47 protein-coding genes, 3 tRNA genes and 3 rRNA genes (1 of these 53 running past the window's edge) are annotated in these 57,671 nt (G+C 41.7%); 27 read left to right on the plus strand and 26 right to left on the minus strand.

Translation table 11 applies throughout. From position 1 onward, the window contains the following. Window positions 1-396, plus strand: the 3' portion of a protein-coding gene (gene add, locus J8Z25_RS00595; RefSeq protein WP_250661513.1) for an adenosine deaminase. The gene continues 606 nt to the left of window position 1, outside the view; the window shows 396 of its 1,002 coding nt (coding positions 607-1,002); its start codon lies off the left edge, out of view; the stop codon is at window positions 394-396. A 9-nt stretch (window positions 397-405) separates the two neighbouring features. On the opposite strand, the gene J8Z25_RS00600 is transcribed toward add, so the two are convergent. The 4 genes from J8Z25_RS00600 to J8Z25_RS00615 all read right to left on the minus strand — a co-directional run bounded on the left by J8Z25_RS00600 (window position 406) and on the right by J8Z25_RS00615 (window position 3,608). Then, entirely contained in the window at window positions 406-822 is a 417-nt protein-coding gene (locus J8Z25_RS00600) for a CBS domain-containing protein (protein ID WP_054563674.1), read from the minus strand. A 145-nt stretch (window positions 823-967) separates the two neighbouring features. Further along, on the minus strand, window positions 968-1,681 hold the full coding sequence (fre, locus tag J8Z25_RS00605; RefSeq protein WP_250661514.1) for an NAD(P)H-flavin reductase: 714 nt from the start codon (window positions 1,679-1,681) through the stop codon (window positions 968-970). An 87-nt stretch (window positions 1,682-1,768) separates the two neighbouring features. Next, the gene (gene ubiD / locus J8Z25_RS00610) at window positions 1,769-3,235 is read right to left on the minus strand and encodes a 4-hydroxy-3-polyprenylbenzoate decarboxylase (RefSeq protein ID WP_130050036.1); all 1,467 of its coding nucleotides are present in this window, start codon (window positions 3,233-3,235) and stop codon (window positions 1,769-1,771) included. Window positions 3,236-3,317: 82 nt separating this feature from the next. Further along, complete coding sequence (locus tag J8Z25_RS00615) at window positions 3,318-3,608, minus strand: MliC family protein (RefSeq protein ID WP_250661515.1); 291 nt, start codon at window positions 3,606-3,608, stop codon at window positions 3,318-3,320. 113 nt (window positions 3,609-3,721) lie between these two features. Between J8Z25_RS00615 and J8Z25_RS00620 the strand changes: the two genes are divergently transcribed. Further along, window positions 3,722-4,627 carry a DUF808 domain-containing protein gene (locus J8Z25_RS00620; protein ID WP_239976691.1) on the plus strand — a complete coding sequence of 302 codons (906 nt, stop codon included), beginning with the start codon at window positions 3,722-3,724 and terminating at the stop codon, window positions 4,625-4,627. Between the two features lie 108 nt (window positions 4,628-4,735). Next, a complete protein-coding gene (locus tag J8Z25_RS00625) occupies window positions 4,736-6,694 on the plus strand; it encodes an alpha/beta hydrolase family protein (RefSeq protein ID WP_250661516.1) in 1,959 nt (652 codons plus the stop codon). A gap of 315 nt (window positions 6,695-7,009) precedes the next feature. Here J8Z25_RS00625 and J8Z25_RS00630 read toward each other — a convergent pair whose 3' ends face one another. Next, complete coding sequence (locus tag J8Z25_RS00630) at window positions 7,010-7,966, minus strand: tetratricopeptide repeat protein (protein WP_130050032.1); 957 nt, start codon at window positions 7,964-7,966, stop codon at window positions 7,010-7,012. A gap of 187 nt (window positions 7,967-8,153) precedes the next feature. Between J8Z25_RS00630 and dbpA the strand changes: the two genes are divergently transcribed. Beyond that, complete coding sequence (gene dbpA / locus J8Z25_RS00635) at window positions 8,154-9,542, plus strand: ATP-dependent RNA helicase DbpA (RefSeq protein WP_130050031.1); 1,389 nt, start codon at window positions 8,154-8,156, stop codon at window positions 9,540-9,542. Window positions 9,543-9,551: 9 nt separating this feature from the next. Here dbpA and J8Z25_RS00640 read toward each other — a convergent pair whose 3' ends face one another. Further along, window positions 9,552-10,133 (minus strand): DNA-J related domain-containing protein, encoded by a 582-nt coding sequence (locus tag J8Z25_RS00640; RefSeq protein ID WP_250661517.1) that lies wholly within the window; start codon window positions 10,131-10,133, stop codon window positions 9,552-9,554. 158 nt (window positions 10,134-10,291) lie between these two features. Here J8Z25_RS00640 and J8Z25_RS00645 point away from each other — a divergent pair, with 158 nt between their 5' ends. Further along, the gene (locus J8Z25_RS00645) at window positions 10,292-13,126 is read left to right on the plus strand and encodes a tetratricopeptide repeat protein (protein WP_250661518.1); all 2,835 of its coding nucleotides are present in this window, start codon (window positions 10,292-10,294) and stop codon (window positions 13,124-13,126) included. Here J8Z25_RS00645 and J8Z25_RS00650 read toward each other — a convergent pair. The 3 genes from J8Z25_RS00650 to trxA all read right to left on the minus strand — a co-directional run bounded on the left by J8Z25_RS00650 (window position 13,099) and on the right by trxA (window position 16,279). Continuing rightward, window positions 13,099-14,349 (minus strand): methyl-accepting chemotaxis protein, encoded by a 1,251-nt coding sequence (locus tag J8Z25_RS00650; RefSeq protein WP_250661519.1) that lies wholly within the window; start codon window positions 14,347-14,349, stop codon window positions 13,099-13,101. The two genes, J8Z25_RS00645 and J8Z25_RS00650, sit on opposite strands and share 28 nt — an antisense overlap. A gap of 162 nt (window positions 14,350-14,511) precedes the next feature. After that, complete coding sequence (rho, locus tag J8Z25_RS00655; protein ID WP_062566226.1) at window positions 14,512-15,771, minus strand: transcription termination factor Rho; 1,260 nt, start codon at window positions 15,769-15,771, stop codon at window positions 14,512-14,514. Window positions 15,772-15,952: 181 nt separating this feature from the next. Further along, window positions 15,953-16,279: a thioredoxin TrxA gene (trxA, locus tag J8Z25_RS00660; protein ID WP_054554679.1), complete on the minus strand. Its 327-nt coding sequence runs from the start codon at window positions 16,277-16,279 to the stop codon at window positions 15,953-15,955. Window positions 16,280-16,369: 90 nt separating this feature from the next. On the opposite strand from trxA, the gene rhlB reads away from it, so the two are divergent. The 5 genes from rhlB (at window position 16,370) to rrf (ending at window position 24,644) form a co-directional block, all read left to right on the plus strand. Continuing rightward, on the plus strand, window positions 16,370-17,647 hold the full coding sequence (rhlB, locus tag J8Z25_RS00665; RefSeq protein ID WP_130050027.1) for an ATP-dependent RNA helicase RhlB: 1,278 nt from the start codon (window positions 16,370-16,372) through the stop codon (window positions 17,645-17,647). A gap of 45 nt (window positions 17,648-17,692) precedes the next feature. Then, window positions 17,693-19,186 (plus strand): guanosine-5'-triphosphate,3'-diphosphate diphosphatase, encoded by a 1,494-nt coding sequence (gene gppA / locus J8Z25_RS00670; protein ID WP_250661520.1) that lies wholly within the window; start codon window positions 17,693-17,695, stop codon window positions 19,184-19,186. A gap of 517 nt (window positions 19,187-19,703) precedes the next feature. Continuing rightward, window positions 19,704-21,244: ribosomal RNA gene (locus J8Z25_RS00675) — 16S ribosomal RNA — on the plus strand. 278 nt (window positions 21,245-21,522) lie between these two features. Then, window positions 21,523-24,405: ribosomal RNA gene (locus J8Z25_RS00680) — 23S ribosomal RNA — on the plus strand. A gap of 124 nt (window positions 24,406-24,529) precedes the next feature. Continuing rightward, window positions 24,530-24,644 (plus strand): 5S ribosomal RNA (rrf, locus tag J8Z25_RS00685). The 16S, 23S and 5S rRNA genes sit together here, the layout of an rRNA operon. Window positions 24,645-24,939: 295 nt before the next feature. Here the strand turns inward: rrf and J8Z25_RS00690 are convergent. The 4 genes from J8Z25_RS00690 to uvrD all read right to left on the minus strand — a co-directional run bounded on the left by J8Z25_RS00690 (window position 24,940) and on the right by uvrD (window position 31,155). Beyond that, complete coding sequence (locus tag J8Z25_RS00690; protein WP_250661521.1) at window positions 24,940-25,788, minus strand: CZB domain-containing protein; 849 nt, start codon at window positions 25,786-25,788, stop codon at window positions 24,940-24,942. A 67-nt stretch (window positions 25,789-25,855) separates the two neighbouring features. Next, window positions 25,856-26,980, minus strand: a complete 1,125-nt coding sequence (locus J8Z25_RS00695) for an ABC transporter substrate-binding protein (RefSeq protein WP_130050024.1) — start codon at window positions 26,978-26,980, stop codon at window positions 25,856-25,858. Further along, entirely contained in the window at window positions 26,943-29,012 is a 2,070-nt protein-coding gene (locus tag J8Z25_RS00700; protein WP_250661522.1) for a GNAT family N-acetyltransferase, read from the minus strand. Before J8Z25_RS00700 ends, J8Z25_RS00695 begins: the two co-directional genes overlap by 38 nt. After that, complete coding sequence (gene uvrD, locus J8Z25_RS00705) at window positions 28,990-31,155, minus strand: DNA helicase II (RefSeq protein ID WP_054563945.1); 2,166 nt, start codon at window positions 31,153-31,155, stop codon at window positions 28,990-28,992. The genes J8Z25_RS00700 and uvrD overlap by 23 nt, the downstream gene beginning before the upstream one ends. 258 nt (window positions 31,156-31,413) lie before the next feature. On the opposite strand from uvrD, the gene J8Z25_RS00710 reads away from it, so the two are divergent. Together J8Z25_RS00710 and J8Z25_RS00715 are read left to right on the plus strand one after the other, a co-directional pair. Next, window positions 31,414-31,638, plus strand: a complete 225-nt coding sequence (locus tag J8Z25_RS00710) for a hypothetical protein (RefSeq protein ID WP_054554878.1) — start codon at window positions 31,414-31,416, stop codon at window positions 31,636-31,638. Between the two features lie 121 nt (window positions 31,639-31,759). After that, complete coding sequence (locus J8Z25_RS00715; RefSeq protein ID WP_130050022.1) at window positions 31,760-32,128, plus strand: YacL family protein; 369 nt, start codon at window positions 31,760-31,762, stop codon at window positions 32,126-32,128. A gap of 32 nt (window positions 32,129-32,160) precedes the next feature. Here J8Z25_RS00715 and J8Z25_RS00720 read toward each other — a convergent pair whose 3' ends face one another. Continuing rightward, complete coding sequence (locus J8Z25_RS00720; protein ID WP_130050021.1) at window positions 32,161-32,790, minus strand: peroxiredoxin-like family protein; 630 nt, start codon at window positions 32,788-32,790, stop codon at window positions 32,161-32,163. Window positions 32,791-32,901: 111 nt separating this feature from the next. On the opposite strand from J8Z25_RS00720, the gene J8Z25_RS00725 reads away from it, so the two are divergent. Next, window positions 32,902-33,522 carry a dUTP diphosphatase gene (locus tag J8Z25_RS00725; protein WP_250661523.1) on the plus strand — a complete coding sequence of 207 codons (621 nt, stop codon included), beginning with the start codon at window positions 32,902-32,904 and terminating at the stop codon, window positions 33,520-33,522. Between the two features lie 12 nt (window positions 33,523-33,534). Here J8Z25_RS00725 and yrfG read toward each other — a convergent pair whose 3' ends face one another. Beyond that, window positions 33,535-34,194, minus strand: coding sequence for a GMP/IMP nucleotidase (yrfG, locus tag J8Z25_RS00730; protein ID WP_250661524.1), 660 nt, complete (start codon window positions 34,192-34,194; stop codon window positions 33,535-33,537). Between the two features lie 61 nt (window positions 34,195-34,255). On the opposite strand from yrfG, the gene nudE reads away from it, so the two are divergent. From nudE to J8Z25_RS00765, 7 genes are all read left to right on the plus strand, one after another. Continuing rightward, the gene (nudE, locus tag J8Z25_RS00735; protein ID WP_205987937.1) at window positions 34,256-34,828 is read left to right on the plus strand and encodes an ADP compounds hydrolase NudE; all 573 of its coding nucleotides are present in this window, start codon (window positions 34,256-34,258) and stop codon (window positions 34,826-34,828) included. Beyond that, complete coding sequence (cysQ, locus tag J8Z25_RS00740) at window positions 34,821-35,618, plus strand: 3'(2'),5'-bisphosphate nucleotidase CysQ (RefSeq protein ID WP_130050018.1); 798 nt, start codon at window positions 34,821-34,823, stop codon at window positions 35,616-35,618. The genes nudE and cysQ overlap by 8 nt, the downstream gene beginning before the upstream one ends. Window positions 35,619-35,756: 138 nt before the next feature. After that, a tRNA-Met gene (locus J8Z25_RS00745) sits at window positions 35,757-35,833 on the plus strand. 63 nt (window positions 35,834-35,896) lie between these two features. After that, window positions 35,897-35,973, plus strand: a tRNA-Met gene (locus J8Z25_RS00750). Between the two features lie 63 nt (window positions 35,974-36,036). Continuing rightward, window positions 36,037-36,113 (plus strand) — tRNA-Met (locus J8Z25_RS00755). A 658-nt stretch (window positions 36,114-36,771) separates the two neighbouring features. After that, window positions 36,772-37,467 (plus strand): hypothetical protein, encoded by a 696-nt coding sequence (locus J8Z25_RS00760; RefSeq protein ID WP_250661525.1) that lies wholly within the window; start codon window positions 36,772-36,774, stop codon window positions 37,465-37,467. Between the two features lie 67 nt (window positions 37,468-37,534). Beyond that, on the plus strand, window positions 37,535-37,849 hold the full coding sequence (locus tag J8Z25_RS00765; RefSeq protein ID WP_130050015.1) for a hypothetical protein: 315 nt from the start codon (window positions 37,535-37,537) through the stop codon (window positions 37,847-37,849). Window positions 37,850-37,909: 60 nt separating this feature from the next. Here the strand turns inward: J8Z25_RS00765 and J8Z25_RS00770 are convergent, their stop codons facing one another. Continuing rightward, window positions 37,910-39,550 (minus strand): endonuclease, encoded by a 1,641-nt coding sequence (locus J8Z25_RS00770; protein WP_130050014.1) that lies wholly within the window; start codon window positions 39,548-39,550, stop codon window positions 37,910-37,912. Between the two features lie 347 nt (window positions 39,551-39,897). Between J8Z25_RS00770 and J8Z25_RS00775 the strand changes: the two genes are divergently transcribed. From J8Z25_RS00775 to J8Z25_RS00795, 5 genes are all read left to right on the plus strand, one after another. Next, window positions 39,898-41,709, plus strand: a complete 1,812-nt coding sequence (locus J8Z25_RS00775) for an assimilatory sulfite reductase (NADPH) flavoprotein subunit (RefSeq protein ID WP_250661526.1) — start codon at window positions 39,898-39,900, stop codon at window positions 41,707-41,709. A 49-nt stretch (window positions 41,710-41,758) separates the two neighbouring features. Next, window positions 41,759-43,456 (plus strand): assimilatory sulfite reductase (NADPH) hemoprotein subunit, encoded by a 1,698-nt coding sequence (cysI, locus tag J8Z25_RS00780; protein WP_130050012.1) that lies wholly within the window; start codon window positions 41,759-41,761, stop codon window positions 43,454-43,456. A gap of 38 nt (window positions 43,457-43,494) precedes the next feature. After that, window positions 43,495-44,235 (plus strand): phosphoadenylyl-sulfate reductase, encoded by a 741-nt coding sequence (locus J8Z25_RS00785; RefSeq protein ID WP_130050011.1) that lies wholly within the window; start codon window positions 43,495-43,497, stop codon window positions 44,233-44,235. 101 nt (window positions 44,236-44,336) lie between these two features. Beyond that, window positions 44,337-45,062, plus strand: coding sequence for a substrate-binding periplasmic protein (locus J8Z25_RS00790; RefSeq protein WP_250661527.1), 726 nt, complete (start codon window positions 44,337-44,339; stop codon window positions 45,060-45,062). A gap of 12 nt (window positions 45,063-45,074) precedes the next feature. After that, window positions 45,075-45,617, plus strand: coding sequence for a DUF4124 domain-containing protein (locus tag J8Z25_RS00795; RefSeq protein WP_239977810.1), 543 nt, complete (start codon window positions 45,075-45,077; stop codon window positions 45,615-45,617). On the opposite strand, the gene J8Z25_RS00800 is transcribed toward J8Z25_RS00795, so the two are convergent. The 5 genes from J8Z25_RS00800 to J8Z25_RS00820 form a co-directional block, all read right to left on the minus strand. Continuing rightward, the gene (locus J8Z25_RS00800) at window positions 45,614-45,859 is read right to left on the minus strand and encodes a hypothetical protein (protein WP_130050008.1); all 246 of its coding nucleotides are present in this window, start codon (window positions 45,857-45,859) and stop codon (window positions 45,614-45,616) included. The two genes, J8Z25_RS00795 and J8Z25_RS00800, sit on opposite strands and share 4 nt — an antisense overlap. 81 nt (window positions 45,860-45,940) lie before the next feature. Next, window positions 45,941-46,828: a DUF4097 family beta strand repeat-containing protein gene (locus tag J8Z25_RS00805; RefSeq protein ID WP_239977811.1), complete on the minus strand. Its 888-nt coding sequence runs from the start codon at window positions 46,826-46,828 to the stop codon at window positions 45,941-45,943. Between the two features lie 187 nt (window positions 46,829-47,015). Beyond that, window positions 47,016-49,766, minus strand: a complete 2,751-nt coding sequence (gene acnA / locus J8Z25_RS00810) for an aconitate hydratase AcnA (RefSeq protein WP_130050006.1) — start codon at window positions 49,764-49,766, stop codon at window positions 47,016-47,018. Between the two features lie 219 nt (window positions 49,767-49,985). After that, entirely contained in the window at window positions 49,986-50,405 is a 420-nt protein-coding gene (locus J8Z25_RS00815) for a hypothetical protein (protein WP_130050005.1), read from the minus strand. Window positions 50,406-50,475: 70 nt separating this feature from the next. Further along, complete coding sequence (locus J8Z25_RS00820; RefSeq protein ID WP_130052215.1) at window positions 50,476-50,850, minus strand: RNA-binding S4 domain-containing protein; 375 nt, start codon at window positions 50,848-50,850, stop codon at window positions 50,476-50,478. 235 nt (window positions 50,851-51,085) lie between these two features. On the opposite strand from J8Z25_RS00820, the gene J8Z25_RS00825 reads away from it, so the two are divergent. Continuing rightward, window positions 51,086-51,373, plus strand: coding sequence for a hypothetical protein (locus J8Z25_RS00825; RefSeq protein ID WP_062566674.1), 288 nt, complete (start codon window positions 51,086-51,088; stop codon window positions 51,371-51,373). 57 nt (window positions 51,374-51,430) lie between these two features. Beyond that, complete coding sequence (locus J8Z25_RS00830) at window positions 51,431-51,946, plus strand: hypothetical protein (protein WP_350338348.1); 516 nt, start codon at window positions 51,431-51,433, stop codon at window positions 51,944-51,946. Between the two features lie 141 nt (window positions 51,947-52,087). Here J8Z25_RS00830 and J8Z25_RS00835 read toward each other — a convergent pair whose 3' ends face one another. The 5 genes from J8Z25_RS00835 to glnA all read right to left on the minus strand — a co-directional run bounded on the left by J8Z25_RS00835 (window position 52,088) and on the right by glnA (window position 57,190). Continuing rightward, window positions 52,088-52,546 (minus strand): Crp/Fnr family transcriptional regulator, encoded by a 459-nt coding sequence (locus J8Z25_RS00835; RefSeq protein ID WP_130050002.1) that lies wholly within the window; start codon window positions 52,544-52,546, stop codon window positions 52,088-52,090. 25 nt (window positions 52,547-52,571) lie between these two features. Continuing rightward, window positions 52,572-53,957 carry a nitrogen regulation protein NR(I) gene (gene ntrC / locus J8Z25_RS00840; RefSeq protein ID WP_250661528.1) on the minus strand — a complete coding sequence of 462 codons (1,386 nt, stop codon included), beginning with the start codon at window positions 53,955-53,957 and terminating at the stop codon, window positions 52,572-52,574. Window positions 53,958-53,975: 18 nt separating this feature from the next. Next, window positions 53,976-55,046 carry a nitrogen regulation protein NR(II) gene (gene glnL, locus J8Z25_RS00845; protein WP_130050000.1) on the minus strand — a complete coding sequence of 357 codons (1,071 nt, stop codon included), beginning with the start codon at window positions 55,044-55,046 and terminating at the stop codon, window positions 53,976-53,978. 79 nt (window positions 55,047-55,125) lie between these two features. Further along, entirely contained in the window at window positions 55,126-55,650 is a 525-nt protein-coding gene (locus tag J8Z25_RS00850; RefSeq protein ID WP_233786779.1) for a DUF4124 domain-containing protein, read from the minus strand. A 133-nt stretch (window positions 55,651-55,783) separates the two neighbouring features. Further along, window positions 55,784-57,190 (minus strand): glutamate--ammonia ligase, encoded by a 1,407-nt coding sequence (glnA, locus tag J8Z25_RS00855; RefSeq protein WP_130049998.1) that lies wholly within the window; start codon window positions 57,188-57,190, stop codon window positions 55,784-55,786. Window positions 57,191-57,671 lie beyond the last annotated feature (481 nt).

Consider the following 57,671-nt stretch of genomic DNA (forward strand, 5'->3'; position numbering starts at 1 on the left):
GGTAGCGAAAGCATTTGGCAGGCAATTAACGAGCTTGGTGCAACGCGTATTGGTCATGGTGTAAAAGCGATTGAAGATGCTGCGCTAATGGATTACTTACGTGATAAGCGCATTGGTATTGAGTCTTGCTTAACCAGTAACATTCAAACCAGTACTGTTGCTGAGCTTGCAAAGCACCCGTTAAAAACCTTCTTAGACCATGGTATTTTGGCATCAATTAATACTGATGATCCGGCAGTTGAAGGTATTGAAATAGCGTATGAGTATCAAGTAGCAGCACCTGCGGCAGGTTTAAGCCAAGCCGATATGGAAAAAGCACAAGCTAATGCGCTTGAAATTGCTTATTTAAGCGATGCAGATAAAGCTGCTTTAAAACAGTTAGCTGCTAATCGTTAAGCAGCTAACTTACACTTGGTGCTCTTGGCATGAGACATAGTTTTCATACAATGCCTTGAGCACATCTCCTCGGCTGATCATGCCAACAACCTTACCATCCTCAATAACCGGGTAATTTTTTGGCTTACCAGTTTGCATACCATCTGCCAGCTCAATGATGTTTTGATCGCTACTCACCGTGACAACATCGGTGCGCATTAGTTGTTTTACCTTTACCACGCCATCGCAGAAATAACTGTTTTGCATAAGCGGTTGTAGCAGCTCTTGTTCAGAAATAAAGCCAACTAGGCTTTTGTTGTCATCGAATACTGGTGCGCCTAGTAATTTAAACTTTTGCAGCTCGCTAATCGCGGTGGTCATTTCAGTTTCAGGCGTAATGTGTGGCAACTTACGTTGCATAAAGTCTTGTACTTTTGTATTTAGCATTTGGGTCTCTCCCCATCATTATTCTAAACAAAGTATGGTCAAGGAAATGCAGTTTGTGAAATCGTTTAGATGGATTAAGGCGATAGGTAAAACAAATAAAAAAGGCATCCAATTGGATGCCTTAACAATAACCTGTATGAGTTAGTTATTTAATGAATGCAAATGCATCGGCGAACATGTTCTCACGTAGCGCACCATGATTGATAAAATCATCGCGAACCACGCCAATCATGTCGAAGCGGCCTGCCATGTAAATATCGTATGGTTCTAAAGACACGATATCTTCCATAACGGCTTTGTGGACGTAACCGGTTTTGCCTGTCCAGCTTTGCGGTGCATTTTCAACCACAGGAATATATTGGAAATGTGGGTTGCTGTTTGCCCATGCTTGCATTTCATCATGTGCATAAAGTGCAGCTTGCTCACGTACACCCCAGTAAAATAATACAGGACGCTCACAGCCAATTTCAGCAAGGTGATCAGCCATTGATTTGGCATAAGAAAAACCAGTACCGCCAGCAAGTAGAATAATTGGGCGCTCACCCTCAACTCGCAACTGTGATATACCTAAGCCCACTTCAACATTAACTTGCTGTTGCTCTGTATGTGCTTGACGTAAATGATCAAGCGCTTGCATTGCATACGAATCAGCACCCGCGGCACCAATGTGTAGTTCAATTTGGTCAGTTTGCGACGGGCGGCTTGCAATAGAAAAGGCACGCTTATCTTTTTCGCCTAATACTAGTTGCATATATTGGCCTGCCTCGAATGACACAGGTTGCTGTGGTTTCAAAATGACCTTATGTACGTGGTCTGTAAGCGGGCTGATCGCAACCACGTCAGCGAGTAATGTTTGCATAGTTTACCTTTATAAGCACAGAAGCAAATTCGGTTATGAATCGCACTCATAACCGTTAAATTTTGAGCAGTTTAACATAGACACAGCCTAGAGAATATCTAAGCTGTCCCATAATTCATCAACACGTTCTTTGATTTTTGGGTCCATGACAATGGGTTCACCCCATTCGCGGTCTGTTTCACCAGGCCATTTATTAGTCGCATCCATGCCCATCTTTGAGCCAAGGCCAGATACTGGCGATGCAAAATCTAAATAATCAATTGGTGTGTTTTCGATCATTGTCGTATCACGAGCAGGGTCCATACGTGTGGTGATTGCCCATATCACGTCGTTCCAGTCGCGTGCATTTACATCATCATCGCAAACGATCACGAACTTGGTATACATAAATTGACGCAAGAAAGACCACACACCCATCATTACGCGCTTGGCATGACCTGGGTATTGTTTCTTCATCGTGACCACAGCCATGCGATAAGAGCAGCCTTCAGGCGGTAGATAAAAATCTACAATTTCAGGGAACTGCTTTTGCAGAATTGGCACGAACACTTCGTTCAATGCAACCCCGAGTACTGCTGGCTCATCTGGTGGGCGGCCAGTGTAAGTGCTGTGATAAATTGGATTTTCACGATGTGTAATGTGAGTGACCGTCATCACCGGAAACTCGTCTACTTCGTTGTAGTAACCTGTGTGATCGCCATAAGGGCCCTCAGGGGCTGTTTCACCCGGCATAATATAACCTTCAAGCACGAACTCTGCGGTAGCTGGCACTTGTAGGTCATTTGAAATCGATTTAACAACTTCAGTTTTACTACCGCGTAGTAAACCAGCAAACGCATATTCACTTAGGGTATCAGGGACGGGTGTTACAGCGCCTAAGATTGTCGCAGGATCGGCACCTAATGCCACAGACACAGGGTAGGGTTCACCAGGGTGCTCTTTACACCATTCACGAAAATCTAATGCGCCACCGCGATGCGATAACCAACGCATAATAATTTTGTTTTTACCCAGTAGCTGCTGACGGTAAATACCTAAATTTTGACGCTTTTTATAAGGCCCTTTGGTAACCGTTAAGCCCCATGTAATCAATGGGGCTGCATCACCCGGCCAGCAATGTTGGATAGGCAGCTTGGTTAAGTCGACATTATCACCTTCAAGTATGACTTGCTGACAAGGCGCTTTTTTTACTTCTTTTGCAGGCATATTCAATACTTGTTTGAATACTGGGATTTGCCCTAATGCCTCTTTAATGCCTTTAGGTGGCTCAGGCTCTTTTAGAAAAGCTAATAACTTACCGACTTCGCGCAGTTCACTAACATCATCTTGTCCCATACCCATGGCAACGCGTTTGGGTGTACCAAAAAGGTTGGCAAGAACGGGAATAGTGTGGCCTTTAGGGTTTTCGAATAACAGAGCTGGGCCTTCGGCACGTAACGTGCGGTCGGCAATTTCGGTCATTTCAAGGTAAGGATCAATTTCTTGTTTGATCCGTTTTAGTTCACCTTTTTGTTCTAATAACTCGATAAATTCGCGAAGATCTTTGTATTTCATTATAGCCGCTTAAACGCTGAATAAACTGTCGCTATTATACTCAAAACCACTGATTAAGCTAATTTAGCCGCGATAGGTTTTGCTATTGCTGAATTAAGCTACATTGGTACTTTTTACCTTTTAAAATCAGCATAGCTTCATCGCCTTTAGACCAAAACAGCACATTATCGGCACTGTATTTAACTCCTGAGCCACTTACTTGGCGATTGAGTAAAAATTCATTGTCCTTAAATGTCAATCTTGCTTCCTCATCATTGTTTTCAACAATACTGGCACTAAGGGTCCCATCGCACAGATAATTGCTTGGTGCACTTTGCTCAGCACATGCGCACAAGGTAATTAAAGCGAGCCCCGAGAGAAGTGGTTTAATCATAGAAACACCTCTATTTTTGAATGAGCTATAAGCCTAACAAAGAAAAATTAACCGTTGGTGAAAATGGCAGGATAAGTTATGTTGATAATGTATTTAATGGGCAAGGAACCACCATGGCAGGCACTAATTTACTAACCTTACTTGATGATATTACAACACTTTTAGACGATATTGCGACGATGAGTAAAGTCGCAACAAAAAAAACAGCAGGGGTGTTAGGTGATGACCTCGCTCTGAATGCTCAGCAAGTCACTGGGGTAACCGCCGATAGAGAGTTGCCCGTGGTTTGGGCTGTAGCAAAAGGCTCGTTTATTAACAAAGCCATCTTAGTGCCGGCAGCGTTATTGATTAGTGTTTGGTTGCCTTGGTTAATCACTCCGCTGTTAATGGTTGGCGGGCTGTTTTTGTGCTTTGAAGGTGCAGAGAAAATTATCGAAAAGCTGTTTGGACACGCTCAACAAGAAGATGAAACTTTGGCTGAACAACTGGACTTGCAAGAATACGAAAAACAAAAAGTGAAAGGGGCAATCCGTACTGACTTTATCCTTTCAGCAGAAATCATTGTGATAACGCTAGGCACGGTTGCTGGCGCAACGCTGGTTAATCAAGCTTTAGTGCTAAGTGTAATTGCAATTATTATGACCATTGGTGTGTATGGGTTAGTTGCAGGGATTGTTAAACTTGATGATGCTGGTTTGTATCTACTGCAAAAAGCGCAGCAAAGTGGTGGTAAATTTAAAGAGCTAGTGGGTAAGTTTTTACTTGCGTCAGCACCTAAGTTAATGCGCTTTTTAGCCTTTGCAGGAACGGTAGCTATGTTTTTAGTTGGCGGAGGCATATTGGTACATGGCATCCCCGTTTTGCATCACGCCCAACAGGGTAGCGCTGAGTTTGTAACAGGTTTACTTGGTAAAACAGGTGAGTTGGCTACGCCAATTATATTTGATGGTTTATTGGGCGTTGTTGCCGGAATTATCGTTGTGTTAGTGGTTGAATTTTGGCATAAAATTCGTCATTAGAAAGTATCAAATTAACCATTTTTGTTGATTTTTTGTATATAAAATAGGGGCTTTGCTTTATTATTGCTCAGCTAAATATAACAATTAAATCGTTAAATGGAGTTAATCATGTCTCGATACCTCACTTTTATGCTGGGGCTCGCGTTATTTACGCTGTCATTTACCAGTTTCGCTAAATCTGCAAAATTATCGGTAGAAGATTTTAGTAAAGGTAATGACTTTAGTCGTGTAACCATCTCTCCTGATGGCAATTACGTCGCTGCTATTAAAAAGCACGAAGGTAAAAATTCACTCATCATTGTTGATACAAGCAAGTTTGCAGTAACTCACGCGGTTGCTTTTCCGGGTAATGCACAGGTTGGCGAATACCACTGGGTAAACAATGAGCGTGTTATTCTTGAAAAAGAGTATTTAAAAGGCTGGCAAGATACCCCTATTTATTATGGTGAGTTATTTGCTGTAAATGTTGATGGTAGCCGTGGCGCATATGTAATTGGTTATCATGGTGAGCAGCAAACGGGTACTCGATTAAAAAAACAAACTCCAGTCCAAGGAACCTCATACCTTTTAGATCCTTTACTGCATGATGATAAAAAAGTTTTGGTTGTCACTTACCCATGGACTGCAACCAATGAACCAACTACCGTTGTATATGAAGTCGATGTTTATCGCGGTCTGCGCACCCTAATTACGCGATCACCTGCACCTATGGGACGTTTTTTAACAGACCATGATGGCAATGTTCGTATCGCTGTATCAAGTGACGATTACCTCAATGCGACAATTCATGTTCGAGAGCCTGAAGGTGGTTTTTGGAAAGAGCTTGATTTAGAAGGTATTAATTACACCGATATCTCATTAAAGGCGTTTGATAAATCTGGTGAGTCTGTATATGCCACTGCATCAAAAGGTGGAGAAGCAGAAAGCCTTATTAAAATTAACCTAAAAACCAAAGAAGTCACCAAAATCTTCCAAGATAAGCATGTTTCGCCGTCGCATATTTGGGTTGATGAAATATCCAAAGAGTTATTTGCAATAGAAACTGAGGCTGACTACCCAAGCTATGCGTTTGTTGATAGTAATTCGCCTAAATCACAGCGTCTTAAAGATTTATTGGGCGCACTGCCAGGCAGTCAAGTACAGCTAGTTAGTAGTACAGAAGACGACTCAAAAAATATTATTTTCGCATCGAGCGATATAAACCCTGGGCAATATTATCTTTATGATGCGAATACCAATAAGTTAAGAGCGCTTTTCTCTGCGCGAGGCTGGATAAATCAAGATGAAATGGCGCAAACCACACCACTGCGTTTTAAAAGCCGCGATGGTTTAACAATTCTTGCTTATTTAACTGTGCCAAATGGCAAAGCTGAGAAAAACTTACCTTTGGTTGTTATGCCGCATGGTGGCCCAATTGAACGTGATTACTGGGGTTACGACCCAGAAGTACAAATGTTAGCGAATAAAGGTATGGCAGTGCTCAAGGTTAACTTCCGTGGTTCAGAGGGGTTTGGTATGAACTTCCAAGAAGCCGGTTATCGCCAGTGGGGACAAAATGTTCAGCACGATATTATTGATGGTGTAAAATTATTAATAAAAGATGGCACGGTTGATAAAGATAACATTTGTATTATGGGTGCCAGCTTTGGTGGTTACTCTGCTCTACAAAGCGCGATAATCGAACCAGATATGTTCAAGTGTGCAATAGGCCTGATGGGGGTTTACGACTTGCCTCTTATGTATGAAGAGGGTGACACGCAAGCGCGCAGTCATGGACTTAATTACCTAAAAACAGTGATTGGTACTGATGAGGCAGAACTAAAAGCATTCTCGCCTGCTTATAATGTCGATAAGCTAAAAGCACCTGTTCTTATTGTACATGGTGGTGAAGATGAACGTGCGCCCATTGAACAAGCTGAATCATTAGAAGCTGCTTTGAAAAAAGCTAAGCATCCATATGAAATAACTATTCTTGATGATGAAGGTCACGGTTTTTATAAAGAAGAGCACCGTGCTTTATACTACAAAAAAGTATTGGCCTTCTTAGATGAACATTTAAAGCTTTAAAAGAAAAATGCCGGCGAGCAAGCTCGCCGGCAAGGATTTAGCACGGGAACGTAAGCGTGCTAGTGTGCAAGGTCTTCCTTCAAGTTAAACAAACTCAAAAGACGATTCGTTTATCAGGCAATACTACCCAGCTGTACTCTCTAAAAAAGAGCAGAGAGAGTGACTCTGCTTTTGCTAACAAGTAATTATAAACACCAACAAAAGAGCATAAATACTGCGCCACATAAAAATGTTATAACATAACAAATTGAAAGTAAATAGCGAGTGTCATGTTATTAGGGTGGTTTCTGCTGAGTGATGTTTATGGGTAATAGATTATTGAGTATTCAATTTACTACAATCGTAACTCAAGCATAGCTCTGCGAGCTCAATCTTTGCTTTAGGATTCCCTTGTAAGGTAGCTTTGTTGAGCCAGTAAGCTGCTTTTTCGTTATTCACTTCTGTCCCTTGGCCATCACGATACATCTGACCCAAGTTTAATTGCCCCCATGCATAACCATCTTCCGCAGACAGCGTAAAACTTTTCAACGCTTCCTCGTATAGGCCATCTTTGAAGTAAGTAATCCCTTCCTGATTATGTTTATCGAGCTTAACGCCCGTATATAAAGGCTTAGGTCTAGGCGGGTGCATAACAAAACCACCAAATAAACTATAAAGTTCAGGTCGCATAATTTTATAAATGCTGCCTTCATCATAAAGCTGCTTTATTTGTGACTTACTGAAAGTCAGGGTTTTACTAGAAAAGTAATCATCTTGAACTAGCATGCTGGTACGCATGGCAATTTCGATGTCTTTATTGTACTTGTAAGTGTAGTTAGCAACTCTAAAAGTCATGTTTTTATCATCAAATTCAACGAGCTGAGCTACTTTTAAGTTGTTAATACGTTTTGGTTTGCCAGTAAATTTATCTGAATAGACAAAATAGGTATCAAATAACTTTGGCTCGTTTAAGTAAGTTTGCTCATTTTCAGTTTGTTCATTCGCACCGATAAATGCATTTGTTAATAGGTAAACGATGAAGAATAGACCAATAAAGTATTTTATAAACGACACTAATTCTAAGGCTGGCAATGAATACCAAGGTGCAGGAGTAACATAGCCACAGTCATCACATTGTCTTTGATAATTAATAGATAATGGGATGATGGGCAAAATAGTAAAGCGTAAAACTTTACTATGATTGCTTAAAGAATAATGTTCGCTATGGCAGTGAGGGCACGTTTTTTGTTTTTTATAAACAACATCAGCTGCAGCGGTATTAAATAGAAGCATAGTTTCTTCCTGAAGATTGCTATCAATAAACTAGAACAAATGCAGAGAGTTAGAAAGCGGCAAACTGTAAGCAAATATGAATTAAACATGTCGAACGGTGTTTTCGTTTAGAGAAACAGCACATTCTCTGCTATGATCCACAGCATCTTCGAGGATGTCCCTCAATTATCAAGTTTGGAATATTACTGTGACTGCTACTGCTTTTTCATCTTTGGCTTTGCCGCGAGAGTTAACCGATAACTTATCAACTTTAGGTTATACGCAAATGACGCCAGTACAAGCGCAAAGTTTGCCAGTGATCTTACAAGGCAAAGATATTATTGCCCAAGCAAAAACGGGGTCGGGTAAAACGGCTGCATTTAGTTTAGGTGTGTTGGCTAAGTTAAATGTGAAACGGTTTCGAATTCAGTCTCTAATTTTGTGCCCTACTCGAGAGCTAGCAGAGCAGGTAGCTGAAGAAGTGCGTAAGCTTGCACGTGGTATCCATAATATTAAAGTTTTAACTTTATGTGGTGGTGTCTCTATTGGTCCACAAATTGGTTCGCTAGAACATGGCGCACATATTATTGTCGGTACCCCTGGTCGTGTTGACGACCACATTCGCAAAGGCACATTACGCTTAGATGATGTCGAAACCTTAGTGTTAGACGAAGCTGACCAAATGTTAGATATGGGCTTTCAAGATACCCTTGATGCTATTGTTGAGTGCATTCCAAATCAACGTCAAACGTTATTGTTTAGTGCGACTTATCCAAAATCAATAGCAGCTGTTGCTGAGAGAGTACTTAGCAATCCTGAAATGATTAAGGTAGAAGAAGAGCAAACCAAAAGCACAATCAAACAATACTTTTACAAGCTAGATAACAACAAACAGCGCTTTAATACATTGAAGCTGTTGTTATTGAAGTTCCAGCCAGAAAGCTGTGTGGTTTTTTGTAACACCAAGGTTGAAACACAACAGATTTGTGATGACCTTTATGCTGAAGGGTTTAGTGCGGTTGCCTTACACGGTGATTTAGATCAACGTGAACGTGAACGTACCTTAATCCGCTTTGCTAATAAAAGTGCCTGTATTTTGGTGGCAACGGATGTTGCAGCACGAGGCTTAGATATCAATGACATGGACATGGTAGTGAACTATCATCTAGCACATGACCCACAAACCCATGTTCACCGTGTTGGCCGTACTGGTCGAGCAGGTAAAAAGGGCATAGCATGTTCTATTTATGGTGAAGCTGAGCAATTTAAAGTGGCACAAATTGGTGACCACTATGAGCGTGATTTTGACCCAGAACCGATTCCTCCATTTAGCTTGCTCGAAAAACCCGCTTATAAGCCTACTATGGCAACGATTATGATTGATGCTGGTAAAAAGCAAAAAATTCGTGCCGGTGATATTTTAGGTGCATTAACAGGCAAAGAAGGGATTGCAGGTCATCAGGTAGGTAAAATTAACGTACTTGATAATGTGGCTTTTATTGCTGTGGAGCGAGCTGCTGCAAAACCTGCATTACGTAAATTGACTGAAGGTAATATTAAAAAGCGTAAAATTCGTGCGCGACGTTTGAGCAGATAAATTGTTGAGTTATGAGCAGCTAGCTTTAAGTTGCTCATATTCAAGTTGTATTTTCTTAAACTCAATTGAACAGCCTTGGCGGTCTGGGTGGTGTTTTAGCGCCAGTTGTCGCCAACGCTTTTGTAACTGTTTTTCCGAAAAATCAGTAGGTAGCTGCCACGCCTGTTGTAATTCCAACAGCTGCTGCTGAGATAGCGAGAGAATGACCCTTTTTGGACTATATGATGAAAAGCGCTGCCAAAAATCAGTTAACATCGCATCAATCTCATCGCTCGTTGTATCATAGTTTTGCCAATCTAAATAATAATCTCGCAGCGGATCGTGATTTTCTAATGCGTTACTTATCTGCTCATTAACAAGCTCAATATGTAATGAGGCAATTTGTAGCTGTTGCTCTGGTGCAAGTTGTGTTTGCAGCTGATATAGAGCATTCATAACTAAAAAGTTGCGCTTAAACAGATCTTTTTGTGGGTCATTATCTAATTGCTCAATTTTTCCTGATTCGCTAAGTGCGCTGGTAAGCGTATGAACCTTCCAAACAGGTTGTTCCAAAAGAAGGTAAAAAATCTCATCAATCAGTGGGTTAACCATTGTTCGTAAGCCTATCTTTAGTGTAATCTACAGTGGTATACGCTATCACAGCTGCTTTTTTGAAACTACGCTAATGTTTTTAGATACTAGGGAATGCATTTAGCCGAGCTTAAATAACCTCATTTTCAGGCTAAGTTGATATTAAGGGATTTCGCCATATGTTCACATCACTGCGTGTTAGCTTGCTCACTGCTTTAATGTTCAGTTGTAGTTTGTTTTTTTCGCAGTCTAGCTTTGCATCCACTTCATTACTTGAGCAATTTAGCCAATCCGAGCAATGGCAAGAAAAGCAACAGCTTGCCAAAAAACTGCTTAATCAAAATACAACAAATCAAGAACAAAGCCTCGATATATACATGCAGCTTGGGGACTTTGCTCTAGCTAAAGGTAATTTCTCAGCGGCCGTAAAAAATTACCAATTGGCAGAGCAAGCAACTAGTTTTGCTGCGACCCCAAAGCGCTATTTCCTTGCCCTAAAAATGCAGGGCGTAACTTATTATTATCAAGGCTTGATGCAGCAAGCGGTAATTGCTTACAGCAGAGCATTAAGTATTGCCAAAAAGCTACCTGAACCAATTGCTGAGGCTAATTTGCTAAGTAATATTGGCCTTGCCTACTTTGATATGTTCAATATGGAGCAAGCGCTGAAATATTACAAAGAAGCGAAAGATATTTACGAAGAACATGGTAATGCACAAGATAAAGCCGATATATTACACAACATTGCAGGTATTTATATTCGTTTATCAAGTTATGATACTGCATTAGAAATGTATCGAGAAACGCTAGAGATTTTCCAAAAGTTAGGCGATGAAGATGGCATAGCTCAGTCTTATGGCAATATGGGGGTTGCGTATTCTGAACTTGGTCAGTATCAACTTTCTTTGCACTACTATCAGCGAGCCTTGAGATACTACCAAGAAACGAATAATGCTTACTTTCTCTCATCTCGCCACGCTAATATCGCCAATGTATATTTACGCACCGGTGATTTAGAGCTTGCCTTAAGTCATGCAGAAAAAGCAGTTGAATTTGCAAAAAGTATTGATAATAAAACCTTAGAGCTTGCAGGCTTATTGTCACAGGCAAAAATCGAGTTATTACAAGGTAAGCTAAATAAAGCTGAAGCAACTCTCACCACCTCTGTTTCTATGGCTAAACAATATAAAGACGATCTTAGAGTGCAAGATGGCGCCGGAATGATGGCCCTGATTAAATCCGGAAAAGGAGATTATGCCGGAGCTGTTGCTAGTTTTGATGAGTTTGTTCGTTCATTTAAAAGTGAGCAAAGCATCAGATTATTAAAGTCAATGAGCGAGCTACAAAGCCAAATCCAAGCAAGTCAGCTCAGTCAAGAAATTGTTGAGTTGAAGCAGCTACAGCATGTACAAGAGCTCGAAATGTCAAAACAGCGTCAGTTGGGCATTATGTTGTTTATCTTATTTGTGATGATAGTGGTAACGGGTATTACTATTTACCGTCGCAGTATTGAAAAAGGTGCAAAAGAGCAACTTTCGTTAATGGTTGCTAAGCGGACCAAGGAGCTTGAAGAAACGGCAGAGCAACTACGTAGTGCTAACGAAATTAAAAGTCAGTTTTTAGCAAATATTAGTCATGAAATTCGTACTCCTTTAACCGCAATACTGGGCCAAACCGATAATTTAATGAATGGTTATTATAAACCAGAGCAGTTAAACGATGAGCTTGCCGTGATTCAAAAACAAAGCGATCATTTAAAAGAGCTGATTAACGACGTTCTCGATATTAGTAAAATCGAGGCTAACAAGCTTGAGTTAAGCCTAAAAGAAGGTGATTTAGTTCGATTACTCACCGACGTCCACTCGATACTCAGTGGTCAGGCTAAAGATAAAGGCCTTAACTTTACTTTTCATAATGTGCTTGGCGAGCAGTTTTACTGTCAGCTAGATTTTACCCGCATAAAACAGATACTCATCAACCTATGTGCAAATGCAATTAAATTCACTAACCAAGGCGAAGTAGAGTTAAAAGTCTCTAAAGTAGAGCAAGGCGTGTGGTTTCGTGTAACTGATACCGGTATTGGTATGAATACCGAGCAACTAAAACAAATATTTGAGTGTTTTAGGCAAGGAGATAACAGTATTAGCCGACGCTTTGGGGGGACAGGGCTTGGGTTAAGCTTATCGCAACAGCTTGCAATGATGATGGGGGGTTATATTAGTGTTGAAAGTGAGCTAAATAAAGGCAGCATATTTTCGTTTTACTTACCATGTAAAGAACGTACTCCAAGCTCTGATGTGATAGAGTCTGAAAAGTTTGTACAGCCAGTTGTAAAAGGTTTATCTGGGAAAGTTCTACTCGCTGAAGATCACCCTGATAATCGCCGTTTAATTGCTCGTTATTTAGAATCTATGGGCCTTGAAGTAATTGCGGTAGAAAATGGTGAGCAAGCTGTAGAGCAGTGCCTTAAGGAATTTCCTGATGTGGTACTGCTGGATATTCAAATGCCAGTACTTGATGGTTTAAAAGCGCTCAAGTTATTACAAGAGTGCGGCTTTACACAGCCAGTATATGCGTTAACGGCTAATGCTATTAGCCACGAAATCGACAGTTATCTTCAAGCAGGGTTCACCGGTTACCTTGCTAAACCAATTGATAAGAAAGTATTTTATACGCAACTTGCTAAGCATTGTAAAAAGGACAGCGCAGTAGCTAAATCTCAGCAAGATATGAGTGATTTGGTTGCAAGCTTTATTAATAGCTTTGAGCATGAAAGCGCGTTGATACAGCAGCACTTTGCAGCCCATGAGCTATTTAATTTACAACAGGATGCTCACCGAATCGGTGGTGCTGCGAAAATGTTTGCGCTGGATGATATCGCGGATAGTGCTATGGCACTTGAATCGGCATTGAAGCAAGATAAAACTGCTGACTTAACTAGTTTGGTTGCTCAATTACTAGAGCATCTACACAACGCTTCGGTTGATCAAAACAGCTCAATATCACCGTCTTGAACTTGTTCAACCTCTTGAGTCATTTCAAACCTAGAATGATCAATACGCTGCTCTTGATCGGTTTCTGTTGGAGTGATAAGAAACATTGACAGTTTTTCGTCCAGAGAGTGTGCAAGGCGCACTAAGTCTTTACTCGACACAGCTTGTATTTGTGAACTTGAAAGTGCATCAGAGTTAAGCTCAACCATTGCATCTATACTAACTTGTGCTTCATCTGACATCTGGCTTTGCATAGCTACCTGCTCATGGACACTCTCAGAAAACGCATTAATTTCTAGCATTGCTTGCTCAATTTTATTGGTTTCTTTAGTAGAAGCTTCAGAAAGTTCAACCGTGCGCTCCGTTTCTTTAAGTGCTGTTTGCATTAATAAGTTTGCTTGTTCAGTACTATGTTGAATTTTAGATACCATCTCACGCACTTCTTGTGTCGACTTACTAGTACGAGCAGCTAGGTTTCGTACCTCATCAGCAACCACTGCAAAACCGCGGCCTTGTTCACCAGCTCGAGCGGCTTCGATTGCAGCGTTTAGCGCAAGTAAGTTAGTTTGCTCTGCAATACTGTTAATTACATCAATGACTGAGCCTATCGCATCACTATCTTGTTTAAGTAAAATAATCTGTTCACTGGTGAGGTTGATATTATCGGCAAGTTTTATGAGACTTGCTTGGCTTTTATCAGTGTCTAAACGAGTTTGTTGAACTGATTTAGTCGCATCTGATACCGAGCTTAATATTTGTTCAAGACTTCTATCCAGTTCTTTAGATACCTCAATCATACGATTAATTGTGTTTGCTAGGTCAATGCCATGGGCATCTTGAATTGTCGCTTTTTGAGTCATTGACGCATAAGTATCACGTAATGCATCGGCCATTGGTAACAAGCGGGCTGATGATACATATATTTCACTTATCATATGCTCAGCCATTGTTAAACCTGCGTTAAGTGCATGACACTCTTTTGGTAATTGGGTGTCATTTTCGTCAAAGCGAAAAGTAAAATCGATCCCCTTTTCAGAAGCGGTATGCGTAATAAAGTAGCTTAAATAATCTTGTTGCTTTTTATCAGTTGTATAAATAAAGCTAATTAGAACAAGCCATGGGATTACGACAACAAGCATAAGTACAGCCATAGCAGTGATAGAAAAATCAAATATGGCAAAACTAGCAATACAACTAAGTAAGCTTATTATAAATAGAGCTACAACTACTCTAATGCGAGTCATTGAGGAAATCCTTAGCGTTTAATCCTTTAATATATAGAACAAATTTCTATAAATTACCAATAAACTAACACTTTAAAAGTATAACTTTTAAAGAGTTATGTCCTAGTTTTACATAAAAAAAATGCCTGTATTAGACAGGCATTTGTAAAAACAAAGTAATTTTTACTGACGTTTCATTGAGTCAAAGAATTCATCATTGGTTTTGCTCATTGAGAGCTTATCAATTAAGAACTCCATTGCGTCAATTTCTGACATCTCATGAACGATTTTTCGTAAGATCCACATTTTTTGTAGTTCATCAGGTTTAGTTAGTAATTCTTCACGACGGGTACCTGAACGGTTAAAGTCAATCGCTGGGAATACACGCTTTTCAGCAATCTTACGATTTAAGTGTAATTCCATATTACCTGTGCCTTTGAACTCTTCGTAGATAACTTCATCCATCTTCGAACCAGTGTCGATAAGCGCTGTTGCGATAATTGTTAAGCTACCGCCTTCTTCTACGTTACGAGCCGCACCAAAGAAACGTTTTGGCTTGTGTAATGCATTCGCATCAACACCACCGGTTAATACCTTACCTGATGATGGGATAACAGTATTATAGGCACGAGCAAGGCGTGTAATTGAGTCAAGTAAGATAACTACATCTTTCTTGTGTTCAACAAGACGCTTCGCTTTTTCAATTACCATCTCAGCAACTTGAACGTGACGGCTTGCTGGCTCATCGAACGTTGAGGCAATTACTTCACCTTTAACAAGGCGCTGCATCTCTGTAACTTCTTCTGGACGTTCGTCAATTAGAAGCACCATTAGCTCACAATCAGGCTGGTTGTAGCTGATTGACTGCGCAATGTTTTGCAGTAGCATCGTTTTACCCGCTTTTGGTGGAGCAACGATGAGTGCACGTTGGCCTTTACCAATTGGTGATGCTAAATCTAGTACACGAGCCGTGATGTCTTCAGTACTACCATTACCACGCTCCATACGTAAACGTTCGTTAGCGTGAAGTGGGGTAAGGTTTTCAAATAGGATTTTAGTGCGAGAATTTTCAGGTTTGTCGAAGTTTACTTCATTTACTTTTAATAGTGCGAAGTAACGCTCACCGTCTTTAGGTGGGCGAATAAGGCCTGAAATTGAGTCACCAGTACGCATGCTGAATCGACGGATTTGACTCGGTGATACATAAATATCATCTGGGCCGGCTAAGTAAGATGCTTCTGATGATCTTAAGAAACCAAAACCATCTTGTAAGATCTCTAGTACACCGCCGCCGTAGATGTTTTCACCGCTTTTAGCATGCGCTTTTAGGATGGCGAAAATAATATCTTGTTTTCTTAAACGGGCTACGTTTTCGAGCCCCATGGACTCAGCTAAGTTTACAAGCTCTTTAATAGACTTGTCTTTTAATTCGCGTAAATGCATATTGGTGGGTTCTTTATTACAATTGTCATACTCAAAATCATCGTTTGATACATGAGTGAGGTTTGTTGGTATAACTAAGGATTAGTTGGCTTTATAAACTAGCAGGTCACTAGCAAGGCGTCCAGTCTTTAAACAAAATAAAGCTAAAAAAAGGGCAAAAAGCCCTTTTTTTATATTTTCATTAGATGTTGTTTTCTAAAAACTCTACTAATTGAGTCTTAGAAAGTGCACCAACTTTGGTTGCTGCAACTTGACCATCTTTGAAAAGAAGTAACGTAGGGATACCACGAATACCAAATTTAGGTGGTGTGCCTGCGTTTTGATCGATGTTAAGTTTACCAACGGTAACACGGCCATCAAACTCGCCAGCTACTTCGTCAAGAATAGGGGCGATCATTTTACAAGGTCCGCACCATTCAGCCCAAAAATCAACAAGTACAGGTTTGTCTGATTGTAGTACGTCAGCTTCAAAGCTATCGTCAGTTAATTGAATAATTTTCTCGCTCATTGCGATCTCCGATTAGTTAGGCGAAATATTTAATGCGTATTTAAACACTCTTGTTTCTTATTGCAAGTTTAAACGTTATGCTTAAACGCTATGACTAAGACACATTTGACCGATAAAAAGTTTTCAGACTTTGCTATCGCACCGGAAGTGGTTGCCGGTTTAACCGAAAATGGGTTTGAATATTGCACACCCATTCAAGCGAAATGCCTACCTTTTATTTGTGAAGGCCGCGATATTGCGGGCCAGGCACAAACAGGTACGGGCAAAACGTTGGCGTTTTTAACTGCCACGTGCCATCGGTTATTACAATCTAGCAAAGCACCTAGTAAACATCCAAGAGCCCTGATCATGGCCCCAACAAGGGAGCTGGCGATTCAGATACACAAAGATGCAAAAATTTTAGCGCCACACTGTAATCTTAACTTAGGTTTAGTATATGGTGGCGAAGATTACGAAAAACAACGTGCACAACTAGAAAAAGGTGTTGATATTTTAATTGGTACCACTGGACGCCTTATCGATTTATATAAACAGGGCTGCTATACCCTGAACGAAATTGAAGTTGTGGTGCTTGATGAGGCAGATCGAATGTTCGATTTAGGCTTCATAAAAGATATCCGTTATATGTTTAGACGTATGCCAGAAGCGTCTGAGCGTTTAAATCTACTATTCTCAGCAACCTTGTCTTATCGTGTTCAGGAATTAGCATTTGAACATATGACTAACCCAGAGCATGTTCAAGTTGAACCTGATGTAAAAACAGGTAAGCGAATTCAAGAAGAGCTATTCCATCCATCACAAGATGACAAAATTAAGTTACTGTTAACATTGATTGAAGAAGAATGGCCAGATAAAGCAATTGTGTTTGCAAACACGAAACACAGTTGTGAGAATGTTTATGCATGGATGAAAGCAGATGGTCACCGAGTTGGTTTATTAACCGGTGATGTAAACCAGAAAAAGCGTCAATCAATTTTGGCTCAATTTACCAAAGGTGATTTAGATTTCTTAGTTGCAACAGATGTTGCTGCCCGTGGTTTACATATCCCAGAAGTAAGTCATGTATTTAATTTTGATTTGCCAGATGATTGTGAAGACTATGTACACCGTATTGGCCGTACTGGACGTGCTGGTGCATCAGGACACGCTATTAGCTTTGCCTGTGAGCAGTATGCCTATAATCTCCACGAAATTGAGCAATATATAGAACACAGCATTCCATTATCACATTATGATAAAAGTGCATTGCTTGATGATTTAACTAAGCCTACTATTCAGAAAAAGCGGAACTATTCTACAGGCCCACGTAATCGTAATAACAACGGACGTCGACCAAATAATAGTTACCAGAAATCGCGGTCGCAATAAACGACCGTTATTGAAGACTTAGTAGTAACTAGAGGTTTTTGAACGGTGGGGCAACTTCAACCGCAAAAAAATGTGTATGCAGTAATCGACTTAGGATCAAATAGCTTTCATATGCTGATCGCTAAATCGATTGCTGGCGGTCTACAAACGATCGGTCGAGTTAAACGTAAAGTAAGGCTTGCTGCAGGGCTTGATGAAAATAACGTCCTAAGCACAGAAGCCATGCAACGAGGTTGGGAATGCTTAGCCTTGTTCGCTGAACGTTTGCAAGACATACCACAGAAAAACATCACAATTGTTGCGACCGCAACTTTACGTCTTGCTATCAATGCTGATGTATTCAAGGAAAAAGCTGAACAGATCCTTGGTCATAAAATCAATGTTATCAGCGGTGAGTTAGAAGCTAAGACAATTTATAAAGGTGTGGCGCATACCTCTGCCTGTAGCGGAAAACAACTCGTTATTGATATCGGTGGGGCAAGTACCGAAGTCGTTATCGGTAAGGGTTTTGATGCATTGCACTATAAAAGCCTGCATATGGGTTGTGTCACCTTTTTAGAGCGCTATTTCAAAGATCAAAAACTCAGCAACGAAAACTTTGCAGCTGCAATTAAAGCTGCCAGTGAAGTCGTTTCAGAAATTGTTGATGAATACCAAGCGAGCGGGTGGCAAATAGCGAGTGGTGCATCGGGTACTGTGCAAGCGATTCAAGAGATCATGGTTGCACAAAATCAAGATGAGCTATTAACTCTCGATAAACTACTCGCCATTAAAGAACAATCAGTGCAATTTGCAACAATTGCTGATCTTGAGCTTCCAGGGTTGAGTGAAGAGCGCCGTTTGGTGTTTGTATCTGGCCTCGCTATTTTAATCGCATTGTTTGAATCGCTAGATATTAAGCAAATGGGTCTTGCTCGCGGTGCCTTGCGTGAAGGTGTTTTATACAGCATGGTGCCAGAACTTCATAACCACGATATTCGTAAGCGTACTGTTGATGGTTTAATGAATCGCTATCATGTTGATCAAAAACAAGCCTGTCGCGTTGCGCAACTTGCAGAGCAACTGGCAAAAAATGTAGCGCAGCAATGGCAATCAATCGATGATAACGCAATAGCATTATTAAGAACGGTAGCAAAACTGCATGAGATTGGCTTGTTAATAGAGTATAAGCTTTATCATAAGCACACAGCTTACATTATAGAAAATACCGATTTGCCAGGTTTCTCACAATCTGAACATAAATTGATAACGGCTGTTGCTAATGAACATCGTGCTGATCTGCTAAAAAACAGCTTTGCTCATTTAGGTTGCCATCAGCAGTTAGCTGAATGTTTAACAAGAGTCTTGCGGATTGCAGTAATCTTATCAATGCGCCGCCAAGATGATGTACTGCCAGCAATCGATCTCAGTGTTAATGAAAACACCCTCACACTGACATTTGATGGTGATTGGTTAAAATATCACCCATTAATGGCCAGTGAGCTGCAACTAGAGTCCAAGCTACAAGCAAAAGTAGGTTGGAAGCTCATAGTAAAATAACGTCAAAAGGCCCTCTGGGGCCTTTTTTAGTATTGTTTTTACGCGTTTCGTTCGTATTTTGCGCGAACAGTCATTTTTTTAATAAAAACTGCAAAAAACAGTTGATCTGAATTCGGATCTCCCTATAATGCGCATCCACCGACACGGCGGACTGCTTACAAAAAAGCAAAACGACGAGTTGGTTGAGTCAAGTAAAACTGAGTTTTGAAAAAATAAACTTTTCTCAAAATTAAGTGTTGACAAAAATAACGGCTTGCGTAGAATGCACAGCCCTTGAGACGCGAAAGTATCTCAAACGTTCTTTAACAATATAAAGCAATCATCTGTGTGGGCACTCGTACAGATTGAGTTCTAACAGCCGATTCTAGTTCGCTAGATGACGCAAACAAATTTAGAGTCTCAATTGAACTGAGTGACCAACGGAAACAAGTTTACTTGTTTCAGCACAGTCAATTCGATTCGAAAGAATCAAAATTCAGAATTCATTGAGCATGTCCTTCGGGACAGAAAAAACTTTTAATTGAAGAGTTTGATCATGGCTCAGATTGAACGCTGGCGGCAGGCCTAACACATGCAAGTCGAGCGGAAACGAAGAGGTGCTTGCACCTCTGGCGTCGAGCGGCGGACGGGTGAGTAATGCTTGGGAATATACCTTATGGTGGGGGACAACAGTTGGAAACGACTGCTAATACCGCATGATGTCTACGGACCAAAGTGGGGGACCTTCGGGCCTCACGCCATAAGATTAGCCCAAGTGGGATTAGCTAGTTGGTGAGGTAATGGCTCACCAAGGCGACGATCCCTAGCTGGTTTGAGAGGATGATCAGCCACACTGGGACTGAGACACGGCCCAGACTCCTACGGGAGGCAGCAGTGGGGAATATTGCACAATGGGCGCAAGCCTGATGCAGCCATGCCGCGTGTGTGAAGAAGGCCTTCGGGTTGTAAAGCACTTTCAGTAAGGAGGAAAGGTTAAGTGTTAATAGCACTTAGCTGTGACGTTACTTACAGAAGAAGCACCGGCTAACTCCGTGCCAGCAGCCGCGGTAATACGGAGGGTGCGAGCGTTAATCGGAATTACTGGGCGTAAAGCGTACGCAGGCGGTTTGTTAAGCGAGATGTGAAAGCCCCGGGCTCAACCTGGGAACTGCATTTCGAACTGGCAAACTAGAGTGTGATAGAGGGTGGTAGAATTTCAGGTGTAGCGGTGAAATGCGTAGAGATCTGAAGGAATACCGATGGCGAAGGCAGCCACCTGGGTCAACACTGACGCTCATGTACGAAAGCGTGGGGAGCAAACAGGATTAGATACCCTGGTAGTCCACGCCGTAAACGATGTCTACTAGAAGCTCGGGTCTTCGGACTTGTTTTTCAAAGCTAACGCATTAAGTAGACCGCCTGGGGAGTACGGCCGCAAGGTTAAAACTCAAATGAATTGACGGGGGCCCGCACAAGCGGTGGAGCATGTGGTTTAATTCGATGCAACGCGAAGAACCTTACCTACACTTGACATACAGAGAACTTACCAGAGATGGTTTGGTGCCTTCGGGAACTCTGATACAGGTGCTGCATGGCTGTCGTCAGCTCGTGTTGTGAGATGTTGGGTTAAGTCCCGCAACGAGCGCAACCCCTATCCTTAGTTGCCAGCGATTCGGTCGGGAACTCTAAGGAGACTGCCGGTGATAAACCGGAGGAAGGTGGGGACGACGTCAAGTCATCATGGCCCTTACGTGTAGGGCTACACACGTGCTACAATGGCGCATACAGAGTGCTGCGAACCTGCGAGGGTAAGCGAATCACTTAAAGTGCGTCGTAGTCCGGATTGGAGTCTGCAACTCGACTCCATGAAGTCGGAATCGCTAGTAATCGCATATCAGAATGATGCGGTGAATACGTTCCCGGGCCTTGTACACACCGCCCGTCACACCATGGGAGTGGGTTGCTCCAGAAGTGGATAGTCTAACCTTCGGGAGGACGTTCACCACGGAGTGATTCATGACTGGGGTGAAGTCGTAACAAGGTAGCCCTAGGGGAACCTGGGGCTGGATCACCTCCTTATACGATTTAGAACTTATTTGTTCGTAGTGTCCACACAGATGATTGTTAGTTAGCTAAACCACTTGGTTTAACTAATTAATATGCTCTTTAAAAATTTGGAAAGCTGATATTAAAATTCTTATAGATACTTGTATCTATAAAGAGTTTTCAAAAGTAAAAAATATGCCATTAATCGAAAGATTAATTGGTATCTACTTTAGTATTCTCATCATTATTTGATGAATTAACTTCTGGCGAAGTTAACAGCTGTCACTAACAAAGACCCGTTTGGGTTGTATGGTTAAGTGACTAAGCGTACACGGTGGATGCCTTGGCAGTTGGAGGCGATGAAGGACGTATTAACTTGCGATAAGCCTAGTCAAGCTAGTAAAAAGCGCTTGAGACTAGGATTTCCGAATGGGGAAACCCACCTGCTTGCAGGTATCGTTAACTGAATACATAGGTTAACGAGGCGAACGCGGAGAACTGAAACATCTAAGTACCCGTAGGAACAGAAATCAACCGAGATTCCGGAAGTAGCGGCGAGCGAAACCGGACCAGCCCTTAAGCTTATTATGTGTTAGTGAAACATTCTGGAAAGTTTGACGATACAGGGTGATAGTCCCGTACACGAAAATGCATCTTAAGTGAAATCGAGTAGGTCGGAGCACGTGAAACTTTGACTGAATATAGGTGGACCATCATCTAAGGCTAAATACTCCCAACTGACCGATAGTGAACCAGTACCGTGAGGGAAAGGCGAAAAGAACCCCTGTGAGGGGAGTGAAATAGAACCTGAAACCGTGTACGTACAAGCAGTAGGAGCCCTTCGAGGGTGACTGCGTACCTTTTGTATAATGGGTCAGCGACTTATATTTTGTAGCGAGGTTAACCGATTAGGGTAGCCGTAGTGAAAGCGAGCGTTAACTGCGCGTTCAGTTGCAAGGTATAGACCCGAAACCCGGTGATCTAGCCATGGGCAGGTTGAAGGTTGAGTAACATCAACTGGAGGACCGAACCCACTAACGTTGAAAAGTTAGGGGATGACCTGTGGCTAGGAGTGAAAGGCTAATCAAACCGGGAGATAGCTGGTTCTCCCCGAAATCTATTTAGGTAGAGCCTCGGACGAATACTTACGGGGGTAGAGCACTGTTAAGGCTAGGGGGTCATCCCGACTTACCAACCCTTTGCAAACTCCGAATACCGTAAAGTACTATCCGGGAGACACACGGCGGGTGCTAACGTCCGTCGTGAAGAGGGAAACAACCCAGACCGCCAGCTAAGGTCCCAAAGTCATAGTTAAGTGGGAAACGATGTGGAAAGGCCCAGACAGCCAGGAGGTTGGCTTAGAAGCAGCCATCCTTTAAAGAAAGCGTAATAGCTCACTGGTCGAGTCGGTCTGCGCGGAAGATGTAACGGGGCTAAACTATGCACCGAAGCTGCGGATTCAAACTTTGTTTGAGTGGTAGGGGAGCGTTCTGTAAGCCGTTGAAGGTGTACCGGGAGGTATGCTGGAGGTATCAGAAGTGCGAATGCTGACATGAGTAACGATAATGCGGGTGAAAAACCCGCACGCCGGAAGACCAAGGGTTCCTATCCCATGTTAATCAGGGTAGGGTAAGTCGACCCCTAAGGCGAGGCCGAAAGGCGTAGTCGATGGGAAACGGGTTAATATTCCCGTACTTGGTATAATTGCGATGGGGGGACGGAGCAGGCTAAACAAGCATGGCGTTGGTTGTCCATGTGAAAGTGAGTAGGTTGAGAGTTTAGGAAAATCCGGACTCTTAAGACTGAGACACGAGACGAGCACCCAAGGGTGTGAAGTTGTTGATGCCATACTTCCAGGAAAAGCCTCTAAGCTTCAGATTATACCGAATCGTACCCCAAACCGACACAGGTGGTCAGGTAGAGAATACTAAGGCGCTTGAGAGAACTCGGGTGAAGGAACTAGGCAAAATCGTACCGTAACTTCGGGAGAAGGTACGCTCCTATCTGTGATGAGACTTGCTCTCTAAGCGGACGGGAGCCGCAGTGACCAGGTGGCTGGGACTGTTTATTAAAAACACAGCACTGTGCAAAATCGCAAGATGACGTATACGGTGTGACACCTGCCCGGTGCCGGAAGGTTAATTGATGGGGTTAGTTTTCGGACGAAGCTCTTGATCGAAGCCCCGGTAAACGGCGGCCGTAACTATAACGGTCCTAAGGTAGCGAAATTCCTTGTCGGGTAAGTTCCGACCTGCACGAATGGTGTAACCATGGCCACGCTGTCTCCACCCGAGACTCAGTGAAATTGAAATCGCAGTGAAGATGCTGTGTACCCGCGGCTAGACGGAAAGACCCCGTGAACCTTTACTACAGCTTGGCACTGAACATTGAACCTACATGTGTAGGATAGGTGGGAGGCTTTGAAGCAGAGACGCTAGTCTTTGTGGAGCCGTCCTTGAAATACCACCCTTGTAGTTTTGATGTTCTAACGTTGGTCCCTAATCGGGATTACGGACAGTGCCTGGTGGGTAGTTTGACTGGGGCGGTCTCCTCCCAAAGAGTAACGGAGGAGCACGAAGGTTGGCTAAGTACGGTCGGACATCGTACGGTTAGTGTAATGGTAGAAGCCAGCTTAACTGCGAGACAGACACGTCGAGCAGGTACGAAAGTAGGTCATAGTGATCCGGTGGTTCTGAATGGAAGGGCCATCGCTCAACGGATAAAAGGTACTCCGGGGATAACAGGCTGATACCGCCCAAGAGTTCATATCGACGGCGGTGTTTGGCACCTCGATGTCGGCTCATCACATCCTGGGGCTGAAGTCGGTCCCAAGGGTATGGCTGTTCGCCATTTAAAGTGGTACGCGAGCTGGGTTTAGAACGTCGTGAGACAGTTCGGTCCCTATCTGCCGTGGGCGTTTGAGAATTGAGAGGGGTTGCTCCTAGTACGAGAGGACCGGAGTGAACGAACCGCTGGTGTTCGGGTTGTCATGCCAATGGCACTGCCCGGTAGCTACGTTCGGAACTGATAAGCGCTGAAAGCATCTAAGCGCGAAGCAGGCCTCGAGATGAGTTCTCACTAGACTTTTAAAGTCTCTGAAGGGCCGTTGAAGACTACAACGTTGATAGGCAGGATGTGGAAGTGGTGCGAGCCATTAAGCTAACCTGTACTAATTACCCGTGAGGCTTAACCATACAACGCCAAACGCGTTTTGTGACAGCGTAACAGACAGAAGTTAAGAAACTAAAGTAGACATTTACTTGATATCAGAATTCCGAATTTTAGTTGATTGCTAAGGCGATTAACGACCCAAATTTGCTTGGTGACAATAGCGTTTTGGACCCACCTGATCCCATGCCGAACTCAGTAGTGAAACGAAACAGCGCCGATGATAGTGTGGCATTTGCCATGTGAAAGTAGGACATTGCCAGGCTCCAAATTAAAGAAAGCCCGATTCGAAAGAGTCGGGCTTTTTTGCGTTTGGGAGCTGTCAGCTTTCAGCCGTCAGACGTCAGACGTCAACTGAAATGTGGGGGTGTTTTTTGCAGAGACTCCCTCAGCAACAAACCCCTGTAGGAGGCACGTCAGTGCCGTATCTAGGCCATAACCAATATATTCATGGTAAGCCATTCCTACAACTACACTTTGCCTAGAGCCTAGAGCCTAGAGCCTAGAGCCTAGAGCCTAGAGCCTAGAGCCTTTATGACTTTACACTCGCAACTTGCTAACTAAAAAAGCCCATACTCTTCGGTTTCTTCTGCCTCGTGGCGCATTAGGTGTTCTGGACGGAAGATGGCGCTTGGGTCTAATAATAAGCTGTGTTTATGCTTCATTTTAATTAGTCCGCGCATCATGTTTTTAGTTTGCGGGTCAACATCAAAACCAACAGAGGTTAATTGATCTAGCGGTTTAATGTCTTCTTTCTTAACGTTGATGCTGTCTTCTACTTTGTCGACTAATAAGCCTATATGTGGCGTAACGCCATCTTTAGTAGTGAAGATGATTATTGGCTTGTAATCAAGAATGATCTGCTCACGTGCCGATTCAAATAGCCTAATAAGCTGATTGAATGTTTGGCGCTTTTTCTCTGCAAATAAGCTAATGACTTTGTCGTGAGGTTGGCTTTTTTGCAATTCTAATAACTCACCAGCCATGGCATGTAATTCGCGGTGTGGCTTATCGAACTTAGCTAATATACTTTTTAAGTCTTCATTATCTGTTTCGAAGTTATTATACCAACGACCAAAAGCACATTTATCTGGATCAGTGGCTTTTGTAAAAGGCGCGCCGGTAACTAAGCTATTTTCTAAGGCATCTAGCCAATCTAAGTGGTCTTTTTCTCTTTCAACTAAAAGGTCAGATAACTCGGCATTGGTGTCTTTGGTGGAGTGATTGTTTAATACAATTCCTAAATCAAAAATAGGCGTAGGAGTTTCCATGTAATCTTTAACCCCAATGAAGCTTTTATTTTCATTTGGCAAAGACGTGAGATTTCCTTCGTAACGCTCAGTTAGAAGAATATCGAGAATTTTTAGTGAAATGGTCTTTTGCCCAACTCGAAAATTAATCAGATCCATATTTCCCTCAAAGCCTTGTTAAGTCTCTATAGCATAGAACATTATTGTATTTTAGTCGTAGTTTAACCTAATTACTTTTAAAATATGAGCGGTAGATTTTTTTGTTATTTCCTGCGGAGTGGGTGTTAAATAAATCAGCGAAATCAGACGTGTCAGTAAACAAACGATTTAATTCGGTAAGTAAGCATTGATTGTTTAATGGTGTTGGACATTTCTTGGCAGCGCTAACCAATGCAACGGCATTCAAATAACCTTCAAAAATAATTCTATTTGCACTAGTGTGATATGGCTCGATATCTTCAATAAACTGCTTACACCAAGAGTTTTTACAGTTATTTGGGTCGGGAACCACTTCGGTGACCATAATGTTGGCGGGTTGTTTGACACGCTTGTATAAATCATGACTGGAAACGAAAGACACAGAAGTATAGTCAGGGTTGAAGCCTTGTTTGTTTGCTGCATTAATAAATTCAGCGAGAGGCTCGTAGGTGCCAACTAAACAAATTGCGGTTGCATTACTTTCCTTTAACAGAGTTAATGCCTTAGAGATATCCTGACTATTACGCTTAAATCGAGCAACTTCTACTGGCTTAATTCCATGTATTTTTAGTGCGTTAACCAGGTTGCTCTCAACCATATAACCAAATTCATCAGCCTGGATCATTAGCCCAATTTTTTCATGCTTTTGCTCTTTGATTAAATAGTTAATTTGCTCAATCGCTTCATCTTGGTAGCTGGCACGGAGGTTAAATACATTTGGCATTGAACTGTTATGTAAAAAGTCAGCGCCCGTAAATGGCATTAGAAATGGAATGCGGTGCCTATCTAGCAGGGGTTTAATTGCATGGGCTGTCGGTGTTCCCATTGAGCCAAAAATTGCATGGATCTTTTGGTCAAATAAAAACTCGCGGGTATTCACTACGGCATTTTTTGGCTCATAGCCATCATCAGCTAATATTAGATCGATACTTTGCCCATTAATACCGTTTTCTTTGTTGATTTTATTGAAGTAAATATTACTGCCAAGCGCTAGTTGTTCGCCTATTTGCTTAGCAGGTCCAGTCAGTGCTGTAGACATGCCAAGTTTAATAGTTGGTTGTTTAAGCTCAGCGAAAGCGAACTGAGATAGCAGTAAGGTATATATACAGAAACACTTAATGGCTGTTATTTTGAAGAGATTTATAGTGAGCATACCAACCTTGCACTGCGGTTTTGAACTTTAAGTCTAAGTCTTTTTTACCTGTAAAACCGGCTTCTTCGATCAAGCTATTTACAGAGGTTTGCTGTAATACTAGTCGAATTAGGATGAATTTTGTATTTTCATCTAATAAATTTAGACTAATTGGTGTGCACCAAATCATTTGCCATAGCAATGGCTGTACTTGAAAGTGGTTAATATCGCTTGTTAAGAGCCGTTCTGCTCTTTCATTTAAGCCTTCAGGACAGTCACTTCTAGGGAGGCCTTTAAATAGTTCCATAATAAGCTGCCAAGGAAGTGAGCTAAAATGGCTGAGTAGTTGCAAAGAGAGGTCTTGTTTAAATTCTTCAATGAATTGTGCAGCTCTATCTTTGCTTTGCTCATCTAAAGCTTTCATCACTAAGGCAGCATGTTCCGCGGTCGCTTTATCGTGACTAAATCCAAGTTTAACAACATTAAAGCCATTACTTTGCCAAAACTTAACTAAAGCAGCGTTTGCCCCAAAGCTGGCTCCGAAATAACTACAATCTTTTAATTGGTTCTCACAAAAGTTTAATAGGGCTGAACCTATACCTTGTTGATGGGACTCTGGTGCGACCGCTATTCTTACCACTCTCGCTGAGCGTTTACACAAATCTTCTGTATTTCGGCTCAATTGAGTCAGAGTTTGTGCCATTAAATGACCATGTGGTCGACGCTTTCCTTTTATTACTTGCTCTGCGATTTCTGCTGTTAAGCCACCCTCAATAGCAATTAAGCAAACGGCTTTTAACGCATTTTCTTGTTTACATATAGATAGCTGTAACTCAGGGGCATCAAGCAATTGCCGTAAGTCGTTTACCGTGGTTTGGTAATGAGCCAACGCCAATAGCGCCATAATTTGGCTAAGTAGCTGCTCATTATCAATAAGTTGTTCTTTGCTTATATTTTCAAATTCGTATGCTTCACTACTTTGCGTGTCTAGGTACTTTGCATCGAGTAGTAATAGTTCACGTATGATATTTTCTAGCGGATCATGGTTGGCAAAACGAATTGGCTCGCCCAAAGTGATTGTCTTTAGTGATTTAAATTGGCCACGTAAATAATGTAAAAAGCGTAACGTATAACCACGCCCATTCCCTTCATAACCAATCATAGTGCTAGCAAATACGATTCGTGGGTAATTTTTCAGGATCTGCAATAACATTGGTACAGGAATAGCGGCAGCTTCATCGACAAATAGCAGATCACAGTCTGGTTTTTCGTTTAACAGTGTATCTGGCGCAACATAGCTGAGGTTAGCTAGTTGTTTACAGTTTTGTTCTTTGCTGATACCAAGCTTAGCGGCTAAATGTTTAAAGCTTGTTTGTACGGCTTTAGCTTGTGTTGCACAAATAAGGATTTTCTTATCTTGAAGATTTGCTGCTGCAAGCCCTAAAGCGGCTGACTTACCACGACCTCGATCTGCACTAATAACTAAAGGTCGATTAGCGCGCCCTGTCGCGGTTTTAATTATTTGCTCTACACATAGCTGTTGTTGCTGATAGTTTATCTCAGCAGTTGCTGGCGATACCGGCTGGTAAGCTGGGAGAGAATGCTGAGTTAAATAATGTGGCTGCAACTTTAGCTTGGCGAAAAAACGCTGATTAAAAAAACTGTGTGTAATCTCTTCGCCATAGGAGGTAATACTCCTTAGTGCAGGGTCTTGCCAATGACTGTCATTGGGCAGTAATAATATCAGTACACCACCTGCTTTTACGGTACCTGCAAGCGCTGCTAGTTTATCGACATATAAGCCGCTAAAACCATCAAAAATTGCGTGCTGAAACTCTTGGCCAAGAATTTGGTGAGCATGTTTTGGAAACTCACTACTCACTAATTGTGAGCTACTGCTGAAAACATAGCTATTTTTAAGCGCTAGTTGGCTAGCAAACTGATAGCACCAAGTTTCGCTTCCTTGCACTATGACAAGCTGGCGATGCTTTGCAATCGTCAGCTCGTTGCACAGTGCTGTTATATACTCATTATAAGGCTTGAAGTCTTGCATACTGTGTTACAAGCCATTTGCTGCCTAAGTCATCAAAGTTCACTTGAATACGTGACTGTGCGCCGCTACCCTCGTAATTGAGTACGGTCCCTGCACCAAACTTGGCGTGCAATACACGTTGTCCTAAGTTAAAGCCGCTATCTTCAAATGCTGCATGCGTCACTGATGGACTAAAGCGACCTGCCGCAGGTGGCCTTGAGACCTGGGTTTTAATACGAATTTCTTCGATACAGTCTTCAGGCATTTCACGTAAAAAGCGTGATGGACTATGGTATTTTTCTTGTCCGTATAAACGGCGACTTTCCGCGTGGCTAATGTATAGTTTTTCCATTGCGCGAGTCATACCTACATAGCACAAGCGGCGTTCTTCTTCTAAACGGCCAGATTCTTCATTACTTTGCTGTGACGGGAACATGCCTTCTTCAACACCGACCATAAATACCAGCGGGAACTCTAAGCCTTTTGCTGAGTGCAGGGTCATCATTTGAACCGCGTCTTCGTGCTCATCGGCTTGGCCCTCGCCTGATTCTAGTGAGGTATAAGCCAAAAAGCCCTGTAGTGGCGAGCTGAATTCTTCATCTTCCGGTAGTTCATATTGGCCACACGCACTAATAAGCTCTTCTAAGTTTTCTACGCGAGCACGGCCTTTTTCACCTTTTTCAGCTTGATACATAGCCATTAACCCAGAAGTTTGAATGGCGTATTTAGCTTGCTCTTCTAAGGTCAGATCGCTGATTTTATCTTCGATATGTTCAACAAGTTCTAAGAACTTAGTGACTGCACTTGCTGCACGGCCAGATAAGTGCTGCTGCTCTACAATTGCTTTTGCGGCATACCAAAGCGGCAGTGACTCATTCCGCGCGCAATCACGAATGTGGCTTAACGTTTTATCACCAATGCCGCGTGCTGGGGTGTTAATAACACGCTCGAAAGCGGCATCATCTTGGCGGTTACCGACTAAACGTAAATACGAAAGTGCATCTTTGATCTCTTGGCGTTCGAAGAAGCGCATACCACCGTATATGCGGTATTTTAAGCCTTCTTGCAACATTGCTTCCTCGAGTACACGAGATTGCGCGTTGTTACGGTATAAAATGGCGGCGTCTTGTAATGCATTACCTGCATTTAGCCAGCTACGTAGCTTGCTGCTAACAAAGCGTGCTTCGTCTAATTCATTAAAAGCGGCATAAACAGAAATAGGCTCACCATCATTGCCGTCTGTCCAAAGGCTTTTGCCCATGCGTTCAGCATTGTTTTTGATCAGCGCATTTGACGCTTTCAAAATGGTTGCTGTTGAGCGGTAATTTTGTTCAAGGCGAATGGTTTCGGCTTCGAAGTCAGTTAAAAAGCGTTTGATATTCTCAATTTTTGCGCCACGCCAGCCATAAATACTTTGGTCATCATCACCTACGATCATAATACTATTCGTATTACCCGCGAGTAATTTTAGCCAAGCATATTGAATAGTATTGGTATCCTGAAACTCGTCTACCAGCATGTGGGCAAAACGCTGTTGATAGTGACGTAAAAGTGTCGGATGATTCTTAAGTACTTCGTAGCAGCGTAGCAGTATTTCTGCAAAGTCGACTAAACCAGCGCGGTCACAAGCCTCTTGATACGCAGCATAGACTTTCAACATCATTTGCTCGTTAATATCGTAGGCTTGAATGTCTTTAGGACGTAGGCCTTCATCTTTTTTCGCACTGATATACCAGCCAAACTGTTTTGCAGGCCACTTTTTGTCATCGATGTTCATCGCTTTAAGCAAGCGTTTGATCATACGTTGTTGATCATCAGAATCTAAGATTTGAAAGCTTTCAGGCAAGTTCGCTTCACGGTGATGGGCGCGCAAAATACGATGAGATAAGCCATGGAAAGTACCAATCCACATACCACCAACCGGTGCTTTTAACGTTTCTTCTACACGGGTGCGCATTTCTTTCGCGGCTTTGTTAGTGAACGTTACCGCAAAGATACTATATGCAGAAGCTTGCTCAACTTGCATAAGCCATGCGATGCGATGAACAAGTACTCGAGTTTTACCAGAACCCGCACCTGCAAGTACTAGCATGTTTTGCAATGGGGCTGCGACTGCATCCCGTTGTTTGTCATTTAAGCCATCGAGTAATTCAGAAACGTCCATCGTTACGCCTTTTCAATCTATAATGAGTGGAGTATAACAGGTGTTTATGCAAGGCTAAATAAAATACTGTTTTTATAAACAGCTATTTTGGCAAGTCATTAAAATTGTAAATAAAAATTGTGAATTTGACCGATTTTTAGCAAAAAGAACTAAAATCAAAAAAACGCTATTTTTTAACGCTTTGATTTGTAAGCCATAATAAGTTGGCATAAAGTATGTTTACTAAAAGTATAATCATTAAAAACTATAGAGGTTAGTATGGCAGAGCAAGGTTCTGGCGGTAATGTAATCGCAGCAATATGTAATATCTTTTTTCCTGGTTTAGGGCAATTGGTACAAGGTCGTTTAATGGCGGCTATTGCATTCTTTTTAGCATGGGTTATTAGTGGTGCACTAATTTATGTGGCAGTTGGTTTTATTTTACTGCCAATCGTATACCTATGGGCGATTATTGATGCTGCACGCTTCAAATCGCGACTCTAGCTATTTAAATAGCACAAACACGAGCGCCACTTAGGCGCTCGTGTTGTTTTAAGGTTGCAAAACTCGCCACGTTTAGCTGCAAACGGTATAATTAGCAGATAATGTATTATGAGTACCCTCCATGGAATATCAATTTATCCGCGACCCTATTAGCGGTTTACGCATTAAAATTTCTTCTGAACATGCCATCATAGGCCGTTGGCTAAACGAAGAAGTTGGTAAAGAAAAAATAGCGATGGTGCAAGCTTTGATCGCTGCGGTTAACAGCTGCCATGAGCCTTTAACCTTACAAGGTCAAGAAATTGATTTGATCTTAAGTAAAGACGAAGCATTATTCGAAGCACATGCATTACATCAAGATAATGAAGACTTAGTTGCCTACCAAGATGATGATTTAATGCTTGAAGAAGAAGGCCTGTGCAGTGGCTGCGGCTTTGAAGACTTTGTTGATTTAATTGAATCTTGGCAAGAATTTACACAAGGCCGATAAGCAGAAGCATGTTCTGCTTATCCCTTGCTAATTTATTGTTCGCTCACTGATTTAACAGCTGCTAGTAATAAATCCTCTGTTAAACGTACTTTGTAATTTGGGTTAGCATATTGAAAATGAACTAACCCATTTGTGTCGATTACAAACACTGCAGGTACTGGTAACGCTACTTTCGCTTCACCATCTAGCGACACAAAGTTAACCCCAAGCTTATTGCGGTAAATCTTTGCTGTTTTGTCATCTAAGTAAAATGCTAAACCTAACGTTTGCGCCAAAGTGAGGCTGTCGTCAGAAAGCAATTGATAGCTAGGAGCTGTAATTTTTGTTTCAGCAAGTTTTTCAGGGCTGTCTGGCGAAACGGCAATTAATTGCGCATCTAAATTAGCTAATTCTTTCTCTATTTTTTGTACGCTGGCCAATTGTTTTGAACAATATGGACACCAGCCACCACGATAAACAATCAGCACTGTGGTTTTTTCTTTAAAGCGCTCACTTAATGAGACGGTTTTGCCGTATTGGTCTTTTAATTCAACATTTGGCACCGCTAATCCTGGTAATAATGGACTGACTTGCTCTGCAGATTCGGCAATATTAGAGGCAGTTGCAGCAACAACTTGGCTTGATAGCACAAACAGTGCGCTAATAAGTAGAGATTTAAACATGGGCTTCCTCGGTTATTTTTATCAACTGCAAAGATGACCTGATTGTTGCGGTATTTATTTCATCTTTACTGTAATATATAGGCAAATAAAAAATGCAAGTTGGGATAAAAAATGTCTGCTAATTTACAAAAACTCGTTGTCATGCTCGAGATGCAAAATGCGATGAATACCAAAGTACATGAGCAATGGTTTAGCCAAGGTTTTGAATGGTATCGTGCAATTTGGGTTGAGTGTGCTGAAATGCTTGATCACTATGGTTGGAAGTGGTGGAAGAAACAAACTCCAGATACTGAACAAGTTATTTTAGAGTTAGTTGATATTTTCCATTTCGGTTTATCTTTACGTATCGATGGTGAAACCAGCTATGAGCAGTTAGCAGCACAACTTGAAGCAGAGTTAAGTGCGCCAGTTCAAGCTGATGACTTTAAACAAACACTCGAATTATTAGCTGCTTCAGCTGTCGCTGAAAAGAGCTTTAATGCTGCTGCATTTGCTGGTTGTATGGCACAAATCGATATGGATATCGACGATTTATACCGTGGTTACGTAGGTAAAAACACTTTGAATTTTTTCCGCCAAGATCATGGCTACAAAGACGGTAGTTATATCAAAGTGTGGAACGGTCAAGAAGATAATGAGCACCTAGTTGAAGTGGTAAAAAGCCTAGATACAGAGCATGCGGATTTCGCAAAGCTTGTATACCAAGGCTTAGAGCAGCGTTACCCTAAATAAACGTGTTTATGCTCATTTTATAACGGGCATAAACTCGCGAAAATCGATGGTCGATAAAAAGCCATCGAACTGCTTGTGCGGTTGCTGACTATCTGGGTTGGCAACCGCAAGAATATGACCAATACCAAACTCTTTTGCCGCATCGAGTACTGCCGGGCTGTCATCCACAAATAAAGTCCGTTCCTTATCAAACTGCCATTCTTGGTGTACTTGTTGCCATAATGGTTGATGCTCTTTACTCACGCCATATTGGTGAGTTGAGATCACGCCATCTAAGTAGTTATCAATCGCAGTTAGTTCAAACTTTAACATGGCACAATCTGGGTGTGCGTTAGTGAGCATGATCAATTGCTTGCCTGCTTTTCTTAGTTCCGTTAGAAATGGCGGAACATCTTCACGAATTCTGATTAAATGTTGAATGTTACGTTTTAACGCCATAATTGGTAAGTCAAGTTGCTGTTGCCAATAATCTAAGCAGTACCAATTAATTTGTCCGTGAACTTGTTGATAACGGTGCAAAATGTCAGCTTTTGCTTCGTCTAAACTGATTTTATGTTTATGCGCATATTGCTCGGGAATAACAGTAAGCCAAAAGTAATTATCAAAATGCAAATCGAGTAGGGTGCCATCCATATCTAACAACACAGTATCGATTTTTGACCAATTTAACATAGGCAATTCACTTTAAAAGATTTATGATGAGCATAACTGCCATGATAGCAAATTAATGCCAATGACACAGAAAAAGCATCCTACACCACCGCAAATTTTGTCTAATGAAGTTGTCGCTAAAAGCCGACTATTTACTGTTGAATCTCTCGAATTGAAGTTCTCAAATGACGAGCAAAGGCAATACGAAAGAATTCGTGGCGGTGGCAGAGGTGCCGTTATGATTGTGCCTGTAACGGCCGATAACGAACTGTTATTAGTGCGAGAGTATTGTGCGGGTACCAATGATTATCAGTTGGGTTTTCCAAAAGGTTTAATTGACCCAGGTGAAACACCTGAGCAAGCTGCCGACCGCGAGCTCAAAGAAGAGGTTGGCTTTGGTGCTAAGCATTTCGCTGAACTTAAAAAAGTCAGTATGGCACCTAGTTACTTTAATGCCACTATGCATATTTTGTATGCCGAAGATCTTTACCCTGAAACCTTGCCTGGTGATGAGCCAGAACCGCTTGTTGTGGTGAAATGGCCAATGAGTGATTGGCAATCATTATTGCAACAAGAAGACTTTACTGAAGCACGAAGTGTCGCAGCTTTGCTATTATTAACAAAGTACTTAGAGTCGGGAGCGGGCAATGAATGATTTTTTAGAACCGTGCATTCGGTTAGCTGAGCAAGCGGGCGATGCCATTATGGCAATTTATCAGCAGGATGATATTGGTGCTGAGCAAAAGTCAGATCATACTCCGGTCACCAAGGCCGATTTAGCATCTAACGATGTATTAATGGCAGGCTTAAAGGCTATAGCACCTGATATTCCAATTATGTCAGAAGAAACACCCATTCCAGCACTTGCAGACAGAAAAGATTGGCATCGTTATTGGTTACTTGATCCAATGGATGGTACGGGTGAGTTTATTCTCGAAAGTGGTGATTTTGCAGTAAATATCGCTTTAGTTGAAAATAATCGTCCAGTTCTTGGCGTTATTCATTGGCCAGCGAAACAAATAACTTATTTTGCAAGTTACCAAAATGGTGCATTTAAACGTGAAAATGGCCAAGATCAGCAAATTTCAGTAGCAACACCCGATAATTTAACCTTAGCTGTAAGCCGCAGACAAAAAATTGAAGCTGTAAGCCAGTATCTAAATACTCAGTTTGCGACTGTGGCATTAGGCTCATGTTCACTAAAAGCTTGTATCATAGCAGAAGGTAAAGCCGATTGTTTTTTACGAATAGGGCCAACAGGTGAGTGGGATACCGGCGCTTCGCAAGTGATTGTTGAAGAAGCCGGAGGATGTATTACGGATGCTGAATTTAACCCACTCACTTATAATCAACGTGAAAGTACCGAGAATCCAGACTTTATCGTCATGGGGCACCCTGATTGGGAATGGCAAAAAATGATTAGTCCTCATCAGCGCGGATTTTAGTGTAGTTTTGTGTGCTTTTTGTTCGGTTGAGGCTCTATTTCAATTATAACGCTTGATTTCTAATTTAATTGCTATATTATAGCGCTCTCTTCGGAACAAGGCATGGTTAACATGTTAACGTTACTTAGAGATTACAGGCGCGGGATGGAGCAGCCTGGTAGCTCGTCGGGCTCATAACCCGAAGGTCGTCGGTTCAAATCCGGCTCCCGCAACCAATTTTCTGAATTGGCTGACTTCTTAAATTAAGTGAGAAGTAAAATAAACTTAATAATTACAGGCGCGGGATGGAGCAGCCTGGTAGCTCGTCGGGCTCATAACCCGAAGGTCGTCGGTTCAAATCCGGCTCCCGCAACCAATTTTCTGAATTGGAAGCCAAGTTGTCATGTAAAGCAACTTTAAATAAATCTACAATTTCAGGCGCGGGATGGAGCAGCCTGGTAGCTCGTCGGGCTCATAACCCGAAGGTCGTCGGTTCAAATCCGGCTCCCGCAACCAACTGAAATTAAAATTTATAGTAATCAGGCACGCGAAAGCGTGTTTTTTATGCCTAAAATTTAGGCGCCATGAGCCGAAGGTCGTCGGTTCGCTCTCATTAGCCACAGCTCCCGCAAGCAACTGAAATTAAAATTTATAGAAATCAGGCACGCGAAAGCGTGTTTTTTTATGCCTAAAATTTAGGCGCCATGAGCCGAAGGTCGTCGGTTCGCTCTCATTAGCCACAGCTCCCGCAAGCAACTGAAATTAAAATTTATAGTAATCAGGCACGCGAAAGCGTGTTTTTTTATGCCTGAAATTTAGGCGCCATGAGCTGAAGGTCGTCGGTTCGCTCTCATTAGCCACAGCTCCCGCAACCAACTGAAATTAAAATTTATAGTAATCAGGCACGCGAAAGCGTGTTTTTTTATGCCTGAAAAAGTTTTAAGCCCTAAGCCCTAAGCTTTAAGCAGATCGAATGGGTGGGTTTTAGATAGAGAACACTTGACTCAAGTTTGTTATTAGTTAGTTTTTTACCGCTTACCGCTTACCGCTTACCGCTTACCGCTTACCGCTTACCGCTTACCGCTTACCGCTTACCGCTTACCGCTTACCGCTTAATTTCCGATGAACTTATTCGTTCATTTGTCACTCTTATAAACAAAAACGGAGCGCTTGGGTGTTAAAAAGGAATTATAAAGCATGGATCATTTCAATTACGCTGCATGTTTTGTTATTGCTGCTATTTATTCAACATGGCAAAGTTGTGAAGCTGCCTTCAGTTGTCGAGCGACCAAAAGTAATCAACGCTTATGTGAGTGTTGATTTAACTGCGTTACCGAGTGTGAAGAAAACCCAAGAAAAACCTTCACCAGAACAGCCACAAATAATGCCAGGTGAGGCTAAGCCTGTGCCACAAAAAGAAGGTATACCGAAGAATGGCTCTGAACAGATAAAAGATGCTAAAGCACTTGAAAGCTTGGTTAGTGAGCAGAGACAAGTGAGCACTGAAAACTCAAAAACAGCTGCGATACCCTTTAAAAAGCTCAACCCTTATGCGCCAATTCCACAGCTTAACTTTGAAAATAGCGCTACTAGTGCCTCTGCATTTGGACAGGTTGAAGCCGCACATAATAATTCGTCTGTAGGCAGGGTTACAGTGCCTGCGCAATTAACCGTCTCTGATAAAGCAACCGTCGTTTGGCAAAGTGGCGATGGCAGCAAGCGTACCGAGATGCTCAATGGTCAGTGCTATGACATTGACCTTAATTCGGTGTTTGGTAAATCTGGAGTGCCAAGCGGATCCCCAAGACCCTGTGAAGATAAAGAAGCAAAACTATTTAAACAAATTATGAATAAATGGGGTAAAAAATAATAACAAAACACTTTACCTCAACTTAACTTGAGCTTTTAAAGTGATTTTTTTTGTTATGGATATCCCTATGAGCTCACTAGAAAACTATTTATTAAGCCTACAGATCAATTGCTATCACACGTCAGTGATACAGGTTTATCAAGTGCAAAAGCACATTTGGCAGTCATTACAAAATAATTCTAGTTATGCGCAGAATGTAATCGAAGAGTTTCAATTAAATGGGCAACCTATGGGTTACCAGCAGAAAGCGCTATTTACACTGGTTTTACAGCACCTCGGTTACAAAATACAGCCAACACCAGAAAACACTTTGTCGGTAAGGCATAACCATTTGTTACATGACATTCGTCTCGTCGAGCAGTTAAACGTATTCGAGGGTTAGGTCATGTTTTGTCGTTTAAAAAGGCACTTAGCCGAAACTAAGCGCCTTGGCTTAACGAAGTTACCAAATCATTTCTACAAATTCTGGGTGATCCACAAATGGGTTGCGGTTACCTTGATGTTCATAAGCAGCTTGGTTACGGTCAAGCTCTAATTGGCTAACAGGATCCTCATTATGCCATTTTAATAACATAGCAACGACCCAGCTCTCAAATACCTGATTTGATGAACCATTCAGTACAGCGTTACTGTAGGTTGTGTTGTTTTGCCATGAGCCAATCACGTTTTCATAGCGTGTTGCCATATAGAAATACGCTCTTGCAAAGTCACCTTTAAATTCATCAATAGGTTCAAAAACCGTTCCTGAGTAATTTAATGAGCTAGCAGCGCTGCCTAATTTGCTGCCGTTACTAGAGGTATAGCTTGCACTAGCTACTTCACCAAATGGGTAGTTACTGCGTTTTGAGTTGACATAACCATCAGTGGCAAAAATGTGATGTACGTCTGAATTCATTGGTTCAACTGTTCCACCAAACCAACTTTTCGGGAAAGAATGCTCACGGTTATAGCAATCTGCTTCGCTGTTGTATGTACCACATTGATCGCTCACAGCAACATAGTTGTAGCTGTCTTGGCCTGCCGGGTTTTCTGAATAACGGTCTAAAATTGAGTTGTCATTTTCAAAATACTTATCGCGTGAAGCAACATCGTAAAAACTCCAAATTGCTGAATAGCCCTGCGAGTTGTGACCTTTAATGATGTTGTATAACTCTGTTTTCAGTGCATAACCACTAAGGCCTTGCGTTGTAACATAGTATCCAGTTGGCTCAGTTGGTGTCGTACCACCACCGTCACCGCCGCCTGAGCTATCACCTAAACTAAACGGCGTAGCTTCTGAGCTTTGGAAGCTTGCACCACTAGCAAGTACTGTTTGACCTGACGAAAGGCTATAGCTACCGTTACCGTAAGAGCAACATATGCCATCACCATAACTATCAAAAATAGTAAAGGTATAGTCACCATCAGTTAAACATGCTTGCTCACTGTACTGAGTATTTGCTGCATAGCTGCCGCCTGCTGCCACTGCACTACCTTGGCTATTAGTGATTTGCCAGCTGGTTTCTTCCCCATAGTTATCGGTAGTGAGGGTCAAAGATACTTGGTTATCTGCGCAGCTGCCCATAGGAGGTGGGGTTGAGCCTGTGCTTGGTGCCAAGTTATCTACATAAACTACTTCGCTGCCATCAAAACCTGCGACGTCATAAAAGCGTAAGCCAACATTAATAGACGTTGTTGCAGAGGCTGTATACTGGTAACTGACTTGTTGCCACTGATTAGTTAATGCTGAATTAGAATAGCCTTGATAGCCATCAACCACTAAGCGTGCTTTTACGCCGCCTTCTGTATGGTAAACCCAAGCAGAAAACTCATAACTTTCGCCCGCCACAACATCAACTAATTGTTGTAAATCGGTATTACTTTGCGTGCCAGTATTTACCACGACTTGCGCTGAGTAATTACCTGAGTAAACCACATTACTATTAGCGCTAAGACTAATACCGCTATCTATGATGCTCCAGCTTGCAGGGCTATTTGCTGACCAAGTTTCGAAGTCGGCATTATTAACATTTGCAAATGCTGAACTCGCTAGACACAGTAAGCCACTGGCTAGCATATATTTATTACATGTCCCGTGTGACATTGTAGTTTCCTTTTTATATTTTAATAGTTTTTGCTGTTCTCAAAATGAACACAGCGAGTATAGGCTAATTGGCTTATGTTGCAATAATGTTAATTAATAAAAGTTTCTTATTTAGGAGTTTTTGCTTTTAACATGTTTTTTTTGGATAAATGCTAAATTAATAACTAAATGGAATATAAAAGCAGATTCTATTCTTTTTTAATCGTATCAGACCTCGTTATTCTTCACGCTCAGATAAACCTTTAAAGCATTTCTATTTGGTCTTTAAAGTCGAAAAAATTGTTCGCGAAATGACAGTAGCAAGTTCATTTCGCAGTTAACTTTTCAGGGTTACGAGGAATAAATTCATGTTGTTAAGTCAACTAAATGCAGCGGCGAGCCCGCTATCGCAAGAGCAAGTACAAAAGCTGCAAGGCTTAGTGGCTGAACTTAATCCAATTCAGCAAGCGTGGGTAAGTGGTTACTTAGCTGCTAATGCCAACGCAGGTGCAATAACGGGTGGTGTTGCTGCCGCTCCAGCTGCTAGTGATGCTGCACCGTTAACTATTTTATACGGCTCTCAAACGGGTAACGCAAAAGGCGTTGCGAATAAGTTAAAAGAGCAAGCAGAGTCGCGCGGTCTAACTGTTAAGCTAGTAAACATGGCTGATTACAAACCAACTGCCCTGAAAAAAGAAAAGTTCATTACTGTTGTTGTTTCAACCTATGGTGAGGGCGAGCCACCAGAAGATGCTGAAAGCCTACATGAATTCTTAACTACTAAAAAAGCACCAAAACTAGATGGTGTTAAAGTGGCTGTGATTGGCTTAGGTGATTCAAGCTACGAGTTCTTCTGCCAAACAGCAAAAGATTTCGAAGAGCGTTTTAACAAGCTTGGCGCAGAAACTATTTTCCAGCGTGCTGACTTAGACGTTGATTACGATGATGAAGCTGCGAAGTGGATTGATGGTGCTCTCGATGCGTTCGAGCCAGATCTTAAAGCGCAGCAAACGAGTGGTGGTCAAGTTGTAGCTATGCCATTTGGGGCAGCTGCACCAGCAGCAAGTCAGTACACTAAGCAAAATCCATTTGCTGCAGAACTAAGTGTTGTGCAAAAAATTACGGGTCGTGACTCAAGCAAAGATGTTCGTCATGTTGAAATTTCTTTAGAAGGTTCAGACATCACCTATACACCGGGTGATTCGCTAGGTGTTTACTTCTTAAATGACGAAGCACTTGTAGATGAAGTACTTTCGCTTACACAAATCGATGCATCTAGCACGATTAAATTAGGCGACGAAGAGCTGAGTATTCGTGATGCATTAATCGAAAAATTAGAATTAACCCAGTCATACCCAGGTTTTGTTGAAAAATACGCAACAGCAACTGGCAACCCTGAATTATTAAAGTTAGTTGAAGATAAAGCAGCAATGCGTGAGTACATCGAACCTCGCCAAATCTTCGATATTATTCGTCAAAACCCAGCTCAGCTTGAAGCGCAAACTTTAGTAGATTGCTTACGTAAACTACAAGCACGTTTATATTCGATTGCATCTAGCCAAGCCGAAGTTGAAGAAGAAGTTCACTTAACTGTGGGGCTGGTTGAGTTTGATGCATTCGGTAGCGAACACTTAGGTGGTTGTTCTGGCTATTTAGCACGTCGTGCTGAAGAAGGCTGTAAAGTAAAAGTATTTAGCGAGCATAACGATAATTTCCGTCTACCGGCTAATGATGAAACGCCAATTATCATGGTAGGCCCGGGAACTGGTATTGCACCATTCCGTGCGTTTTTACAAGAGCGTGATGCCCGCGAAGCAAGCGGTAAAAACTGGTTATTCTTTGGTAACCCACATTTTACTCAAGACTTCTTATACCAAGTTGAAATTCAAGGTTACTTGAAATCAGGCTTGCTCACTAAAGTGGATGTGGCGTTTAGTCGCGATCAAGCCGAGAAGGTATATGTTCAAGATAAACTTCGCAAAAACAGCCAAGAAATATTTGCTTGGCTAGAAGCGGGTGCTCATTTCTATATCTGTGGTGATGCAAACCGTATGGCGAAAGATGTTCATCAGGCGCTTGTTGATATCATTAAAGAAAATAGCGGTAAAGATGACGAACAAGCAGAGCAATATTTAAAAGATTTACGTAGCGCAAATCGCTATCAGAAAGACGTGTACTAATCACGTTTAAAAGCTAACAGCCGTCACTGTAACAAATTTAGGAAATACCATGAGCGAACAAGACAAAAACGTAAAGCTTTCTGATAACGAGCGTTTGAAAAGAGAAAGTAACTTTTTACGTGGCACAATTGAACAAGATTTAAAAGACGAGATCACCGGTGGTTTCACTGCTGATAACTTCCAACTGATCCGTTTCCACGGCATGTACCAGCAAGATGACCGTGATATTCGTCCTGAGCGAGCTAAACAAAAATTAGAGCCGTTACATAACGTTATGTTACGTGCTCGTATGCCAGGCGGCATCATCAAACCAGAGCAATGGTTAGCGATTGATAAGTTTGCTGAAGAGAAAACCAGCTATGGCAGTATTCGTTTAACGACGCGTCAAACGTTCCAGTTCCATGGTGTGCTTAAGCCAAACATTAAAGGCATGCACCAAATGCTTAATAGCGTGGGCATTGACTCAATTGCAACTGCTGGCGATGTAAACCGAAACGTATTATGTACGACGAACCCAGTTGAATCTGAGCTTCACCAAGAAGCTTACGAATGGGCTGCTAAGATATCTGAACACCTATTACCAAAAACCAAAGCGTACGCTGAAATTTGGTTAGATGGTGAAAAGAGTGAAACCACTGAAGAGCCAATTTTAGGTTCAACTTACTTACCGCGTAAGTTTAAAACCACAGTAACAATTCCACCGAACAATGAAGTGGATGTTCATGCTAACGACTTAAACTTCGTGGCGATTGCAGAAAACGGCAAGTTAGTTGGTTTTAACGTTTTAGTCGGTGGTGGTCTTGCGATGACTCACGGTGATACAGCAACGTATCCTCGTAAAGCGGATGACTTTGGCTTTATTCCACTTGAGCACACCCTAAAAATTGCTGAGCACGTTGTGTCTGTACAGCGTGATTGGGGTAACCGCTCAAATCGTAAAAATGCGAAAACTAAGTACACACTAGACCGTGTAGGTTCTGATGTATTTAAAGCAGAAGTTGAAAAACGTGCCGGTGTTCAGTTCGAGCAGAGCCGCCCGTATGAGTTTACTCACCGTGGTGACCGTATCGGTTGGGTTGAAGGTATTGATGGTAAGCACCACTTAACGCTGTTTATCCAAAGTGGACGTATTTTAGATTACCCAAATCAACCTCTTAAAACAGGCTGCCGTAAAATTGCAGAAATTCACCAAGGTGATTTCCGTATGACGGCAAACCAAAACTTGATCATCGCAGGTGTTCCTGCGGATCAAAAAGCCGTGATCGAAGAGATTGCGCGCAACCATGGCTTAATTGATGACAGTCATACAGAGCAGCGTAAAAATTCAATGGCGTGTGTGGCATTACCAACTTGTCCATTAGCGATGGCAGAAGCTGAGCGTTATTTACCAAGCTTAATTGAGAAGACTGAAGCGCTATTAGCTAAGCACGGCATTAGTGATGACAATATCATTATGCGTGTTGTTGGCTGCCCGAATGGCTGTGGCCGAGCAATGTTGGCTGAAGCGGGTCTTGTTGGTAAAGGTCCGGGTAAATACAACGTGTACTTAGGTGGTAACCGTGAAGGTACGCGTATTCCTAAATTGTATTTAGAAAATGTTGGCGAAGAGGTATACCTAGACGCATTCGATAAGCTAATCGGCCAATGGGCAAGTGAGCGTAATGACGGTGAGTGTTTTGGTGATTTTGTAATTCGCAAAGGCATTGTTGCTGAAGTCAAAGTTTCAGTAACCGATTTTCACGCATAATTTTATAAGCGACACCGCTTTAAGGTTTGGAATTAACCATGAGTGAATTTAAAGACATCTTAACGATGAGCAAAGAAGACCAAACAGCCATGCTGGCTGATATTAATGGTCTTCTGGCTGATAAAAGCGCTGAGGAGCGTGTTGCGTGGGCACTTGAAAACTTACCAAGTACGCACTTTTTGTCGTCTAGTTTTGGTATTCAAGCGGCTGTGATGTTGCACTTAGTGACATCACAGCAGCCAGATATTCCAGTGGTATTGACTGACACTGGTTATTTGTTCCCTGAAACCTACCAGTTCATCGAGCAAATGACAGAGCGACTTGCGCTTAATCTTAAAGTTTATAAAGCTGAGCTTAGTCCTGCGTGGCAAGAAGCGAAGTTTGGTAAACTTTGGGAGCAAGGTGAAGCTGGCATCAAACAATACAATCAACTTAATAAAGTTGAGCCAATGAGCCGCGCATTAAACGAACTGGAAGCCGGTACGTGGTTTAGCGGTTTACGCCGTGACCAATCATCAAGTCGTGCTGATAAGCAGATTGTTGAAATTAGCCGAGGTACAGTGAAAGTGTATCCACTTATTGAGTGGAACAACCGAGATATTTATCAGTACCTAACTAAGCACGATTTGCCGTATCACCCACTTTGGGAGCAAGGCTATGTGTCGATGGGGGATGTACACACGACCCGTAAACTTGAGCCTGGAATGACAGAAGAAGAGACTCGTTTCTTCGGTTTAAACCGTGAATGTGGCTTACATATTGATGGTGATGGTATCTAATCCTAAATTCCTATCAGAATTTTCGTAAAGCGCGACCTAGGTTGCGCTTTTTTCGTATTATTTATATACAATTCTCAGGCGTAATTTTGTGAGAGAAATCTATGACTCGTGTTGTTGCTTTATTACTGTTAATTATTGCGCCATTGACTCGGGCTGAAATGCTCAAAGTTGCGCTGTATGACACAGATTATCCCCCTTATCACTTCGCCGATAGTGGCCAGAAGGGACTTGTTGATGAGCTATTAATTCGTTTTGCTGAAAAATACAATCATAATATTCAATATATCCTTGTACCAGAGGTGCGCTCGCAGCACTTACTTGATGAAGGCAAAGTCGACGCTCGTTTAGAGTCTGAACAATGGTATCGAGGAAACAACCAATATTATTGGAGTGATAGTATTTCCGTTGTTGAGGATATTCTTGTAATGCCATCTGGTTGCCATATTCCTAAACTTGATAAGCTCAATGGCTATGTTTTAATGGCTCGGTTTGGTTATACCTACCCGCAGTTTGAATCTATGTTTACTTCAGGAGAGCTACATCGCGAGGACTTTTATTCTGAGATTGAAATGCTTAACGCTTTGGTTGATATGGAACAAAACCAACGCGTTGCCGTCATCGCAAAAAATACACTACAGTGGTATAAATCGAAGAATAAAATTTTTAACAAATTCACTGTGAGTGATTACAGTGTTGGCAAAGCGCCGATGCAACTACAGTTTGCTTATAATGAAAAAGGAAAACGAATGAGTGAGCAATTCAGTAAGTTTATTAAAAATCTTAAATCAACTGGTGAATTTGCTAAGATTGAGAGTAACTACCAATAATAGGTAAATGGAATGATTAAGCGTTTTTGTTATCTTGCCGTTATGATGTTACTGACCAGTGTGGCGCTGCTATTTTACATTAAAAAGCCAGACGGTAGGCCTTACCTAGAGCTTAGTATGTTTGAGCGTTACTCAGAAAAAGTCAGCGATGATGTGAGTGATTTTGCTTCGCAGGGTGCCGATACCTTAAGCATTCAAGCTAAAAAACTAACTGAGAAATTGAATTTTAACAAAGATGTAAATGCACCAGTTTTAGTTTATAAATGGCAAGATGAACATGGTCAGTGGCACTATGCTGATACACCTCACCCAAATTACGCTAGTACCGCAGTAAGTTTAGATCCGAACGAGATAACGGTGCTACCTGCAGAGACTTTTCAGGCTGATGAGAATCAACCAGCAGTAGTTAAAGCTGACGAAAAATCTTCAGCACTTGGAGTATACGACCCTAAAAATGTACAAAAGATGATGCAAGAAGCCGAGCAGGTAAAACAGCTCATGGAGCAGCGTACTAAGCAGCTTGAAAAGCAGCTAAAAGAGCAAGGTGGCAATTAACTTTGCTTGTTCTGTGCGGTGAGGTCACTTTCCATTTTCATCAGTAAAATAGTGAGATAAATTTTTGTTGGCAGTGAGAATAGCACACCAACAGCAATACACGCTGCGCTGATCATTATGCCATGCACACCCATGCTATCACCTAAGTAATTGCCGGCTAATAAAGAATGCCCCAAAACGATTAAGCATAAACCTAAAATGATGAAGGTTTTTAAGATTCGAATGATGTTTCGTTCAGTCATACAAGCACCTCACTTTAGCCTTAATTAAAGTGTAGGTGCTGTGGTTATTTAATAGATTGTTCTAAATCAAGCAATTGTTGATTATCTATCCAGTTTTACAGGACCGTTGATGTTATCGATACTTAAATCACCTGAACCTGCTTCGATAATTGTCAGGCCAAGTGTGTCATCAACATAAATACTGCCAGAGCCATCGGTAATAATAACAAGTCCTTTGATTTGTCTTACATCTATATCACCAGAGCCGTCTTCTATAGTAAGTGCACCCGCCAGTGTTTTAACGCTGATACTACCTGATTCATCAATAATACGTGCTGGACCTTGGCTGTTCTCGATGCGGATATCTCCTGAGTCATCTTCAATATCAATACGTCCTTGGCCTTGGTCTATCATAATTGAACCAGAGTCATCTTCAATGTTGATATTTCCGCTTACATTGCTAATGCGAATATCGCCCGAGTCATCATCAATATTAATATTGTGACCACCTTCGATCAAAATTGATCCTGAGTCATCATCAATGCTGATATCGTTTTGCATTGCACGTATAACGATGTCACCTGAGTCATCATCGATATCCAGTTTAAGGTTGCTAGGTACAGAGACAATTAAATCAATATGAGGTGATGAACCACTGTAAAACGACAAGCTACCATTATTGAGCTTGCTGATAAGCTCTGCGGTGTCGCCGTGCTTTTCGAGGGTTAGTGTATAGGTTTCATCGCCTTTAGCCGCATAGATATTGGCATTCACAGTGATAGCTGTGGCGTTATGGTCGCCTTTGATGATCAGAGAACCTGCTTCGGCATCAATTTTTAATTCGCTTATATCTGCAGCCGAAACGCTTAAGTCTTGTTGTTTTTGTTCTGCGATTTGACCCGGAGAGACATGAATAACACAGCCAGTTAATAATAAACTTGATGAGATGGCAGTCGCGCAAATTGCGCGTTTGAATGAGGCAATAGTCATATGGATTCCAAAATTATTGTGATTTTTATCTGGTTAGTATTTGCAAACTATGGTCCAATTTTAACATGCTGATTTTTATGTGCTTTTCATTTTTTGTAAATAATTGTGTTGGTCTAAACTGCAATTAATTGGTGTTTTAAACAAAAAAAGGGGCTGAAAATTCAGCCCCTTAGTTAACTTAAATCAATTACTGCTCAGCCAGCATATTACGCAGTACATACTGTAAAATACCGCCGTGTTTGTAGTAATCCCATTCTTTAGGGGTATCTATACGCACATCAACACTAAAGCTAATTTGTTTGCCTTCACTGTTAGTGGCAATTACGCTTACTTCATTGGTTTTGTCGTATAAACCTTCAAAATCGAATGACTCTTGACCTGTTAGGCCCAGTGATTCATAGCTTTCACCTTCTTTAAATTGCAGTGGTAATACACCCATACCAATGAGGTTAGAACGGTGAATACGCTCATAACTTTGTGCAATAACGGCTTTAACACCAAGTAATAGTGAACCTTTAGCTGCCCAATCTCGTGATGAACCTGTGCCATATTCCGCGCCTGCTAAAATAATGAGTGGCGTGCCATCTTGTTGATATTGCATGGCTGCATCATAAATACTAGCGAGCTCATCGTTTGGTTGTATACGGGTAACACCGCCTTCAGTACCCGGTGCTAATAGATTACGTAAACGCACATTGGCAAAGGTGCCGCGCATCATTACTTCGTGATTACCACGGCGCGAACCATATGAGTTAAATTGTGCTTTTTGTACGCCATGCTCTTGCAAGTAAAGACCTGCTGGGGCATCTGCTTTAATCGCACCCGCTGGTGAAATATGGTCAGTGGTTACTGAGTCACCTAGTTTAGCTAAACAGCGTGCACCACTTATGCTTGGGATCCCTGGAGGCTCAATCTCCATGCCATCAAAGAATGGCGCTCTTTTAATATAGGTTGACGCATCATCCCAATCATAAAGTTTGCCATCAGGAATTTGAATTTTTTGCCAACGATCATCGCCTTGATACACATTGCTATAGCTTGATGCGAACATTTCTTTGGTCACTGTTTCACGGACTAGCTCGCTAACTTCACTGACACTTGGCCAGATATTTTTTAGGTAAATGTCATTACCATTAGGATCTTGTGCAAGGGGCTCGTTATAAACGTCTATATCTGTACGACCAGCTATAGCGTATGCAACCACAAGTGGTGGTGACGCTAAGAAGTTCATTTTCACATCTTGGTGAATACGGCCTTCAAAGTTACGATTACCCGATAAAATAGAGCTGACTACTAGTTTATGTTTTTGAATTGCATCAGTGATTTCATCAGCTAAAGGTCCAGAGTTACCGATACAGGTTGTACAACCATAACCAACAAGATTAAAGCCTAAAGCATCTAAATCATCCATTAAGTCGGCTTTTTTCAAGTAATCAGTCACGACTTGTGAGCCTGGAGCAAGTGAGGTTTTTACCCATGGCTTAACCTTTAAGCCTAATTGCTTGGCTTTTTTAGCAACTAAACCTGCAGCTAAAATAACACTTGGGTTTGAGGTGTTTGTACAGCTCGTAATTGCTGCAATCACACAAGCACCATCTTTAAGCTCAAACTCTTCGCCTTTAAAGTTAACTTTAGCTGCACCCATATATTGCGCTTCGTTCACTGGCTCATCAGGATTGGTTGCTGGGCCTTCATCTTCAATGCGAGCCTCTTGAACATCGCTTTTATCACGGTGTTGCATGCGCTCATCTTGGAAGCCTTTTAAGTGCTCACCAATGATATCACCAGCTTTGTCTAGGGCGATTCTATCTTGTGGGCGTTTTGGGCCGGCAAGGCTCGGCACTACATCATCAAGCGATAGCTCAAGTGTGTCGGTATAATGAGCTTCATCGCCAGGATTACGCCACAAGCCTTGATGCTTCGCATAGTCTTCGATGAGTTTAAGTTGTTTGTCATCGCGGTTTGTTAAACGCAGGTAGTTAATGGTTTCATCATCGATTGGGAAAATACCGCAGGTTGCTCCATACTCCGGCGCCATGTTTGCGATAGTTGCACGGTCTGCAAGTGGTAAATCAGCAAGACCATCACCATAAAACTCAACAAATTTACCCACGACGCCATGCTTGCGCAGCATTTCTGTCACGGTTAGCACAAGATCTGTTGCGGTCGTACCTTCAGGCAGGCGACCATTGAGCTTAAAGCCGACGACCTGTGGAATGAGTAAGCTGATTGGTTGACCAAGCATTGCGGCTTCGGCCTCAATACCACCCACTCCCCAGCCAAGTACCCCAAGACCATTGATCATGGTGGTGTGCGAATCGGTTCCGACTAGGGTATCTGGGTAGGCGAGTGATTTACCATTTTTACTATCGTTAAACACCACACGGGCTAAATATTCTAAATTAACTTGGTGTACGATGCCGGTAGCTGGTGGCACGACTTTCAAATTATCGAAGGCGGTTTGTCCCCAGCGTAAAAATTCGTAACGCTCTTTGTTACGCTCATATTCAAGTTTTGCATTTAAGTCGAATGAGCCATCTTCACCATAGCCATCAACTTGCACTGAGTGGTCTATTACCAGCTCAGCAGGCGATAGCGGGTTAATTTTCGCAGGGTCGCCACCAAGTTTTTCCATGGCATCACGCATCGCAGCTAAATCAACTATGGCTGGAACACCCGTAAAGTCTTGCATTACAACACGAGCAGGCGTAAACGCCACTTCTGCTGACGGTTTGGCTTGTGGGTCCCAGTTTAATAAGGCATCGATGTCTTGCTTTTTAATATTTACGCCGTCTTCATTGCGCAATAGGTTTTCAAGTAAGATTTTTAATGAGAATGGCAGACGTTTTGCTTTGTCGCCTAACCCTTGTAAAGAGTGAATATGATATTGCTCACCATTAATCGTAAGCTGCTTTTGGGTATCAAAACTGTTATTCATTATTTGCCCCTGTGGTTTGAGCAAGCAGTTTGGCTTGCCTTGTTGTTTCCTTTTCGAAATTGACACAGCGTTATTGCAAACTTAATACCAGCTGAGAAATTCATCTAGCTGATGAAAAAATATGCTATCTAATATAGTTGATGCCGATGTGATTTATTTCAAGGGATAGGGACAGATAAATGGGTAGTTATTTTAAACTACCCTCAGAAATAAGTGCTTTTAGTTGAGCCAGTTTTGTTGTTTACCTTTATGGCTAATAAACAGTAATAGTAAACCAATAACGATCACGCAGAATGGCATTGCTAATGCGCTAGTACCAAACATGGCAAGGCTATCTATCACCACAAAATTATAATATTGCTGGACTAATACAGCGATAAACGAGATTAAAAATAACTCTCTGGCAAGGGCTTTTTTGGCGAGTAATAAAATGCTCGCAAAGCTTGCTGCAAACACGGCTATTGCAAAGGCAGCCGTTGACCATAGAGGGATGTCGCGGTATGCGGCTTGTTGTGCTTCAGGGAGTTGGCTAATCATTTCGGGTGTTATCAACAGCTGCATTACAAATGCAATGACGCCTAAAAGATTCCAAACAAATGCTGCCCAAGCAAGTGGCTTGAGCCAAGACGGAGGAGCCATAAATCACCTTTTATTGTTGTTATTATCGCATCCAATTAAAGGTGATTTATGCTAACTAAGCAAGATTTAGTTAACCAAAAGAGATAGGGCGGCGGCCGGTTTTTTCGTCCACTTTTGGTTTCTTAGTGCGTTTACGCTTTGATTTTTTTGGCGCTTCTTCACTGTTTTGTGGTTGTGCTTTTTGAACAGATTCCGGTGGGCGAGGATTCGGTGTAGCATCTTCACTTAATGTAAGTTGGAACAACTCACCATCAAAAGCCAGCACGTCACCACTGTATAATTTTTTCCGCTTTATTGTACAAATTTCATAGTTAACCCCAACATAACCTTCACCAATTAAGGCTTTTGCTTGGCCACCTGTTTCGACTAGGTCGAGCACTTTTAGCAAGTTGCATAGTTCTATTGGCTCTTCTTCTAGTTCAATTTCGATGAAATCTTCGTTCATGTTGGTCTCTCTTAATTCAATCGCAGCCATTATAAAGCCTAGCACTCAATTGAACCAAGATTAAATTTTTAAGCTCTTCAAGCGGTTAAAATTTACAGCAATAAATAATCTTAAATTTTTACAAACAGTAAAAAAACTGCAGTATTTACTGAGTACACTGCGCGCGTTTGGAATTGGTGTACAAATTGCTAAATGCATGTCCGTTTCATTTTTTATTCGTTCAGGAGAAGTTGTAATGGGCGTAAGATCAGCGCTAAGAAAAGAGTTAATGGGTTTGCAAGATTCGTCATTGCTTGCAGCAGATGATGTGCGAGCTTTGTTAACACAAACAATTAAGTCTCAGCCTGAAAAATCAGAACAAGGTTTTGCGTTAATTTCGCGATTTAATGATAATCATAGCCAGCTGAGTTCAGGGGAAACAAATAAAGAAAAACTGCTCCAGCATCAAACCCACCGTTTATTTAAAGATATTCTATATACCCGTCAAAGTGTTAATAGTTGGCTGAAAAAACATCTTAATTAATTGATTTATTGTTTTTCCCACTTTAGACTACAGTTGTAATCCAAAGTGAGAAAGAAAATGAAAAGGATAATTTCAGCAGCCCTATTTTTAATTTTGGCAGGTTGTCAGCAACCAACAGTGTACGTATACACTGAAAAACTTGATGAACAACAGCTGCACACATTAGAGCAAGCTTTAAATAAGCAAAGCTTACCTTATGAATACACAAAGCTACCTATTCCAAGAGACTTTGCTGATGCGACCTTAATGTTATCGAGCGATAAAATTCTGACTCATGAAACCGAGCAACTTGCAGAAATTATGCAGGGGCTGGGTTATCAAGCTGAAATTAAGTACACCACAGATGCCAATCACTTTTACAATCATGGAAATATTGGCTTTTACTTAAGAGCTAAAAATACTGCAACTAGTTTTACTATGCCGACTCGTGTACTCACCACTGGATGTGTTGAAGACAAGTACAATGATCTTGCTGTTACATTTAATGACAAGCAGGCACACTTTACCCTTGCAAGCGGTAGAAAAGTCTCACTAGATTGGGATTATATATGGCTACTTAGTCATTTATTATAAAAATTACTCGCAAACATACAGTCATTTAACGCCAAAAGTGAGTACCCCTTTTGGTCTAAAACCATCTGATACTTATCGTTATACGGCTCGCGTTAATAAGCCCAGTTGGTTGAATTGCTCATTGCAAGTGGTGTATATGGACTAACTACCTGATTCGAGGTAATTACTAAGCTTGGTAATACGTTCACTCATGCCCTCGATTATGCGGTCTTTAATTTTCTCGCGGATCACATTGGGTAAGCGGATGAGTGCTTCAGGGGTGATAGCTAACAAAATGGTATCGACTCTAGCGCGTGCACTGGTGCTGTGCTCTCGGTTATTAATAAATGCGCCTTCACCGATAAACTCACCGGGCTCGATTGTGCCAAGTTCAAGTAAGTGACTTTGTTTGAACACCATGAGTGAGCCACTTAGCACAATATAAAGTCGTTTATCAGTATCATATTGTTTGAAAACTGCGCGGCCCTGTTTGACCAAATATAAATGACTGAAGGACTCTAATAACACTTGTCGCTCACTGAGAGTAAACTCCCTAAAAAACGGCAATCTGTTAATAATTTCCATTTGTTTAATGAGTGGAATGTGCTCGATTAAATTCATTGACTCACATCGGTATAGCTTAAAATTAGCTAATATTGCGCTCTTTTAGCTTGCGGGTCAATGTATTGCGACCCCAGCCAATCTTTACTGCGGCTTCTTGCTTGTGGCCAGCACAGTTGGCAAGAGCTGTTTTAATCAAGCGAGTTTCAAGTTGAGCTTGAATGGCTGGCCAAATATTTTCTTTGCCTTGCTTAAGTTCAAGGTTAAGCCATTGTTGAAATGCATCCAGCCAATCACCTTCTTGCTCAGTAGGCTCGACAGCAACAATCTCCGGTGGTAAATCTTGTTCACTGATAAGCTCACCCGGTGCCATTACGGTTAACCAGCGGCAGGTATTCTCTAGTTGTCGCACGTTACCAGGCCAATTAAACAAGCGAAGTTGCTCTGTGGCTTTTGGGCTTAATATTTTGCTTTCAACTTGTAGCTCTTTGGCACTTTTATGTAAAAAGTGTTGTGCTAGTCGTTCAATATCTTCAGTACGTTCGCGTAGGGCAGGTAAACGTAAGCGCACAACATTCAAACGATGAAATAAATCGTCACGAAATTTGCCTTGTTTTACTAAATCTTCTAGATTCTGATGCGTAGCAGCAATAATACGTACATCAACTTTAATGCTTTGATGACCACCAACACGATAAAACTCGCCATCAGCTAAAACGCGCAATAAACGTGTTTGTACGTCGAGTGGCATGTCACCAATTTCATCTAAAAATAAGGTGCCGCCATTTGCTTGCTCGAAGCGGCCTTTACGGATGCTGTCTGCCCCTGTAAATGCGCCTTTTTCGTGACCAAATAGCTCTGACTCTACTAACTCTTTAGGAATTGCAGCCATATTCAGGGCGATGAATTGGTTTTCTTTGCGTGGGCTGTGATTATGAAGGGCACTGGCGACAAGCTCTTTACCTGTCCCTGACTCACCGTTAATCAACACACTCATACTTGATGCTGATAATTTACCAATCGCGCGAAACACCTCCTGCATAGCGGGTGCTTCACCTATTATATGTGCATTAGTTTGTGGTGCTTGTTTTCGCTTAGTTTTTTTCGTGGAATTAGCTCGGCATGCACTTTCTACCAGCGCTACAGCTTCATCTAAGTCAAACGGTTTGGCAAGGTACTCAAATGCGCCTTTTTGGAATGCATTAACCGCCGAATCTAAGTCAGAGTGAGCAGTCATGATGATCACCGGTAAGCCCGGGTTTTGTTCAGCAATGGTTTCAAGTAACGCCATACCATCCATACCTGGCATACGCACATCAGATACCAATACCGTGGGCTGGCTAAACTTTAATGCATTAAGCACATCTTGTGCGTTTGCATAGCTTTCAGTTTCAAATCCTGCACGTGCCAACGCTTTTTCTAGTACAAAGCGAATTGAGGCATCATCATCAACTAACCAGACTGTTTTCATGACTACTCCAAAAAACCATTAATCCGTAAAAGGCAAATAGATATTAAACTCTGTATGGCCTGGCCAACTGTCACAATCAATGTGGCCGTCATGTTGGTCAACCAAGGTTTGCGCTATCGATAAACCAAGCCCTGATCCATTTTCTTTGTTGGTGATCATTGGGTAGAACAAGGTTTCACGTAAACTCTTGTCTATACCTGGGCCGTTATCTGAAATTTGTATCAGCAAGGTCTTTTTCGGTGCTTTACCAGGGCGTCTGTGTTGATGATTGATGCGGGTTTTTATTCTTATCTCACCACCATCAACGAGTGCCTGTTGTGCATTACGAATAATGTTCAGTACCACTTGTTGAATTTTACTTTGATCGATGTACACGCTTGGTATACTTGGATCATAGTCTTTCACTAAAGTGATATTGGCATTGTTGTCTAACATGCTCAGTTTAATCACTGACTCTAAAGCTTGGTGAATATTGCCATAAGATTTATGTGGCAATTGATTCGGACCAAGTAAACGGTCTACAAGCTCGCGTAAACGGTCGGCTTGTTCAATGATTAATTCAGCACATTGATCTCGTTCTTGCTGATCAACCTCATACTGCAATAATTGCGCCGCTCCGCGAATTCCACCTAAAGGATTTTTAATTTCGTGTGCTAAACCACGAATTAAGTTTCGTGCAGCTTGATATTGATGCATTTGATTAGAGGCTTGATCGTGACGGATTTCATCATCCATTTGACGGCATTCGAACAATATATAGTGACTATCGTTGTGACTTATACGTCGTGTACTAATGGTCAATTTTGCATGACGAGAATCAACGAACACTACGTCAGCTCTATGCTGATGGCAATCGACACCATCGAATAATGAATACTGAGCTATGCGCTTTAAGTCTATTGAGTGGTAGTTAAATAAGTTGTCGAAAGGTTGATTGATGATTCGCTTCGGGCCTAAACCTAAAAGCTCACTGGCGCTATCATTGGCATAAACCAGTTTAAAATCATGGTCGAGTAGAATAACGGCAGTACTTAAATTTTTCCAAATACTGTCGAGCAATTCAGAATTAAAGTGTGTATCACTGAGCATGGTTGCACCATTTTAGTGCGTTTCGATTTATTGCAGCTTAGCATATTCTTTTTGCGTTGCGAGACGTTAAGTTGAAATATTAGTTTCCACTAATTACAGAAGCTCTATGCATGAAAAAGGTGCTGATTGGGCTAACCGAAACGAGTTTATTATTAGCATCATAAAGTTTTGCTTGTAATGTGTGTTCACCGCGGTTGACCTCTCTTAGTGCAAAGGTCGTACTATTACTAGGTTCACTATGGGGCGTACCGTCAAGTAAAAGCTGTACTTTAAACCCTGTTTCAAAGCGTGGGCTAATTCGCGCAGTAACGTATACTGAGCCGGTATTTTCGCGAACAGTGGCTTCGTTTTTAGGAGATGAAATACTGACTTTAAATTTAATAGGTGTGGTGTTTGGCGCGCCCCTATCAAGTATACTGGTATCGGTAGCTGGCATAGTCAAATTTTGGGTATTTATTTTTACTTCGATAGCACCAGGTCGCGGTGTATCAGAAAATACTAAAACGCCGTTCTTATCTTTCCAAGAATATACTTTTTGCGCTGCGCTATAGCCAAAAAAGCTTATAAAAATCAGCAATAATACTAATAAAGTTGTGCTTTTCACCCTGCAACCCTGCATTTTTTATTTAAATAAAACTGTAGAGTAGAACCCGCTCAATTACCATTAAAAAAGCCCGCAAAGCGGGCTTGAGAACACACATTTATTATCTTTCAGATAATTCTGATACAGCGTTAAATTAAACGCTGTAGTACATTTCGAACTCAACTGGGTGAGTTGTCATGTTAAGCTTTTCAACTTCTTGGCTCTTAAGAGCAATGTAAGCATCGATTAGGTCATCAGTGAACACACCACCTTGAGTTAAGAACTCACGGTCAGCGTCTAGTGATGCAAGTGCTTCAGATAAAGAAGATGCAACTTGTGGGATCTCAGCAGCTTCTTCAGCAGGTAGATCGTACAAGTCTTTGTCCATTGCATCGCCAGGGTGGATCTTGTTTTTGATACCGTCAAGGCCCGCCATAAGCATTGCTGAGAATGCTAAGTATGGGTTTGCTGTTGGATCAGGGAAACGAATTTCGATACGACGTGCTTTTGCAGACGGTACCACTGGAATACGGATTGAAGCAGAACGGTTACGTGCAGAGTATGCAAGCATTACTGGTGCTTCGAAGCCTGGAACTAGGCGCTTGTATGAGTTAGTAGACGCGTTAGCAAATGCGTTGATTGCTTTAGCGTGCTTGATGATACCACCGATGTAGTAAAGAGCTTCTTCAGAAAGGCCAGCGTATTTGTCACCAGCGAAGATGTTTACACCATCTTTACCTAAAGATTGGTGACAGTGCATACCTGAACCGTTATCACCTACAATTGGCTTAGGCATGAAAGTCGCTGTTTTACCATATAAGTGAGCCATGTTATGGATAACATATTTCATCTCTTGGATTTCGTCAGCTTTTAATACCATTGTATTGAAGCGCGTTGCGATTTCATTTTGACCTGCAGTTGCTACTTCATGGTGGTGAGCTTCTACAACTTGACCAAGTTCTTCAAGAACTAAACAAGTTGCTGAACGCCAGTCTTGTGATGAATCAACAGGTGAACACGGGAAGTAACCGCCTTTAACACCTGGACGGTGACCCATGTTGCCACCTTCGTAATCTTTATCTGAGTTCCAAGCTGCTTCTACAGAATCGATTTTATACATAGAACCAGACATGTCTGATTTGTACTTAACATCGTCAAATAGGAAGAATTCTGGTTCAGGGCCGAATAACACAGTGTCAGCAATACCTGTAGAACGCATGTATTCTTCAGCGCGTTTTGCAACAGAGCGCGGGTCACGCTCGTAACCTTGAAGTGTTGAAGGCTCAACTACGTCACAACGTATGATTAGTGTAGCTTCTTCAGAAAACGGGTCCATTTTTGCAGACTCAGGCACAGGCATAAGTACCATGTCTGATTCATTGATACCTTTCCAACCAGCAATTGAAGAACCGTCAAACATTTTGCCGTCTTCGAAGAAATCTTCATCAATTTGGTGATGAGGAATAGAAACATGCTGTTCTTTACCTTTGGTATCAGTAAAGCGTAAATCAATGAACTTAACGTCATTTTCTTTGATAAAATCTAAAACCGATTGTGACATGTGTCCTCCAATTGTTGGGTTTTATTTTTGCTGCATTATTGCTTTTCGCTATTGTAAGCTGGTTTCGTGCCATGTTTTTAACACATTGTTTAGGCTTATAAAAATAAACACGGCTCAGTTTTGTTAACTCTTCAAGCACCAAGTTGGTGCACAAAAAGTTCATTGTGGTGCATAAAAAGTGCAACCTTATTTTTGCACAATTATTGCGCGTGCCAATTTTTCTGCTACGAACACGATTTAGTGCCAAAATATGGTTCAAAAACTAAATTTTCGCCAGTTTTGCGTTCAGATTCACTTTAATTTTCATAAATTTGTCATTTATAAAACAGATACTTATAAAAAGCCTGAAGAAAGTTTATAAATTTATATTGGATAAACTTTCATCCATGCCATTATTAAGGGATAATATGCGCCCTTTTAAATCCTATGCTGGGACATCTGGTGAAAACGCAGGTGACTGCGTAGATCTTGCAGGATCAAT

The sequence above is a fragment of the Pseudoalteromonas sp. SCSIO 43101 genome, assembly GCF_023650775.1.
GTDB classification, from domain to species: domain Bacteria; phylum Pseudomonadota; class Gammaproteobacteria; order Enterobacterales; family Alteromonadaceae; genus Pseudoalteromonas; species Pseudoalteromonas apostichopi.

Excerpts from the sequence above, each read along its gene's own strand:
- J8Z25_RS00600 (WP_054563674.1), bottom strand. The coding sequence starts at position 822 with ATGCTAAATACAAAAGTACAAGACTTTATGCAACGTAAGTTGCCACAC.
- fre (WP_250661514.1), bottom strand. The coding sequence starts at position 1,681 with ATGCAAACATTACTCGCTGACGTGGTTGCGATCAGCCCGCTTACAGAC.
- ubiD (WP_130050036.1), bottom strand. The coding sequence starts at position 3,235 with ATGAAATACAAAGATCTTCGCGAATTTATCGAGTTATTAGAACAAAAA.
- J8Z25_RS00615 (WP_250661515.1), bottom strand. The coding sequence starts at position 3,608 with ATGATTAAACCACTTCTCTCGGGGCTCGCTTTAATTACCTTGTGCGCA.
- J8Z25_RS00620 (WP_239976691.1), top strand. The coding sequence starts at position 3,722 with ATGGCAGGCACTAATTTACTAACCTTACTTGATGATATTACAACACTT.
- J8Z25_RS00625 (WP_250661516.1), top strand. The coding sequence starts at position 4,736 with ATGTCTCGATACCTCACTTTTATGCTGGGGCTCGCGTTATTTACGCTG.
- J8Z25_RS00630 (WP_130050032.1), bottom strand. The coding sequence starts at position 7,966 with ATGCTTCTATTTAATACCGCTGCAGCTGATGTTGTTTATAAAAAACAA.
- J8Z25_RS00640 (WP_250661517.1), bottom strand. The coding sequence starts at position 10,133 with ATGGTTAACCCACTGATTGATGAGATTTTTTACCTTCTTTTGGAACAA.
- J8Z25_RS00645 (WP_250661518.1), top strand. The coding sequence starts at position 10,292 with ATGTTCACATCACTGCGTGTTAGCTTGCTCACTGCTTTAATGTTCAGT.
- J8Z25_RS00650 (WP_250661519.1), bottom strand. The coding sequence starts at position 14,349 with ATGACTCGCATTAGAGTAGTTGTAGCTCTATTTATAATAAGCTTACTT.
- rho (WP_062566226.1), bottom strand. The coding sequence starts at position 15,771 with ATGCATTTACGCGAATTAAAAGACAAGTCTATTAAAGAGCTTGTAAAC.
- trxA (WP_054554679.1), bottom strand. The coding sequence starts at position 16,279 with ATGAGCGAGAAAATTATTCAATTAACTGACGATAGCTTTGAAGCTGAC.
- rhlB (WP_130050027.1), top strand. The coding sequence starts at position 16,370 with ATGACTAAGACACATTTGACCGATAAAAAGTTTTCAGACTTTGCTATC.
- J8Z25_RS00690 (WP_250661521.1), bottom strand. The coding sequence starts at position 25,788 with ATGGATCTGATTAATTTTCGAGTTGGGCAAAAGACCATTTCACTAAAA.
- J8Z25_RS00695 (WP_130050024.1), bottom strand. The coding sequence starts at position 26,980 with ATGCTCACTATAAATCTCTTCAAAATAACAGCCATTAAGTGTTTCTGT.
- J8Z25_RS00700 (WP_250661522.1), bottom strand. The coding sequence starts at position 29,012 with ATGCAAGACTTCAAGCCTTATAATGAGTATATAACAGCACTGTGCAAC.
- uvrD (WP_054563945.1), bottom strand. The coding sequence starts at position 31,155 with ATGGACGTTTCTGAATTACTCGATGGCTTAAATGACAAACAACGGGAT.
- J8Z25_RS00710 (WP_054554878.1), top strand. The coding sequence starts at position 31,414 with ATGGCAGAGCAAGGTTCTGGCGGTAATGTAATCGCAGCAATATGTAAT.
- J8Z25_RS00715 (WP_130050022.1), top strand. The coding sequence starts at position 31,760 with ATGGAATATCAATTTATCCGCGACCCTATTAGCGGTTTACGCATTAAA.
- J8Z25_RS00720 (WP_130050021.1), bottom strand. The coding sequence starts at position 32,790 with ATGTTTAAATCTCTACTTATTAGCGCACTGTTTGTGCTATCAAGCCAA.
- J8Z25_RS00725 (WP_250661523.1), top strand. The coding sequence starts at position 32,902 with ATGTCTGCTAATTTACAAAAACTCGTTGTCATGCTCGAGATGCAAAAT.
- yrfG (WP_250661524.1), bottom strand. The coding sequence starts at position 34,194 with ATGTTAAATTGGTCAAAAATCGATACTGTGTTGTTAGATATGGATGGC.
- nudE (WP_205987937.1), top strand. The coding sequence starts at position 34,256 with ATGACACAGAAAAAGCATCCTACACCACCGCAAATTTTGTCTAATGAA.
- cysQ (WP_130050018.1), top strand. The coding sequence starts at position 34,821 with ATGAATGATTTTTTAGAACCGTGCATTCGGTTAGCTGAGCAAGCGGGC.
- J8Z25_RS00765 (WP_130050015.1), top strand. The coding sequence starts at position 37,535 with ATGAGCTCACTAGAAAACTATTTATTAAGCCTACAGATCAATTGCTAT.
- J8Z25_RS00770 (WP_130050014.1), bottom strand. The coding sequence starts at position 39,550 with ATGTCACACGGGACATGTAATAAATATATGCTAGCCAGTGGCTTACTG.
- J8Z25_RS00775 (WP_250661526.1), top strand. The coding sequence starts at position 39,898 with ATGTTGTTAAGTCAACTAAATGCAGCGGCGAGCCCGCTATCGCAAGAG.
- cysI (WP_130050012.1), top strand. The coding sequence starts at position 41,759 with ATGAGCGAACAAGACAAAAACGTAAAGCTTTCTGATAACGAGCGTTTG.
- J8Z25_RS00785 (WP_130050011.1), top strand. The coding sequence starts at position 43,495 with ATGAGTGAATTTAAAGACATCTTAACGATGAGCAAAGAAGACCAAACA.
- J8Z25_RS00790 (WP_250661527.1), top strand. The coding sequence starts at position 44,337 with ATGACTCGTGTTGTTGCTTTATTACTGTTAATTATTGCGCCATTGACT.
- J8Z25_RS00795 (WP_239977810.1), top strand. The coding sequence starts at position 45,075 with ATGATTAAGCGTTTTTGTTATCTTGCCGTTATGATGTTACTGACCAGT.
- J8Z25_RS00800 (WP_130050008.1), bottom strand. The coding sequence starts at position 45,859 with ATGACTGAACGAAACATCATTCGAATCTTAAAAACCTTCATCATTTTA.
- J8Z25_RS00805 (WP_239977811.1), bottom strand. The coding sequence starts at position 46,828 with ATGACTATTGCCTCATTCAAACGCGCAATTTGCGCGACTGCCATCTCA.
- acnA (WP_130050006.1), bottom strand. The coding sequence starts at position 49,766 with ATGAATAACAGTTTTGATACCCAAAAGCAGCTTACGATTAATGGTGAG.
- J8Z25_RS00815 (WP_130050005.1), bottom strand. The coding sequence starts at position 50,405 with ATGGCTCCTCCGTCTTGGCTCAAGCCACTTGCTTGGGCAGCATTTGTT.
- J8Z25_RS00820 (WP_130052215.1), bottom strand. The coding sequence starts at position 50,850 with ATGAACGAAGATTTCATCGAAATTGAACTAGAAGAAGAGCCAATAGAA.
- J8Z25_RS00825 (WP_062566674.1), top strand. The coding sequence starts at position 51,086 with ATGGGCGTAAGATCAGCGCTAAGAAAAGAGTTAATGGGTTTGCAAGAT.
- J8Z25_RS00830 (WP_350338348.1), top strand. The coding sequence starts at position 51,431 with ATGAAAAGGATAATTTCAGCAGCCCTATTTTTAATTTTGGCAGGTTGT.
- J8Z25_RS00835 (WP_130050002.1), bottom strand. The coding sequence starts at position 52,546 with ATGAATTTAATCGAGCACATTCCACTCATTAAACAAATGGAAATTATT.
- ntrC (WP_250661528.1), bottom strand. The coding sequence starts at position 53,957 with ATGAAAACAGTCTGGTTAGTTGATGATGATGCCTCAATTCGCTTTGTA.
- glnL (WP_130050000.1), bottom strand. The coding sequence starts at position 55,046 with ATGCTCAGTGATACACACTTTAATTCTGAATTGCTCGACAGTATTTGG.
- glnA (WP_130049998.1), bottom strand. The coding sequence starts at position 57,190 with ATGTCACAATCGGTTTTAGATTTTATCAAAGAAAATGACGTTAAGTTC.